This is a genomic window from Halobellus inordinatus, from assembly GCF_024464655.1.
GTDB classification, from domain to species: Archaea; Halobacteriota; Halobacteria; order Halobacteriales; family Haloferacaceae; genus Haloquadratum; species Haloquadratum inordinatus.
Window position 1 is genome coordinate 1 of the sequence record NZ_JANHAV010000002.1, and the last position, 55797, is coordinate 55797.

Genomic DNA, 55797 nt, shown 5'->3' on the forward strand with positions numbered 1-55797 from the left:
GGGAGATCACCATATATCATTGCGTGGTCCGTTCGTGGTTCAGTGGACACCAGACAGGTGTCACCGAACCATCAAGGCTAACATCAGATCCCATCTGTACGGCGGACCGCAGGGGTGGAATCCTCATCTCTTGCGGACATAAGCGTACGTTGGACGAAGCCATAAAGGCTCCGATCCGTCTCGCTGCCGGCCGAAGCCGGCGTGTCCGAGTGGGCGCGGGGTTGAACCGCACCCAGTCGCGGTGTGTCGTTCGCATTCATCCGAAACGGACTTGCACACTTAAGCCCGTCGTATCGTCCTCGGCTCGCGTTCGAGCCGAAGACCAAACGGGGGCGTGCAAATCCGATCCGTCGTAGATCCCGTCCGGGGTGACCCGGGCGGGCTTCCGCGTATTTCTACGAATGCCGGGTAAATATAAAAGGCCGTCGAACCGTCCCCGCCTCGTTATGCGATTTCACACCGAACCAGGTAATGAATATTCGGACAGCCGGGGTCGCAATAGCTCACCGTCGTAGATGGAATGACCGGCCGCCGGGACCGTCGTAGATGGAATGACCGGCCGCCGGTGACAGTGGTACGCGCGCTACGTGCACGCGGAGAGATACACGAGAATACGAGTGAGACGTATAGCGCGGTCGGAGGCCGACACGTCATCCCACGCGTCGCGCGTGCGGTCGGGTCGGATGATAACCGCGCGCGAGAGACTCACCACGGGACGGACAAAGCGATGTCGGATAGCAAAAAATGGACCAGGAGACGAGAGAGCGAGGAGTGGACGCGAAAGAGAGGACGGACCGGCCCATCACGGAGTGCCGAAGGACGGTTCCAACGGCCCGGAAGCGGACATCGCGCGAGCGCGACGCGCGGTAGTTACTTTTCGATGTGTTCGATGCCCTGTTTCGAGACGTTGCCTCGCGTGACTGTCGAGACCTCGTTCTGTTTCATCCACCCTGGCTTGTCGTTCGGCGCGGTGTCGTGCCACGCCCACGCGTGATAGACGTGTACCCGATCGGTGCCCCGTTCGAGCAGTCGGATTTCGGTGGGGTGCTCTTTCGCCTCGTCTTCGGATTCGTAGGACTCGTATCCCTCGAGGCGACGGGCTGCCTTGAGTGCCGCCTGCCGCGGCATCCGGCCGGTGAACTGTTTGGTCTTCTCGCCGTCTTCGAGCATTACGAAATTCCGTTTACCGTCCTCGCGTACCATCGCTGTGTACCTCTATGTCAAGGAAGCGCATAGTCTGGCATAAATATATCGGCAAAAATCGACTGCAGCGGCGGGGTCAAGGGGTAGTTGGCGACGTCAGCGTCCGGGCGATCGTCGTTCGTGCCGGTGACAGACGGACGATTACGGCGGCAACCGCGTCTTCAACGGGTCGAGCGCGCGTACGAGCGAAAAACCGTCGTCAGACGCGCGCCGGCGCCTCCATTTGGAGTAATTGAAGCAAGGCGTAAACAACACTTATGTATATCCTGCAGCGAACCAACGCCTAGACAGCTCCGATGGTTCGGAAAAAGAAGCTCAGCCCGAGTGGCGCGAAAGACGAACACGGCGAGTACCACAACGTCCACGTGAACCTCCACGAAGACGAACTCGCCGTGGCCGGGATGGAGATCGGCGACGAGGTGTTCGTTCGCGTCCGAGACGGCAAGATCATCATTCAGAAGGCCGACCCCGACGCGGTCGAGCACGACTTCTGAACGCGCGATGAGCCGAGGCACCGACCGGTCGACACGAAAGTGCCGACGAGACGGCAACGCGCGACACGTGAGAAGATCGTGATACGCTCGGCGTACCGCGCTCTCAGGCCGGCCCTCTTCTCGCTCCCCGCGGAGACCGCACACCGTGCAGTACACCGCGGACTCGCGACAGTCCAACACACGCCAGTCGAGACGCTCCTCCGGGACCGACTCGTCGTCGACGACGACCGGCTCGCAGTCGACGCCTTCGGGCAGTCCTTCGCGAACCCGATCGGCGTCGCGGCGGGCTTCGACAAGAACGCCGAACTGCCGTCAGTGCTCGGTGCGCTCGGCTTCGGCCACGTGGAGGTCGGCGGCGTCACTGCGCGCGCACAGCCGGGCAACCCACGCCCGCGAATGTTCCGTCTCGTCGAAGACCGGGCCATCATCAACCGGATGGGTCTCAACAACGAGGGCGCAGACGCCGTCGGCGAGCGCCTGCGGACGAGCCCCGATCCCGGGATCCCCGTAGGCGTCAACGTCGCGCTCTCGGAGGTGACAGACGCCGCAGACGCGCCGGAAGATTACCGCTACACCTACGAGCAGGTCGCCGACGTGGCCGACTACCTCGCGGTCAACGTCTCCTGTCCGAACAGCGAGGGGATGCGCGAGCTACAGAACCGCGACTCACTGGAGGCGATCCTCGGCGGGCTCGTCGACGCCGGCGCGTCGCCACTGCTCGTGAAGCTCTCGCCCGACCTGCCGGGGCCGGCGATCGAAGACGCGCTCGCGGTCGTCGACGACTTCGACCTCGACGGCGTCATCGCGACCAACACGACGACCGACCGACCGACAGGGCTCCACAGCCCGAAGCGCGCCGAGAGAGGCGGACTCTCGGGCGCGCCGATCGAGCACCGAGCGACCGAGATGGTCCGCTTCGTCGCCGAACGGACGGACGTTCCCGTCGTGGGCGTCGGTGGCGTCTCCGACGCCGCGGGCGCGTACGCGAAGATCCGTGCGGGCGCGAGCCTCGTCCAACTGTACACCGGACTCGTCTACGAGGGACCGACGCTCGCACGCGACATCAACGAGGGACTGCTCACGTTACTCGAACGTGACGGCTTCGACAGCGTCGAGGACGCGGTCGGCGCAGATCTCTGATAGGGATTATCGTCACTGTTCGGAGATTCTCGCCGTACCGTCCGGCGAGACATCTATGGAGACTTACGATAATCCCTATGAGAAGGAACCGAAAAGCGACGGCGGGCCGCGGCGTTAGGCTTCTTCGTGGACGATCACGATCGCATCGCCCGCCTCGACCATCTCACCCTCGCCGAGATACTGCCGCTCTTCTTCGATCTCGAACATCTCGGGCTCCAGTTCGACGCCCGCGACGTGGAGTTCGCCGTCGACGGTCTCGTACTCGCCCGCTTCGATCGCGTCGTCGATCGCTGAGACCTGACTCCCGAACTCGGGGCCGACAAGCGAGTAGTCGAGGTCGACGCCCGTGACGACCGACTCGACCGCCGGACGCTCATCGAGCGTCTCTAACTCCTCGACGTGCATCACGCTGGAGATGTCGGCCTCGAAGCCGGAGACGTCGCCCCAGACTTCGACGCGGTCGATTTCGGCGTTCATCGACAGTTTCGCGTCGCTCTTGTACTTCCGGAGCGCGCCGACGACTTCCATCGCCGTCTCGCCGGCCTCGAAGTCGGCGTCGACACCGAGCGGTTCGGGCCAGCCGCTGTGGTGCACGCTCTCGCCGTCGTCGTACATATCGTGCCACAGCTCCTCGGTCGCGTGCGCGAGGATCGGCGAGAAAAGCTTCAGGAAGCGTCGGTGCGCGACTTCGAGGGTGTACGCCGCGGAGGCGTCCCCGCCCTCGCGGACGCGCTGCTTTGCGATCTCCAGGTAGTCGCCACAGAACGTGTGCCAGAAGAAGCCGCGGAGGCCGTCGCGGGCCTTCGAGAACTCCCGGCTCTCGAACCGGCCGGTCAGCCGCTCGATCTCGCGGTCCAGCGAGGCGAGCAGCCAGCGATCGAGTTGGGTGAGATCCTCGTGGTCGAACTCCGCGGGCGCGTCCTCGGTGAGGCTCTCGACGAGTTTCGAGGCGTTCCAGAGCTTCCGGAGCAGTTTCTCGCCGGCGCGGAGGCCCTTCTCGGAGTACGGCAGGTCGTCGCCGACGGCCGATCCGGCGGCCCAGTAGCGCGCGGCGTCGACGGGGAACTTCGAGACGACCTCGTCGGGCGCGACGACGTTGCCCTTCGACTTCGACATCTTCTCGCGGTTCTCGTCGAGGACCATCCCGTTGATCATCACGCTGTCGAACGGCACCTCGCCGGTGTGTTCGTAGCACTTGACGACGGTGTGGAAGAGCCAAAACGAGATGATGTCGTGGCCCTGCGGGCGGAGGTCGAACTGGTAGAGTTCGGGGTTCTCGAAGGTGAACTCCTCTCGTTCCACGTCCCAGTCCCAGCCGGCGTTGATCAGCGGCGTGAGCGACGACGTCGCCCACGTGTCGAAGACGTCGTCCTCGGGGACGAACTCGTCGTGACCGCACTCCGGACAGGCGTCGACCGGCGGCTCGTCGCTGAGCGGGTCGACCGGCAGGTTCTCTTTCTCGGCTAACACGACGTGTTCGCACGCCTCGCAGTACCAGACCGGGAACGGGATGCCCGAGGAACGCTGCCGGGAGATCGACCAGTCCCACTGGAGTCCCTCGATCCAGTTTTTGTACCTGGTGAACATCTTCTCGGGGTACCAGTCCATCTCTCGGCCCGCTTCGAGGTACTCGTCGGTCTTATCGAGCAATTCGACGTACCACTGATCTTTGACGAGGAACTCGACGCTCGTCCCGCAGCGCTCGTGGACGTTCACCGTGTGGGTGATCGCCCGGCGGTCGAGGAGCGCGCCGTCCTCCTCGAGGTCGTCGACAATCTCCTCGCGCGCCTCTTCGGAGGAGAGCCCGGCGTACTCGCCCGCGACGTCGGTCAGCGTGCCCGACTCGTCGATGGCGAGCCGGAGATCCAGATCGTGCGCCTGGTACCACTCGATGTCGGTCTGGTCGCCGAACGTACAGCACATCACGATCCCCGAGCCGGTCTCTAAGTCGACCCGCTCGTCTTCGAGGATCGGCACTTCCTGATCGAACAGCGGCACGCGCGCTTCCTCGCCGACGAGGTACTGGTTCTCGTCGTCGTCGGGGTGGACGAAGACCGCGACGCAGGCCGGCAGGAGTTCGGGACGCGTCGTCGAGATGGTGAACGTCTCGTCGGCGTCGATCGAGTCGCTCTCGACGACCTCGAAGGCGATGTCGTGGAAGTGACTCGGCTGTTCGTCGTCTTCGGTCTCGACCTGCGAGATCGCCGTCTCACACTCGGGACACCAGATCGCCGGCGCGCGCTGGCGGTACTCGCGACCCTGCTCGTAGAGGTCGATAAACGAGAGCTGAGAGATCCGCTGGGTCTTCGGCGAGATCGTCTGGTAGGTCTGGTTCCAGTCGATAGAGATGCCGAGGCTCTGCATCTTCTCGGTGAACTCGGCCTCGTACTGCTCACAGACCTCCTGGGTCATCCGCTGGAACTCGCGGCGCTCGTAGTCCTGGTGGCGGACGCCGAGTTCGTCTTCGGCGAGTCGCTCGGAGGCGATGCCGTTGTCGTCGTAGCCGAACGGGAAGTAGACGTCCTTGCCGCGCATCCGGTTGAACCGAGCGACGAAGTCCTGCAGCGTGAAGCCGTAGACGTGGCCCCAGTGCAGACTCCCGGATACCGTCGGCGGCGGCGAGTCGATAGAGAAGGCGGTGTCGGGGTTCTCTACGTCACCCTCGTACGCGTAGGTCTCGTCGTCGACCCACCTGTCTTGCCACTTCGCCTCGACGGTGTCCGGGTCGTATTCTCCGCTCGGCATTATCGGGCGAAAATACCGGCGGGAGGGCTGTTAAGTTACTCGATTACGCGGACGCGAGCGCCGACAGATCGAACTCGAAGGCCGCGACCGGGAGTTCCAGGTCGTGTTCGACCAGAACCGAGGGGTGGAGTTCGCCCACGACGCCGACCGCGTCGCCGTCGATCACGACGGACGCGGCGCGGCCGTCGATGAACGAGGGGTGCTCGGTCGGCGGCGTCTCCAGGTCGACGTCGAAGTCGCCGCAGATCGCCTGCAGCCGGGCCTTCGCGTCCTCGTAGGTCGCGTCGTGGCGCGCGAGCACGCCAGCGACGTGTCGCCGCTCGCGGACGCGCGTGTTGACGTCGTCGTCGCGCTCGGCCACGAGGCCGACTTCCGCGAGGTCCTGCGGGTACGCGCGGTGCGTGTTGTTCTCTAAGACCATCACGAGCGAGGGCAGCGCCCACTGACGGAGGATCGTGTAGTCCTCGCTGTAAGGTTCGGTGATCTCGACGGGGTCGCCGCCGCCGAGGTAGTCGGCTCCGGGCTCGACGTTCATCCGGTCGTACGTCTCGTCCTCGCTGGACATATGGAAGTTCAGGAGGTCCTCGAAGCCGAGGCCGGTCAGGGCGTTCCGGGTGGCGGCTTCGAGCCGGGAGCGCTCGTGGCGACCGCCGACGGTCCCGATGTCGGGATAGCGCGGTTCGAGTTCGTCGAAGCCGTACGCGCGGCCGACGTCGTCGACCAGATCGAGCGGGTGGAGCACGTCAGTTCGGTACGGCGGGATCGACACCTCATAGACCGTCTCGGCGTCTGCGGCCTCGTCGGAAGCGTCCGCGTCGTCCGCGACGACCGCGTCGAGTCCGGAGCGCTCGAACAGGTCGATCACCTCTGCCGTCTCGAATTCGACGCCGAGCATCGTCTCGATCCGGTCGTGCGTGACAGACTTCGTGTCGACCTCGAAGTCCGGGCGGACGAGCGTGCGGTCGGCGTACTCGATCTCGACGTCTTCGATCGTCGCACCGCGGGCCGACAGCGCGTAGCAGATGATGTTGCACATCCGATCGATCGTCCACTGATCGGTGCCGGTGAGTTCGACCAGCAGCTCCCGGGAGTCCGTCGACACCTCGGTCCGGCGGCCGTTGATGACCGGCGGGAACGAGAACAGGCCGAGTTCGTCGTAGATCGCGGGATAGCGATCGTAGTCGGCGATGAGATCCGCGTACGTCTCGCCTGTCGGGTGTTCTTCGAGGACCGCCGCGGGCGTCATCTCGCGGTCGCTATCGAGCGGGACGAAGGTGTCGCCCTCGGGGTCGATGCCGGTGTAGGTGATCGAGTTGCCGCCGCTCTCCTCTGAGAGCACCTCGCCTTTGATCATCGTCAGGTCGTGGATCCCGATCGCGCCCTTCGCGCGCTTGCGACCCATCGTGGCGTGGAGTTTCTCCTGCAACTGGATCAGCGAATCTAACCCCGCTTCGTCGAGGTCGACGCCGCGGATGATCGCGCCCGTGACGTACGGCCGCTCGTCGGGGACGTCCTCGTCGACGACGAACGTGTAGTCCGCGTCGTTCGTGTCGGGCACGCGGACCCCGCGGTCGTCGCCGTACTGGTATCGCAGCGAGCGGGCGACGCCCTCGACGGAGAGCCGATCGAGGCGGTCGGGACCGAACTCGAACTGCAGGAGTCCGTCCTCGGTCTCGCCCTCGAACTCCAAGCCGAGGCCGAACAGGTCGGATTTGAGGTCTTCGTCGCCCTTCTCCTCGTGGCCGGTCAGTTCCCGAAGTTCGTCGGGATCGATGTCGACGACAGGCATCAGTAGGTCACCTCCGCGTCGCGGAGGAATTCAAGATCTGCGAGCGTGCCGTGCAGGTCGCGGATGTCTTCGGCGCCGGTGGTCAGCATCGCGAGGCGTTCGAGGGCGAGCCCCCACGCCATCACGTCGTGTTCGACGCCGAGCGGTTCGAGCACCTCGTCGCGGAACATCCCCGAGTTCCCGATCTCGATGAGCTCGCCGGTCGTCGGGTGCCGGCCGAACAGCTCGAAGGAGGGCTCGGTGTAGGGGTTGTAGTGCGGTTTGAACTGCACGTCGGTGATGCCGAACTGCTCGTAGAACTCGACGAACGTCCCCATCAGATCCCTGACCGAGAGGTTCTCGGCCATCACCCAGCCCTCGATCTGGAAGAACTCGAGCAGGTGAGTCGCATCGAGGGTGTCGTTGCGGTACACCTTCTCGACGGAGAAGTACCGCTGGGGCGGTTCGAGTTCGCCCACTTCGGTCCCGGAGAGATAGCGCATCGACAGCGACGTGGTGTGTCCGCGCAGCGCGATGGCGCGCGCGAAGTCCTCGGACCACGGCGAGTGGTAGCCGTCGCCGTCCTCGCCGACGCCCTCGCGGTGGGCGTGTTCGACGCGGTCGACGAGGTCCTCTGGGATATCGGCGATCGGGGGGACGTCGAGCGCGAAGCGGTCCCAGTGGGTCCGTGCGGGGTGGTCCTGCGGCATAAACAGACAGTCGTTGATCCAGAAGTCGGCGTCGGCGTGGGGGCCGTCCATCTCCTGGAAGCCCATCCCGACGAGGACGTCTTTCACGCGCTCGGCCGTCTGTCGGAGCACGTGCGTCTTGCCGCCGCGGACCTCGGGCGCGTCGGCCTCGACGTTGTACTCGGTGAACTCGACGTCTTGCCACTCGCCGGAGGTGAGCATCTCGGGCGTGAGACGGTCGACCGCCTCGGTCGCTTCGACGCCTTCCATCAGCGCCGTGACGCCCGCATCCGTGAGCGTGGCCGTCCGGACGGTCCGCTCGTGGCGTTCGAGGAGGTTCCGCGAGACCAACTGATCGAGGACGTCGTCGTCGTCGACGTCGGCGAGGGCCGCGTCGGAGTCGTCTTCGTCGTCGACGGCAGCGAGCGCGGCGAGTGCGGCCGCTTCGGGGTCGTCCTCGGCGTCGGCGTCGCCGTCGGCCGAGAGTTCGCCGCTCTCGATGGAGCCGTAGCCCTTGCGGCCGAAGTTGGCGAGGGCGATGTCGACTTCCGGGCCGTCGAGGTCGGCCGCGCCGATGGTCCGACCCATCTGTACCGGGTCGTCGTCGGCGCCGGCTTCGATCGCGGCGCGGTACAGGCGCACTTCGGGGAGGCCGGCGTCGATGTACTCGCGGCCCTCCGCGGTCAGTTCGTACTCGACCGTCTCGCGCTCGGTGACGTCGAGGAGCCCGTCGTCACGGAGTTCGAAGACGGCTTGCGTCGCCGTCTCGGGCTTCAGTCCCGCCTCGTCGGCGAGTCGTTCGATCGGCGTCTCGTCTGTCGCGCTCGCGGCGTTCAACACCGCGACCTGTGGTTCGGGAAGTTTCATTCTGTGTTCGATGTGGATGATCGGGGCCGCAGGTCGGTCGTTGTCGCGTCTACCGACCGGCCGCCAGTTAGCAGTTCCGAAGACCGCAGACGCTCGCGCGTCTGCACCGGACCGATTCGAGCGGTTTCGCCGCCGTCGCGAGCGCCGTCGGTGCCGGCGCGTGGGTCGGCGGGTCCGCCGCTCTCAGGCGGGCCGGAAGAAGAAGACGGACCCGTCGCTGTCGATCGATTCCACGTCGACACTGCGTTCGGGACTGCAGGGTCCGTATCGCATACCCGAACTCACTCTATCGGCGATCAAAACGATTGCGGATTCGTGCGAATAGGTGCCACGGCAGGGTGTGGCGGCGGCGACAGCATCCTTATCTCCCGAGGCGGCGAAAAGGGAGATATGCCCGAAGAAGTCCTCTTCAAATCCGAAAGCGCACAGGGCCGAGAGTCGATCGCAACGTACCTACGCGACGTCGCCGACAAACTCGATGCTGGAGACGCGATCACGCTGACAGCCGGCGGTCAGTCTGTGACACTCGAACCACCGGCGAAGCCGACGTTCGAGGTGAAAGCCGAGCGCGAAGGCCCCACAGAGGGGCCGGGCGAACTGAGCATCGAGTTCGAGATCGAGTGGGACGAAGGTGCGAGCGGCGAGGACGGCGAGGACGGCGACTTGACGATCGAGTAGAACGAGCGCCCCGAACTCACTCGTCGCCGGGGGCGACGCCGCGGCGTGACGACGTCAGGGAGATGTCGAGGTCGTCGAGGAGGTCCTCGACTTCCTCACGCTTCTCCTGGTGGTCTTCGAGGAACTCGCGCATCAGTTCCGCAGCCTGTTCCTTACAGCCGCCGCAGAGGCGCTCTCCGCCGACGCACTCGTCGTAGACCTCCTTCGCGAACTCGTCGTCGTCGCCCGCGAGCAGATAGGCGTACAGTTCGTAGACGGGACACTCGTCGGCCTTGCCGCCGAGTTCGCGCTGTTTCTCTGCGGTCTCGCGACCGCCGGTCGTCGCCGCCTTCACCTTGTCGTAGCCCTCCTCGGGGTCGTCGAGGAGAGAGATGTGCGACGCCGGGATCGACGAGGACATCTTCCCGCCCGTGAGCCCGGTCATAAAGCGGTGGTAGATCGACGAGGGCGGGACGAAGCCGTAGCCGCCGTGGTCGAGTTCGATCTCGCGCGCGAGTTCTTCGGCGTCGGCGACGTCGAGGTCGAAGGCGTCGACGTGCTCCTCGTACCGCCGTTTCTCGCCGTCGATCGCTTCGATCAGTCCCTCGAACGCCGCCTCCGTCGCGTTGGCGTCGAGGAAGCGGACGCGGGGACGGAGCGGCTCCATCCCGGCGTTGTTCAGTTTTTCCACTGCTGACTCGCGGACGTCGTCGCCGACGACGACACCGAGGTCGTCGAGGTCCGCGTGGGCAGCGAGCCACGCGCCTGCCTCCTCGCAGCGGGGGCGGTCGGGCTCTTCGGCGTACTGCTCGCGTTCGTCGTAGACGGCCGCCACGAGCGCCCGCTCGGCGTCGGTGAGCTCGAAGCTCGCGTACGCCTCGGTCACCTTGAAGAAGCGCATCCGCGCCGCGAGATCGCGGGCGAATCGGACGTGCGGGTCCTGGTCGGGGCCGACTGGGATGACGGTCGGCTTCGGCTCCTCTAACTGCGGATAGAGGATGTCGGCCATCTGCGTGACGACCGACTGCATATGCGAGACGTTGGTCTCGCCGTCGAAGCCGTAGATGCCCTGGAACTCCGAGAAGTTCGCCTTCGAGCCGAGTTCGAAGGCGAGATCCTGCAGCTCGCGGTTGTCGGACTGCCGGTAGAGTTCACCCTCCTCGGGGTCGAAGCCGAGCGCGAGCAGGCTCAGGAGGTAATCGCGCGCGTGCTCGTCGATCTCCGACCAGGTCATCCCGCGGGCGGCGTGTGCCTCCAGGTCGGCGATCAGGCCGTAGGCGTCTGCGCCCTGCTGTTGGTGCCAGATGATCTCGTCGAAGACGAGCTTGTGGCCGATGTGGGGGTCGCCAGTCGGCATAAAGCCCGAGAGCACGGCCGCGTCCTCGCCCTCGCGGAGCGCGCGGGCGACGGGCTCGTAGTCGCGGTGCCCGAAGATGACGCCCCGCCGCATCAGATAGTGGGGGTTCGGCACCTCGGGGAGCACGTCGTCGAACTCCCCGATGCCGAACTCCTCGAAGAGCTTTCGGTAGTCGGAGACGGCCGAAGAGCCCCACGGATCGAGCGCGACGTCGTCTGCGCCGGCCGCGGCGTCGTCGGTGCCGCCGTCCGTCAGTCGCTTTTCGTCCTCCCGCGCGCTCTCATCAGGGGCGCGGTCGTCACTGTCGCGGGCGTCGTGGTCTCGTGTCATGGGGTGAGTCGGGCTACCGAGAGCCAGTCTATCTCGCCGTTGGCCGCGGTGAGCGCAAAAACCATTCGCTTCCGGACCCCGCCGGCGAGTCTGACGTCGAGCGAGAGGTCCCGCGGGTAGAAGGTGTGGTCGGGCGCGACGACGCGCACGAGGTCCGTCGAGTGACTCAGCGAGTCGACGTCGGTGAACTCCTCGTAGACGCGGAAGTCCGCGCCGAACTTGAAGCCGCTCTTGGGGACGACGCCGCGGTCCCGCAGGGCGGCGTACGCGCGCAGGCGGCGGTCGAACCGCTCGCCCTCGACGTCGCGGCCGAGGTCGACGACGGCCGCGGGGTCGACGTCGACGACGCCGCGCTGGGCGAGATACGCGCCCTCGACGAGCGACAGTTGGAGCGGCCCCGAGTCGGCGTTCCGGCCGAACAGCCGCTGACCGTAGAAGTTCCCCTCGTAGAGGTCCTCGGCGGTCGCATAGCAGACCACGCGGTCGTCGAGCAGATCGGCGTCGACGGCTGCGGGGAGTCCAGTATCGGAAGTGTCGGCACCCTCTCCACTGCCGGCGCCGGACCCGTCTGGGGCCTCCGCTGCTCCCTCGCCGATCGTCGGAGCGGCGTCGGTCTCGAAGTACGTCAGTTCGCCGTCCTCGTCGACGACCGCGAGGACGACGCCCCCGAGCGACGCTGCGCGGACCGCTTCGCGCTCGCCCGCGACGCGGATCCGGTAGGCGACCGCGTCGTCCCACGGCCCCTTGCCGCGCGGATAGACGACGAAATCGACGTCGCTATCGGCGGCCGCGACGTCCGCGTCGACGCCCGGCCACGCCTCGCAGGTGGGCGAGAGATAGAAGCCGCGGTCCCGCAGGTCCTTGTAGACCGCAAAGCGCAGCGTCGCGCCCGTCCGAACGAGGAACTCGCGGAACCCCAGCCGGTCGCCGTCGCGCTCGGACTCGTCGACGACGGCGTCGAGGTCGCCCCGCGAGAGGAGGTGCGCCGCCTCGACGGGCGCCAGTTCGATACGGTTGCGGTCGAGCGGGCGACCGTACCCGCGGGCGTCGTAGAACCGCTGTCTGGCGTCGCCGCCGACGCGAACCACGCCGTCGACCAGTGTCCCATCCATACACGCATCGGCGGTCGGCGACGACAAAGGGGCTGCGATCATCGGGTGCTGGAGTGGGGTTTCGAAACGAGCACACGGCGGCGTATCACGCCTCGAACGCGTCGCACGTCGCGTCCAGACAGCGCCGACCGCGCGCGGTCTCGAAGACCGGCAGCCCGCAGTCGCACTCGTCGACGACGACCCCGGCCGGAATAGCGAAGGCGGTATCGCAGTCGGGGTAGGCGTCACACCCGGCGAGGAGGCGACCGCCGCGGCGGATGATCCGAAGGTCCGACCCGCAGTCCGGACACGTCCACTCCCGGTCGAACCGCTCGCGGACGGCGTCGTCCAGCGACTCACAGGAACGGTCGAGGCAGATCTCGAAGACCTCGCCCGCCTCCGCGCGGATCTTCGGGAGGCCGCACGCGTCGCACGTCTCCTGGAGGACGGTCGCGCCGGCGGGCAGCGGATAGCGGAGGTCGGAGTCGAGACCGACGACGTCGCCGCTAGTGCGGACGAGCGGCTCGCCCGTGTCGGGGTGCGATCCGACGGGGACGCCGGCCTCGGTAACGGGATACTCGGCCTCCCCCGAGCGCTCGTGGGCGACGACGCGGAGGACCTGCTCGCCGGCGCGCGCGACGAGGCCGAAGCCGCCGGCGTCGGTCTCGACGGTCAGCGAGTCGGGGCGCGTCAGCCACGCCACGGGCTGGTAGCCGTCGGCGTCGTGGACGAGAACTGTTCGGTCGGGCTTGACGACGATGACGACGCGGCCGCGTTGCGTGCGGGCGCGAGCACCCTCGAAGGTCGTCGTACAGTCGCCGGCGAAGACGCGAATCGTCTCGGACATACGACGGGCGTGGTCCCGTCATCGGTGATAGACCCTCCCACGAAGGTCTTTGAACCAAGGGCTGTGAGGAGGTGTATGGACGTGCCCGACGGCGCGGTGTTGTTCGATATGGACGGGGTGTTGGTCGACTCCGAGACGTACTGGCACCGCTTCGAGGACGAGTGGGTCTTCGCGGCGGCCGTCGCGGACGGGTCGCCCGCCCACGAGGAGGTGACGGGGATGCCCTACGACGAGATCTACGACTACCTCGACGAGCGGTACGGGACAGTCGTGAGGAAAGACGAGTTCGTCGCGAAGTACGAGGAGCGCGCGGAGTCACTGTACGGCGAGCAGGTGGTGTTGACCGAGGGAATCCCAGAACTGTTCGACGCGCTACGAGCCACCGGTCGGGCGATCGCGATCGTCTCCTCCGCGCCGCGGGCGTGGATCAATATCGTCCGCGAGCGGTTCGACCTCGGCCCGCTCGATCTGGTGTTGAGCGCCGAGGAGATTGACGAGCACGGCAAGCCCGAACCGCACATCTACGAGCGCGCCGCCGAGCGGCTCGGCGTCGTCCCCAGCGAGTGTGTCGTCGTCGAGGACTCGGTCAACGGCATCGAGGCCGCCGTCCGCGCGGGTGCGTTCACCGTCGCGTTCCGAGCGGCGCACAACGCCGACCTAGATCTCTCGCGTGCCGACGTCGTCGTCGAGGGGACCGCGGAACTGCGCGACGTCCTGCTTGGTTGAGGGCGTCGATCGAGCCTGTTGGGTTGAGGGCGTCGATCGAGCCTGTTGGGTCGAGCGCGTCGTTCGCGTCCCTCGCGCCTATTCGATCTCGACGGTTCGACTCGCAGTGACGGGGTGAAGCGGCTCTCCGGGGAACGTCACCTCGACGGTGAAGTCGAGTTCGTCGGCGTTCGCGCCGAAGACGCCGACGGGGACCGCCAGCGAATCCGAGAGGTACGCCTCCTTCGTCGTCATCTCGACGTCGTTGACCGTCACGCGGATCCCGACCGCCGCGCCGCCGCCCGCGTTGCGGACGGTGACGTCGCACATCTCGTTCGCCCCGGGAGCAATGCTATCGGGGAAGGAGCCCCACGAGACGTCGATCGCGGGGAACGAGCGGGCGTTCTCGACGATGCGGTCTGCGACCCCGGCAGAGAGTCCCGCTCGCTGGAGTTCCTCGGCGCCGGCGCCGACGACGTCCGCCGGGCTGTGGAGGCCGCCCGTCGCGAGCGTCCGCGCGCGGTTCGGGCCGATCCCGTCGACCGCAGTGAGGCCGACGGCGTCCCGGGGGACGCCGTGTTCGACGCGGGCCTCGACGCGCCGCGCGAGGTTGGCCGCCCGCGGACCCGCGAACTCCGCGAGGAACTCCCGGAGCGCCGAGAGAAGCCGCAGCGCGTTCTGTCTGATGATCCACGCGTCAGAGCGCAGGTCGGCGGGCGTGCTGTTTTGCATCCCGGCGTGGAGAATCGCGAGCACCTTTCGGGGGCCGTCCTCCAGCCCAGTCGAGACGTCCGAGAGCACGGCGTCGACGGCGTCGGCCTCCGACTGGCGCGCGGAGACCGAGTGGAACTCCTCGGCACCGGCGACGGTCTCTAAGATGCCGTCCGCAGAGATCGTCTCGCGCTCACAGAGGTCGTGGAAGCGCTCTGCGGTCTCCAGTCGGAGGTAGTACTTCGAGGCGAGGCGACCGAGCGCGGTCCCGTTCACCGAGAGGTCTTCGCCCATCTGGACGAAGCCGCGGGCGACGAGCGATTCGAGCGTCTCGCGCACGCGCTCACGGAGGTTCTCGAAGTCGTACTGCTCGGGTTGCGACTGCGCCCGCCGATAGTAGAAGGTCGTCTCCAGCCACGAGATGACGTCGTCGAGGTCGCGGATGGTTCCCATCGCGATCTCGGCGTTGAGGTGCGAATCGAGGTCTTCGGCCAGCCGCGACTCGATCTCTTTGCCTTCTCGGAGGAGCTGCCGGTACTTGTCGGCGTCCGAGCGGTCGCAGACGACCCAGCCGTAGCCCACGTCGTCGTAGCCTGGGCGGCCCGCGCGGCCGAGCATCTGGAGGATGTCGAGCGGCGAGATGTCGACTTCGCCCTCCAGCGGGTCGTGGTACTTGGTGTCGCGGATGACGACACAGCGCGCGGGGAGGTTCACGCCCCACGCGAGCGTCGACGTCGAGAAGAGCAGTTGGATTTTGCCCTCCTTGAACCACTCCTCGACCCGGTCGCGGTCGCCCTTCGAGAGGCCGGCGTGGTGGAATCCGACGCCGTCCGGGGCGGCCTTCGCGAGCGCGTCGTCGTCTAACTCCTTCGCGTCGGTGTGGAAGTCGTAGTCGCCGCGCGCGCCCATCGGGACGTCGCGCTTCGCGATCTCGTCGCGCGATTTGCCCGCCGCGCGGACGGCGTCCTGCCGCGAGGAGACGAACACGAGCGCCTGGCCGTCGTCGCGGATGTGTTCCTCCGCGAGATCCAGCGCCGTGTAGAGGCGGCGGTACTTGTCCGCGAAGGCGTTGTCGCCGTGAGTGTACGTCCGCACGCCCGCGTGGAGGTCGACGGGGCGGTACTCGTCGCCGAACTCGAAGGTCGTCTCCGGCGGCGCATCCAGCCACGCCGCGACGTCCTCGATGTTCGGCATCGTCGCCGAGAGCGCGACGACCCGGGGGTCGCAGATCCGGCGGAGGCGCGAAACGGTCACTTCGAGGACGCCGCCGCGGGTGTCCGAATCCAGCAGATGCACCTCGTCGATGACACAGCAGTCGACGTCGGTGATGAACGAGTAGCGCGCGGAGTCGTGCTTTCGCGTCGCGGAGTCGGTCTTCTCCGGCGTCATCACGAGGATGTCGGCGCGCTCGGCACGGCGAGGGTTCAGGTCCCGTTCGCCGGTGACGACGTAGACCGAGTAGCCCAGTTCCTCGAAGCGTTCCCACTCCGACTCCTTCTCGTTGGTGAGCGCGCGCAGCGGCGCGATAAAGAGCGCCGTCCCGCCGTCGTCGAGGGTGCGACAGATGGCGAGTTCGGCGAGCGCGGTCTTCCCGCTCGCCGTCGGCGCGGCCGCGACGACGTTCTCGTCGCTGTCGAGGATGGCGGGCGCGGCCTCCCGCTGCATCCGGTTGAACTCGTCGAATCCGAAGGCGTCCGCGAACTCCGGGACGACGTCTGCGACCTTCACGCGCCGCACCTCCGAACGGGCGAGGCGGCGGCACCCGTCGGGACGCGGTGAGTCGAGGAGGAAATCCGAGCGAGACGAGTCATACGCGGTACGCGGACCTCCGGCGGCAAAGTCGTTTCTCCATCCGGGCGGGTCGCGGTGGTTCTCCATCCGGGCGAGATGCCGCCCCGCGTCTCGATTCAGCCCCGGGAACGGAACGGCAGCACCTGCCCCCAGACGTACTTGTCCAAGAGCCTGACCGTCATCGGTTCCTCGACCGTGAGACAGCAGGAGAGCCGCGGGTAGCCGAATCGGACCGCCGCGGCGTCGTGCCAGTGGGTCGGGTCCGGAGCCGGGTCGACCTCGACGGTGCAGGTCGCACACAGCCCCCGGCCGCCGCAGTTGGCGCGTTTCGAGACCGTGCCGTAGACGGGAAAGCCGCGGTCGAGCAGCGCCTCGCGGAGGTTCGCGCCGCGTTCGACCTCGATGGTCGTCGTGTCGTCACCGTCGACGACTGTCAGCGGCACGGTCTCGGTCTCGGGCATACAGGCTGGTTCGGCCGCGAGACACCTGACTCTGCTGGCGGACTCACAGAAGCAGAGGCGAGACCGGCTGGTGGATCGAGCGCGTCGAAACAACCCGCAGGCTTTTGCTCGGCGACACAAAGAAAGCGGTATGAGCGGCAGGCGGAAGCCCGACTGGCTGAAGATGCGTCCGCCGTCGGGGCGGCAGTTCACGGACATCAAGGACACCCTCCGGGACCGAGACCTCCACACGGTCTGTGAGGAGGCGAACTGCCCGAACCTCGGCGAGTGCTGGAGCGGCCGCAACGGGCCGGGGACGGCGACGTTTATGCTGATGGGCGATCGCTGCTCGCGCGGCTGTAACTTCTGCGACGTCGAGACCGGCGGGATGGACGCGCTCGATCCCGAGGAGCCGGCGAACGTCGCCGACGCCGTCGCCGAAATCGGGCTGGACTACGTCGTGCTCACCTCCGTCGACCGCGACGATCTGCCGGATCAGGGTGCGAGCCACTTCGCGCGGACGATCCGCGAGATCAAAGACCGCGATCCGGGCATCCTCGTCGAGGTTCTCATCCCCGACTTCCAGGGCGACCCCGACCTCGTTCGAGAGATCATCGAGGCTGGCCCGGACGTGATCGCGCACAACATCGAGACCGTCGAGCGACTCCAGTGGCCCGTTCGGGACCGCCGCGCCGGCTACGAGCAGTCGCTGGCGGTGCTCGAACAGGTCTCGAAGGAGTCCGACGTCTACACGAAGACGAGCATTATGCTCGGCCTCGGCGAGTACGACCACGAGATCTATCAGACGCTCTCGGACCTGCGGGAGGCGGACGTCGACGTCGTCACGCTCGGGCAGTACCTCCAGCCCTCGCGGTCGCATCTCGACGTCTTCGAGTACGTCCACCCCGACGCCTTCGAGACGTGGCGGCGCGTCGCCGAGGACGAACTCGACTTCCTGTACTGCGCGTCGGGCCCGATGGTCCGCTCGTCGTACAAGGCGGGCGAACTGTTCGTCGACGCCGTGTTGCGGGACGGCAAGAGCGTCGAGGCGGCCCGTCGGGAAGCCCGCGCCGCGGGCGGCTGACGGGGACGCGTCGAGCAGCACCGAACGGCGCCGATTCCCGTACTGCTTTGACCCCGGGCGAGTGAATCGAACGTATGCCCGGAATGGACGAGAAGACCGCAGAGCTGATTCTGTCGATACGGGAGGACGCCGAGCGGACGGCGTTGCTCGCCGAGCTCGCCGACGGCGGCGACACGGCGGAGGTCGGCGAGAGTGCCGACACCGAGTCGTTGCTCTCGGCGTTCGCCGACGAGGGAATCGTCGAGATAGAGGGCTCGACGTACGAACTCACGGACTTCGGCGAGCGCGTCTTCGAGTACGCCACGCGGGATTGGAACCCCTCGAACGAGGGGACGAAGCGCGCGGCGACGTTCGAGACGCTCTCGGACTGCGAGTGGCACTGTTCGGCGTGTGAACTTCCGAGTTCCCAGCCCGCGAAGGACATCCAGATGCTCCGCAAGGAGGGCTTCGAGTTCGTCCAGAACACCGGTCAGGGGCAGGGCGATTACCGACACTGCGAGACCTGCGAGAACACGACGTTTCACCGAAAGCTCAAGTACCCGTTCCCGACGCAGAAGTCGATCACGCGGCAGGATATGCCCGACTCGTTCAAGCGGCGCGTCCGCGACCTCTACGACCACCGCGACGCGTTCGACGGCTCCTCGCCGAGCACGACGCTGGAAGTCGACCACCGCGTCCCCGAGGTCCGGTGGGACGAATCCGAGAGCTTCGATTACGAGTCGATGAGCGACGAGGACGTCCGCGAGCACTTCCAGATCCTCTCGCGGAAGCACAACCTCCTCAAGAGCCGGAAGTGCGAGGCCTGCGTCGAGAGCGGCAAGCGCCCGACGTTCTTCGAGATCGACTACTACTACGAGGGCGGCGAGGAGTACGACGAGGACGTCGGCTGCGTCGGTTGTGGCTGGTACAACCCCCACGAGTGGCGGGCCGCGCTGCAGGAAGAACTGGACGGAGACGGCAGTGAGACACCGAGCTAGAGGCGCCCTCGCACGTGCGTCGCTGCGAAAAGAGTTATAATCGGCTGCGGCCCTACTGGCTCAACTGAGAAGGGCCGTGTCTGCACAGATCACAGACGGGACGCTGGAGCTGGTTCAGCGCGTGATCGAACTGAACTGCGACGGCGAACTAGTCGGGGCTGTGTCCGCCACGGACGTCGCACGGGCCTTAGAGGGGAGCGGTCTCTCCGAATCCGACGTCGAGCGGGCGCTGACGGAGTTAGTCCGTCAGGGCGAACTCGAAACGGTCGAAGGGGGCTATTGCCTCACCGAGACGTGATCGTCGTCGGGCGCGTCCGTCAGGCGCGAAGTGAGCGCGAGCGTCCGCAGCGCGCGCCCCGCGACTGTTAAATACGGTCGGAAACGAACACCGAGCGACCTCGAATGTCGGATCCCGATCCCGGTCAGTCGTCGATCACGGTGCTCGATCTGTTCTGCGGAGGCGGCGGTCTCTCTGAGGGCTTTCTGCAAGCGGGCTACGACGTCGTCGCCGGCGTCGACGCCAACGAAGACTTCCTCGCGACCTACGAAGCGAACCACGAGGACGCGCTCGCGATCCAGGCGGACCTCTCCGAAGTGGACCCCGAGTCGTTCTTCGAGACGCACCCGGTCAATCCGGACGCGATCGACGTGATCATCGGCGGGCCGCCGTGTAAGGGATTCAGCATCGCGGGCCACCGCGACCCCGACGACGAGCGCAACTACCTCGTCGGAAACTTCATCGACTTCGTCGAGTTCGTCCAGCCCGAGGCGTTCGTGATGGAGAACGTCCCCGGCATCAAGTCGATGGAGGGCGGCGACACCCTTCGCTCGATCCTGGAGGGGTTCGAGCGCGCGGGCTACGAGAAGCCGGCTTACGAGACGCTGAACGCCGCCGACTACGGCGTCCCCCAGAAGCGCCGCCGCGTGATCTTCCAGGGGCGGCGCGACGGATCGATTCCGACGTATCCAGAGCGGACGCACGGCCCCTCGAAGCAGGCGACGCTCACCGGCAGACAGCTCGAACCGTACCTGACCGTCGAGGACGCGCTCTTAGAGAAGGACGTCGCGGACCTGCCGAACCACGAGAAGACGAACCACTCCGCGGAGATGGTCGAGCGGATCGGAGACGTCGAACCGGGCGACAGCCTCTATGAGAGCTACGGCGACAGTTGGCGCCGACTGCGCCGCGACGAGCCCTCGATCACGATCAAAGAGAACCACAACGCCCCGTTCGTCCACCCCGAGGAGGACCGAGTCGGGACCGTCCGCGAGTGTGCGATCCTGCAGACGTTCCCCGACGACTACGTCTTCCAGGGGCCGAAGAGCACGCAGTTGAAAGTCGTCGGCAACGCCGTCCCGCCGAAACTGGCGAAGGCCGTCGCGGAGGCGCTCGCCGACGACCTCGAGGCGATGGGCGCCGCCGCTATCGCTGACGCAGAGTGAGGTGACTCTTACTCCTGCTCGCGCCGCAGGACGCTGTATCCTTCGAGCACCTTGCCGAGTCGGTACATCGAAGCGACGACGGCGTCACACGAGGGTCGCACCGCGTCTTTCGGGATGTAGCCGACCGAGAGACCGGCGACTTCGAGCATCGGGAGGTCGTTCGCGCCGTCGCCGACTGCGATGGTGCGCGAGAGCGGGACGTCGAGGTCGGCCGCGAGCGATTCGAGCGCGTCGTCCTTCGTCCCGGTGATGAGCGGTCCCTCGACGTCACCCGTGAGGCGGCCACCCTCCATCGGGAGGCGGTTGGCGACGATGGTGTCGACCTCGACGCCCTCGCGCTCTAAGGCGCGCTCGACGCCGCGCTCGAAGCCGCCGGTCAGGATCGCGACGTGGTGTCCGGCGTCGCGGAGGCGCTTGATGAGGGCCGCCGCGCCCGGTCGGAGGCGGACCTCGCCGAAGGCCTCCTCGGCGTCTTCCTCCGAGAGGCCGTCGAGAAGCGACGCGCGCTCTCTGAGGCTCTCCGCGTAGGAGAGTTCGTCGTTCATCGCACGCTCTGTGATGTCTGCCATCCGGTCGGCGACGTCCATCCGCTCGCCGAGCAGCACCGTCATCTCGGAGTCCGAGAGCGTTCCGTCGAAGTCGAAGGCCACGAGTCGCATACGTGGGGCGTCGGCGGCGGACGGTTTTAAATCACCTATCCGGCGAACCCTAGACAGTCGGTAACAGGCCACAGGTGGCCGTTTGCGCCGATGAAGAAACGTTTAACCACGAACCCGAGGTGGGTTAGGATATGAAGGTGCTTATTACGGATCCGATCGACGACGCGGGCCTCGAACGGCTTCGCGAATCGGGTCACGACGTAGAGACAGCCTACGATGTGGAAGGCCAAGCGCTGCTGGACGCGGTCGCGGACGCCAACGCGCTCGTCGTCCGCTCCGGGACCGAGGTGACCGAGGAAGTCTTCGACGCCGCACCGGACCTCGTCATCGTCGGCCGCGCCGGCATCGGCGTCGACAACATCGACATCGACGCCGCGACCGACCACGGCGTCATCGTCGCGAACGCCCCCGAGGGGAACGTCCGCGCGGCCGCAGAGCACACCGTCGCGATGTCGTTCGCCGCCGCGCGCTCGATCCCGCAGGCGCACGCACGGCTGAAAGCCGGCGAGTGGGCCAAGAGCGACTACCTCGGCACGGAACTCAACGGCAAGACGCTGGGCATCGTCGGCCTCGGCCGCGTCGGCCAGGAGGTCGCAAAGCGCCTCGACGGTCTCGGGATGAACCTCGTCGCCTACGACCCCTACATCAGCGAGGAGCGCGCCGACCGGCTCGGCGCCGAACTCGTCGAGTTCGAGGCGTGTTTAGAGCAGGCGGACTTCCTCACCGTCCACACGCCGCTGACGCCCGAGACGGAAGGGATGATCTCGACCGACGAACTCGAGCTGATGGGCGGCGGCTTCCTCGTCAACTGCGCCCGCGGCGGCGTCGTCGACGAAGAGGCGCTCGCTGAGGCCGTCGACGACGGCGTCCTCGACGGCGCCGCAGTCGACGTCTTCGCGAACGAGCCGATCTCGGAGGGGCACCCGCTCTTGTCCGTCGACGACGTCGTCGTCACGCCGCACCTCGGTGCGTCCACCGAGGCGGCACAGGAGAACGTCGCGACGTCGATCGCCGACCAGATCGACGCGGCGTTCGCGGGCGAGCCCGTGATGAACGCGCTGAACGCGCCGTCGGTCGACGAGAGCGTCTTCCCGCGCATCCAGCCGTACATCGGCCTCGCCGAGACGGCCGGCAAGATCGGCGCCCAACTGCTCGACGGTCGGATCTCCGAGGTCGAGGTCGCCTACGAGGGTGACATCGCCGAGGAGGACGTCGAACTCGTCACCGCATCGGGGCTGAAAGGCGTCTTCGAACCGCTGGAGTGGCAGGTCAACGCCGTCAACGCGCCGCAGATCGCCGAGGAGCGCGGCATCGACGTGACCGAGTCCAAGCGCCTCCAGTCGGACGACTTCCAGAGCCTCGTAACCGTCAGCGTCGGCAACGAGGACGAGACCCTCAGCGTCTCCGGGACGCTGTTCGCGGGCGACGACCCGCGCATCGTCCGGATCGACGGCTACCGCGTCGACGCGATCCCCCACGGGAAGATGCTCGTCGCACGCAACGCCGACAAGCCGGGCGTCATCGGCTTCATCGGCTCCGTGCTCGGCGAACACGACATCAACATTGCAGGGATGTTCAACGCCCGTCGCGACGACCGCGGCGGCGAGGCACTCACCGTTTACAACCTCGACGACCCGGTCCCCGACAAAGTCGTAGAGCGGATTCTCGCCGACGACCGGATGATCGCCGTCAAGTACCTCACGCTCAACGGCGAAGACGACGAAGGCGAAGACGAGTAATACTGCCGGACAGAAGTTCGTGAATGATGTTGGCACCCACGGGGTGCCGATGATTTTCACATCGTTCTGTCCGACAGTATAAGTCGCACCCGCTACAGCAGCGACGGATCCTCAGAGGCATTCCGCACCGCGGTGAGCCGACCGACGACGGCGTCGACGAGACGTCCGGGCCGCGTTTCGGCTCCAGCATCCTGTTCTGCGAGTTCTCTGTTCGCGGTTTCGAGCCGACGTTCGTAGTCGTCGATGGTGTACCCGTGCGCCAGTCTGCGGTGATCGAGATCGCACGCGAGTCGTTCGGCCTTCCGTTCGAGCCGCTCGTTTCGTTCGCGTAGCCGCTGGTTCGCCCGTTCGAGTTCGACGATACGATTCAGAAGGGCCGAGGCGTCGAGCGACTGGACCCCGCCGTCGGTCCGCGACCCCGGGTCGTCGGTCATCGAATCGTCCCCGTTCACCGGTGGCTCGGAAGATGCGGAGGACATACGTGTGAATTGGTGTCACACGACTAAGAAAACCCGTCAGACACAGGACAGACGGTCGTCGGCCGGTATAAGCGTCGAAAGAGACAGAGCGGCGAGCGCTCAGTTCGCGCCGATGAGGTCAAGAACCGCCTGCGTGTCGTTGGCGACGGGTTCGGGCTTGCCGCCGGCCTCGAACGCCGCGTCGGGGTCCTTCAGGAGGTGGCCGGTAGTGAGACAGACGACGTCCTCGTCTGCGTCGACGACACCCTTGTCGCGGAGTTTCTTGAGGCCAGCAACGGACGCTGCGGAGGCGGGTTCGACGCCGATCCCTTCGCGTGCGAGGTCGCGCTGGGCCTCGGTGATCGCGTCGTCGGAGACGGCGACGGCGGTGCCGCCCGTCTGGCGGATGCCGGGGAGCGCCTTGGGCGCGTTGACGGGGTTGCCGATTCGGATCGCCGTCGCGCGCGTCTCGACGTGGTCCCAGCGCTTGGTGTCTTCCCAGCCGTTCTCGATGGCCTCGACCATCGGCGCGGCGCCCTCGGCCTGTACGCCGGTGAGCATCGGGACCTCCGAGGGATCGAGCGCGCCGGACTGGACCAGTTCGCGGAAGGCCTTGTAGAGTGCGGAGGTGTTGCCCGCGTTCCCGACGGGCAGGACGATGCGGTCTGGGAAACGGCCGTAGTCGTCGCGGAACTCCTCTAAGATTTCGAGGCCGATCGTCTTCTGGCCCTCCAGTCGGAAGGGGTTCAGCGAGTTGAGGAGGTAGACCTCACCGAGTTTGGCGAGGTCCTGAACGATGTCGAGGCAGGCATCGAAGTTGCCGTCGACTTCGAGGATGCGCGCGTCGTGGAGCGCGGCCTGGGCGATCTTGCCGGCCGCGACCTTCCCCGATGGGAGGAGAACGAGCGTCTCCATCCCGCCACGAGCGCCGTACGCGGCGAGCGCGGCCGAGGTGTTCCCCGTCGAGGCACACGCGAGGCGGTCGACGCCGAGTTCCTTCGCGACGCGGACGCCGACGGTCATCCCGCGGTCTTTGAACGAGCCGGTCGGGTTCATCCCCTCGTGTTTGACGCGGAGCGTCTCGACGCCGATCTCCTCGCGGAGGCGAGGTGCCTCGTGCAGCGGCGTGTCGCCCTCGGGGAGGCTGACGCCCTCCTCGAACGGGAGCGCGGCGCGGTAGCGCCAGACGCCGCGGCCCTGGCCCTGGAAGTCCTCGAACGTCGGCGGATCGGCGTAGCGTACTTCCAGCAGGTTGCCGTCCTCGCCGGTGTAGCGGATCTCGTCGAACGGGGCGTACGTCTCGCCCGTCTCGATGTCAGCGAGCCAGACGCCGTCCTCGGCCACCTCGGGGGCGTCGGGCGTGGGTGCGGTGAGTTCGAGGCTCATTGTCGTATCCGTCGTATTCGGCCGTGAAAAGGAGGGTGGTTCGCGTGCGACGTCATCACGCCGCGTCCTCTCGTCCGTACTCGTCGATGCTCCGGTGGACGCGGTCGACCCACTCGTCGAGCGCGGCGTGGAGCATCTCTTTCGCCTGCGGGAGTTCGGTGGCCGTATACTGGTAGATGTAGCCGCCGGAGTCGAGGAGTCGCCGTTCACGCTCTGCGAGGCCCTTCTCCATCAGCGTCGTCAGCGAGCGGTTGACGTTGCTCCGGTCGCGGTCGAGGAGGTCTGCGAGTTCCGCGACGGTGCTCCCCGGACTGTCGAGCAGCGTGAGATACGTCCGGCTCTCGTGACGCTGGATCCCGAACACGCAGGCGAGCACCTGCTGGAACCCCGGCTCTTCGGTCTCCAGGAGGTCGCTCATCTCTGGTACGTCGCTCATACTCCTCAGTTCACCGCCGCCACGACTAAAGTCCCGCGTCGTCGGCAGTTCCGGTAGAGGGCGAGGGCAGGGTTCACTCGGTCCGTCCGTACCCCATATTCTCGATGCACGTGAGCATCGACTCCTCGTCGGGGTGCTTATGCAGCGTCGTCGGTGTATCGCAGTAGTACATCTCGCCGTCGTGCCGGAGCGAGAGTTCGTGCGTCCCGCCGAGCAGTTCCGCCTCGACGACGACGCGGCGGCCGTCCTGGAGCACGTCGAGAATCTCCCGGCCGGTTAGCTCGCCCGATTCGATGCGGAGTGGCGCTGGCATACACTCCCATTCGTCGCCAGGGATATGACTATTGTCGGTGCGAGAGGGGTCAGACGAGATCCCACAGAGAACGAGCGATTAATTGGTGGTCGAACGGGACCGATCCTCGGATTGGGGCGGTTCGACGCCTTCTGCGGCCTCGACCGTCTCGGTCTCCTTTTCGGTGTCGACGTGCCAGCGCGTCACCTCGTCGTCGAACTCGCCGAGGCGGTCGCTGACCTCCGCTTTCAGGTCGTCGTCGTTGACGTTCACCTCGAAGATGAACGAGACTTCGTCCTCGCCGCGCGTGGACTTCTGGATGTTGGCGCTGACGAGTTCGTTGTCGAAGTAGTAGGGGGCCAGTTGGGTCATCACCCGCTGATAGACCGTGTTCTCGACGCGCCGGAGCGCGCGACGGCCCGCCGAGTCGGCCGCGCGCGCGACGTAGCCGAGCGATTCGGACCACCGTTCGACGGCGCCGTCGCTGTCGCCCTCCTCGACGTGCTCGTAGGACTCCGACAGCCGCTCGCCCGCAGTCTGGAGGTCCTCGTCGGGCGCTTTCCCGGCTTTCTCCCCCTCGCCTTCGGCGACGCTCGCCTGGGCGGCGGTCTTCTTGCTGACGTCCTCGCCGAGTCGTTCGTGGGACTTCGGTCGCCACTCGTCCCACTCCTCGAAGGCCTCGCCGTCGACACCGGCGTCGCGCAGGGCACGCGTGATGCGCTCGCCGTGTTCGACGACGTCGCCCCAGGTCCCCCGAACTTTGAATCCGGAGACACTCTCTTCCATCGTCTCGGACGAGGTAGGAACGGCTAAGTATAAAACTCTACTCCGCGACGTGCGGGCGTTCGACAGGGGAGAACAGCTACCTATTCGCTCGCGAGTGCCCGGTCTGATCGGGCAAATCACCAGGCAGCAGCGGCGTGTGGGTGCTACTGCGGCGGGGCTTCGTCAGTCTCGCGGACGATCGGTGCGACTCAGCGCTCGCCGTGGACGAACCGCGTGGCCGCCTCGTCGAGGCGACGCACGAGACTGCCGAGCCACGCCCCCGGGGAGACGCGTCGGAGCGCGTCGTCGTCGACTTCGATACGGTCGCCATCAAACGGACCGTCGTGATCGGAGTCCGTCGCGTCGACGACGGTGGACATCGAACAGCGGCCGCAGGATTCAGCACTGTCGTTCGTGCGCATCGGTACTCTATCGAAGGCGCGGAACAGACATAAAAATCGGGGACGATCGGACGGGTCCCGAGCGGCTTTTGTGTCTGTGTGTGAAGCGTACCCGTATGGGATACCACGTGGTCGACGCCGAGACGGTCTCGCCCGCCGACGGGCGGCCGTGTGAACTGCGGCGACTGGGCGGCGCAGCCGGGCTCTCGAACGTCGCGGTCAATCGCTTCCGCGCCGAACCGGGCGAGCAACTGCCGCTGAAGTACCACTATCACGAGGAACAGGAGGAGGCGTTCTACGTCCTCTCGGGAACGATGCACGTGGAGACGCCCGAGGAGACGTTCGTGGTCGACACCGACGAGCTGTTCGCCGTCGACCCCGAGAGCCCCCAGCGCGCGTACAATCCGGCGGACGCCGACACCGACCTCGTCGTCCTGGCGGTCGGTGCACCAGCCGTAGACGGCGACGCCGTCGCGTACGACCCCGCAGCGTCGGACGCGGAGTGATGTCCGAGGACTCCGCGGAAGCGTTCGATCCGGCCGAGGCCGCCGAGGCGGCGGGAATCGACCGCGACGAGATCCCGGTGTGGGACGACGAGTACCTCGATCGGGTCTCGGATCGGCTGATGTTCAACTACGACCTCTCGAAGGACGAGAGCGTCCGCGGCGAGCGGTTCCCGCTGTTCGCGGAGATGCGGATGAAGAGCCAGAAGCACTTCTTCCACCCCTCGCTGGAGTACGCGAACCACCAGCATCGCGAGTTCGTGTTCGCGCGTCGTCTCGACCGCCCGACGGTGGCAGAACTGGAGCGGCTCGTCGAGTTGGGCCACGAGCTCGCCGACGACGAGGCGTGGGTCGAGCCCGACGAGGAGCACTTCGGGACCGACTTCACGTTCGTCCTCGTCGCCGAGGAGCTTCCGCCGGACGTGGCCGAGTTCGTCGCGTCGTTCAAAGACCGGACGCTGCTGAAGTTCGGGTACTACGGTCACTACGAGATCGGCCTCGCGGTCGTCGTCCCCGAGCGCGAGGAGATCGTACAGAGCGAGAGCGCGGCGGCCGCCGAGGCGTTCGCGCTCTGGCGTGACGTCCCGCCGGCGGACGAAGGGACGATTCTCGACCGACTGCGCGACGCGGTGGCCAAGCGGCTCGATCCAGGGCAGTAGGACGGGGAGACTGGGAGAGCGGTGAGTAGACACCGGGTGGATGGATCGAGAGCGCAGAGCGAGAAGGAAACAGAGAGTAGACCGAGAAAAAGAATCCGCCGCGTGTGCGGTTAGTCGTCGCTCGGCGAGAAGCCGCCGGATTCCTCGCCGTCGCGAATCGCACTGATGTTCGAGTAGCCCATCCGGACCAGCGCGAGTCCGAGATACACCAACACGAGCGCGAGGACGATCTGTGCCACCGCCGACAGCATCTGGACGAGCGACGCGCCCGCCATCCACGTCGGATCGAGGAACTTCGCGTAGAGGTTGCTGTAGAAGGCGAGCCAGAGCAGCCCGGAGACGGTGATGACGACCATCACGGCCATCGGGCCGCCGGTGCTGATGAGCTGTTTCGAGTCGTCCCAGTTCGCCAGCCACACCGTCGCCGTCAGCAGTGCGAGCGCCGCCAGCAACTGGTTGGCACCGCCGAAGAGCTGCCACAGCGTCGCCCACGAGCCGCTGGCGATGAGGATGTACGCCGGGATGGTCTGGAGCGCCGCGTTGCCGTAGCGGTCTGCGGCGAACGACTGCACCGAGGATTCGGGCGTGCCGATGATCTCCTCCATCATATAACGGCCGAGGCGAACGGCCGTGTCAGTCGACGTGAGGAGGAAGCTCACGAGCACGAGTGCCATAAAGGGTCCACCGAAGGAGGTCGGGATTCCGAAGCTCGTGAGCAGGATGCCGCCGCCGGTCGCGAAGGTCGGGAGCGCGAGTCCGATCCCGCCGCCGACGTCGGGCGCGACGAGCGCGACGGTGATGAGCGCGACCGTCGCGAGCAGTCCCTCACCGAGCATCCCGCCGTAGCCGATCGGACGAGCGTCGCTCTCGCGGTTCAGCTGTTTCGCGGTCGTCCCCGAGGAGACCAGCGAGTGGAAGCCGCTGATCGTCCCGCAGGCGATCGTGATGAACAGGAGCGGGAAGAGCGGGGCGCCGTTGCGGCCGATGAAGCCGTAGAACGGTTCGAGGTTGGTGACGAGCGGTTGGCTCGACGTACCGAGGATCGTGCCGACGATGACGGCGAGAAGCGCGCCGCCGACGCCGGTGTACAGGAGGAACGAGGAGAGGTAGTCACGCGGTTGCAGCAGCACCCACACGGGGAGTGCGCTCGCGACCGCACCGTAGACCAAGATGATCGGGATCCACGCCGCCGTGTTCGCGCCGAAGGCGCCCGCCGCCGGGAGCCACGACATCTGCGAACTGAGCAGCACGATCGTTCCCGCCGGGTATTCACCCGGGACGAGCGCGAGCGGGTACTGGATACCGACCCAGACGCCGGCGAACATCAGCGCGACGAACAGGCCGGTCCCCGCCAGGAACGGCAGGTCGAACTGGTAGAGCCACGCGCCGAGCAGGATCGCCAGCCCGATGTAAATGAGGCTGGCCGTCGCCGCCTGCGGGTAGGCGTTGAACACGATGGCGACGACGAGCGCGAACACGGCCACGACGAGGATGATCGTCAGGAACGCGAACCACAGCAGCATATTCTTGCCGCGTTCGCCGACGTACTCACCGATGATGTAGCCGATCGACTTCCCGTCGTGGCGGAGACTCGCCGAGAGCGACGAGAAGTCGTGGACGCTCCCCATCAGGGGATTCCCGATGGCGATCCACGCGAGCGCCGGGACCCAGCCCCACAGGACGCCGGCCGTGATCGGGCCGACGATCGGGGCACCCCCCGCGATGCTCGAGTAGTGGTGTCCTAAGAGAACTGGCTTCTTCGCTGGCACGTACTCCTGACCGTCTTCGTACTTGTGCGCGGGCGTCTCGCGGCTGTCATCGAGGTCTACGAACTGGGCGAGGTACTTCGAGTACCCCAAATACCCAACCGAGAACAGTGCGAGAATCCCCACGACGAGCCAAATTACCTGGACCATATTGTGGTAACTCCACACGGCACCATGGGTAGATAGCGTATAATCTTAACGATCGTTAACCTGATATGCGGGAGACACGACGCTGAACCACGTTAGCTGAGGGGTTCTGTAGTATCGAAACCGATAGCGGTCGGGTCGACAGCGGTCGTCCCGATCCGGGGCTCATACTGTCGGACAGGAGTTCGTGACTCATTTTGGAACCCACGGGACGGCAATACCCTTCACATCGTGGTGTCCGACAGTATCAGTCCGCCGACGCCGACGGCCGATCGACGTCGATGTCGAGTTCGGCGGCCACCGTGTCCAGAAGGCTGCCTTTCACCTCGGAGACGCGTGTCTCGATCTCGGCTACGACCGGCGGACCGAACGAGTTGTGGAGTTCTTCGAGGTGCTCGCGCTCGGTCGCGACGCGGTCGCGGAGGAACCGCGCACCGCGGCCCTCCTCGTCAGAATCCGGTTCGGGCGTGAGTCGGTTCACGGCCAGTCCGCGGACGTCGAGGCCGTAGGAGTCGAGTTCGTCGATCGCGCGGCGCGTCTCCCGGAGCGAGAGTTCGTCGGGGTTGACGACGAGGACGAACGCCGAATCGTTCCGTAGTTTCCTGCCGGCGAACTCGAAGCGTTCCTTTCGGGTCCGGAGCCGGTCGAGGATCGGGTCGCCATCCATCATCCGTCGGGGCTCGGTGTTCCCGACGGCCGCCCGCTCGTAGAGGTCGATCGCCTGCTCGCGCTTGTGAGCCAGGCGGTCGATCCAGCCTTCGAGCATCTCGGGGAGCGAGAGCAGTCGCAGCGTGCCGCCGGTCGGAGAGGTGTCGAAGACGATCCGATCGTACTCGTCGGCCTCCCGCATCACCTGGATGAAGCGATCCATCAGCGCGGCCTCGTACGCGCCCGGTGTCTGGTGGGCCATCTCGATCTGGCGATCGATCTCGTTGACCATCGCGGCGCTCACCTGATCGCTCATCGCGCGCTTTGTCTCCATCAGGTGGCGCTCGGTCTCGGCTTCCGGATCGATCTCCATCGCGTCGAGGCCGTCGACGCCGTCGACGGCGGTCGGACTGTCGTCGAACTGCTGGTCGAAGACGTCGGAGGTGCTGTGTGCCGGGTCAGTCGACACGATCAGCGTGCGGAGATCCGAGCGCGCGGAGGCGAGCGCGTACGCCGAGGAGACGGTGGTCTTGCCGACGCCGCCCTTCCCGCCGAAGAATACGTGCTTACGCATCGTCAGAAGTGGTACTGCTGGCCCTTTCGTTCGAGGAGCGAGCCGCGATCCCACATCCGGCGCTCCCAGGATTCGAACTCGTCTTCGAGGTACGGAAGCAACTCCGCAGTGTAGTACGACACTGGCGAGGGAATCCCGAAGGCCTCCGGGAAGCACGCGAGCATAAAGGTGTCTTCGAGGTCCTCTGCTTCTTTCTCGATTTTCTCGTAGGCAGGGTGGGTGATCATTCCGTGATAGAGACCGCGGAGCCACTCCGAAAGGTGCGCTCGGAACCGTTCGATCCGGTCGACCAGCGACATAGCGCGAGGTACGGTCTCCGAGATAAAAGCATATCGCCCGGCGTACGCAATCACGGCCGCACGAAGTCGGCCGCGGTCGGGACTCGTCCGGACGTTGAAATAGGGGGAGCGCCCAGAGAGAGTATGTCGCTGTCGTCGGATCAGACGCCCGTGACGATTCTGAGCGGGAGCCTCGGCGCGGGAAAGACGACGCTCCTCAATCGCCTCCTGTCGGGTGCGGGCGATCGGGACGTCGCCGTCCTCGTGAACGATATGGGTGAGTTGAACGTCGACGCCGACCTCGTGAGCGAGGAGTCGGAGCTCACCGTCGCCGACGGGCAGGTGACGGAACTGTCGAACGGCTGTATCTGCTGTGAACTCCGCGACGACCTCGAAACCGCCGTCGTGCAGTTAGCACAGGAGCGTTCCTTCGACCATCTCGTCGTCGAGCCGTCGGGGATCAGCGAGCCGGCACCGGTGGCACGCCTGTTCACCGGCGGGTCGCCCGCGGCGGCGAAGTACCGCGTCGACGCGGTCGTCGCCGTCGTCGACAGTCGGCTGTTCGCGGATACGTTCGGCCCCGACGGAGAGCCGACCGAGACGGTCGCCGAGGGCGGCGATGGTGAGCGGCGGCCGCTGTCGGACCTCCTCGTCGAGCAGGTCGAGTTCGCGGACGTCGTGGTGCTGAACAAGACGGACCTCGTCGACGACGCGGAGCGGGAGCGCGTCGAGCGCGTGGTCCGCACGCTGCGGCCGGACGCGCGGGTCCTCGCGACCACCTACGGCGACGTCGCGATCGACGACGTGCTCGGCGTGGACCTGTTCGACCCGGGTGCGGCCGCGGAGAAAGCAGGGTGGAAACAAGCACTGGATGCCGCGGAAGGTGCAGATGCCGGTAGAACGGGCGGACGTGGGAACGGCCATAGCAGCCACGAGCACGCCGATCACGACCACACCGATCAGAGCCGCGACCGCCACGGGCACGACGGCCACGGACAGACCGGCCACGACCACGCTGGTCACGAACACACCCACCCCGAGGACGACTACGGCATCACCTCGTTCACGTACCGACGGCGGCGACCGTTCCACCCCGAACGCATCGCCGCCGTCCTCGCGGACCTTCCGGCGTCGGTGTTGCGGTCGAAGGGCCATCTCTGGGTTGCCGGACGCGAGGAAACGCACTTGACGTTCAGCCAGGCGGGCGCGTCGGCCAGCGTCGAGGCGACGGGGCGGTGGATCGCGAGCCTTCCCGAGTTCGAGCAGCGAAGCTACCGGAACAACCGATCGGACCTCGGGTACGAGTGGGACGAGACGTGGGGCGACCGGCGGACCGGCCTGGTGTTCATCGGGCAGGATATCGAGGAGTCGGCGCTGATCGACCGCCTCGACGACGCGCTACTCACCGACGCGGAGTTCGAAGACGAGTGGGAGACGCTTTCGGGGCTCGACCGCTACCCGACCGAGCCCGGTGAGAGGGTCGTCCTCGCGAGTCCGGGCGAGTGAGGCGATGCGGTCGGATCCGGACCTCCCGGCGTTAGCAGGCGCAGCCAGTCGATCCGGGCGACCGTTCGAGTTCCATCTCGTCGCCGCACTCCGGACAGGTCGGCGGCGCGTCGTCGGCGACGTCGCGCGCCGGAATCCGTTCGGCGCAGTCGTGGCACCAGTAGGACCCACGCGTCGACGACGTGGCGTCACCACGGTTCGGTGACTCCGTCGAAGCCGCGAGTGCGTCTCTGATCGTTCCGAGCAGTCCCAGATCCGACGTGATCCGGCGCAACAGTGTTAATTCCGCGTCGCTCGTGCGTGCGGGTCGGGAAAGCGCAGTGATGACCGTTGCTGGAGAGGTTCGGTCACCCCCCGCTCGCGAACGCGAGCAGACTCAGGAAAGTGAGGACGGCCCCGAATACGAGCGCCCCGTAGCAGATGCGGCGGAAGCGGAGGTCCGCCGGGAGTTCGCGGCGGACCGTCGGGTCGACGGTCCAGACGAATCGTCGGTACGCCCACACCGTCGTCGCGAGCGCGGCTGCGACGGAGACGGCGAGGCCGCGGGGCCAAGGAACGGCGAACGCATCGAGATACAGCGGGCCGAAGGAGAGACACAGAAGCCACGCGGAGCCGGCGACGACGACGAACGGCACCGGGTCGACCGGGTCGCCCTCACGATTTCGGACGGACACAGTTGGCGTTCGGCCGCCAGCACAAAATATGTGAAGGCCGGGAGCGAGAGCCGAGTATGGAGACTACTTCGCAGGGCGATCCACGGGTGCTCTTCGTGATGAACCTCGTGTTATCGTCGCTCTTTGCGACCGTGGTCGTCTGGGGGTTGGATCTCGTCGGCATCGCGGCGTTCACGCCGGTGAACGTCGGCTCGTTGGCGCTCGTAATTATGGCGGTGACGTACGTTATGACCCGCTGAGGCCGGCCTCGGATTCCCTCGGGCGCGCCGCAGACCCCCGGAGTTATGTGGATCCGAAGCGGCGACTGTACCTATGGCCATCGAAGATCGCGACGACGCGTATCTGATCACGCACGCACTCGCCAGAGACACGCTCTCGCGACTCCGCGACGTCGGGACCGAACAGGTCGCGTTCCGGAAAGGGCTCGTCAAGCTCGGTCGGATCTGCGGCTACGAGATCATCGACGGCGCGATGGAAACTGAGTACGTCACCGTCGAGACGCCACTGACGGAGACGACCGGCGAGCGCGTTCGGGGACTGGACGACGTCGTCATCATCAACGTGTTGCGGGCGGCGACGCCGTTCGTCGAAGGACTCCTGAAGGCGTTCCCCCGCGCGAAACAGGGCGTGATCAGCGCCGGCCGCGACGAGAACGCCGGGATGAACGACGAGGGGGAGTTCCCGATCTCGATCGACTACGTGAAGCTCCCGGAGATCACCGAGCGGGACACCGTCATCGTCGCCGACCCGATGCTCGCGACCGGCTCGACGATGTGTGCCGTCCTCGACCACGTCACCGAAGTCGGCGAAGCCGAGCCCGCAGACCTGTTCGTGCTCTCGGCGGTCTCAGCACCTGACGGACTGCTCCGCGTCGGGGACGAGTTCCCCGAAGCAGACCTCCTGACAGTCGCCATCGACGACCACCTCGACGACGACGGATACATCGTGCCCGGACTCGGCGACGCCGGCGACCGGGCGTTCCGGACGACCTGAGAACCCAGACGACGTGAACACCTTTACCGACGGGTCGCACAGGGACACGTATGACCGGCAGCGAGCCCTGTGACGCCTGTGGCGAACCGATCGAGGAACCGCTCGCGCGGACCATCCAACTGAACGTCGACCGCTCGGAAGTCGATAGCCAGCGCCTCTGTCCCGGCTGCTTCGCCGACTGGATCGAACGCTATCGAATGGAGATGCAGCCACGGGCCCGCGAGGACGTCCACGACGCCGACGCGGACATCATCGTCGACTGAGAAGAAGCGCGTTTCGCGCCGGTGGGTAAAAGGATCCGGCCCGCTCAGACCGGATACACGCGTCGTTCGTCCGTCGCGCGCTCGTATATCGCAATATAGGGCGTCCCCGACTCGTCGTCCGGGCACGACGAAGTCTGTTCGATCCGGAACGTCTCACCCGTCGCGTTCGCCGCGTCGAGGTACAGCGTCACCGGATACGTCTTCGAGCCGAAACTCATCACGTGCTCGTTGTAGCCGTCCTGTACGTTCAGGTGGACGCGGGGCGCGGAAGGTCGTTCACGGGCGGGTTCGGACGGGGGCCGATACTCGCTCCAGTCGCCAGCCGCACACGCCGCGTAGTTCGGCGTCTCGACGCGTTCGGGGAGCGGCGTCGGGTTGGTCACGACGACGGAGGCGACGCGGAGATCTTCGCGTGGTGATTCAGCAATCTCGATCTGACTCTCCGGCTGGAGTTCGTACGCGAGTCCGCCGGTCGCAACATCGACAGCGAGGACGACGACAGCCAACACCGCGATCACGCCGAGGAGAGACGCCGCCTGTCTCCCGGTGAGGAGGTGGTTTCGGTCGTCGAAGCGGGTGCGGAGCGCGAACAGCACGGCCGCGAGGAGTAGCAGTCCGAGGACGGTGAGTTCGCTGCCGACGTTGAACGTGTTCACGACGTCGAAGAAGAGTCCAACGACAGACACGACGACGACGCCGTATCCGAGCAGCGTCAGTTGAGCATCGTCGGTTCGCTGGGAGATCGCGAGCACCAGCGCGAGGAACAGAAAGACGATCGCGACCTTCGAGACGGGAGAGTAGTTGAACTCGACGTTGAGAATGAAAAAGAGGACGGCGAGTGTGGTGAGAGCCGCCGCCGCGCCGTTGAACAGCGTTTCCGAGTCGATATCGACCATACGGCGCGCTTCAGCGTCCGGCGGCAAGTATCCCCGGGTGAAACAAAGGGGCGTTTCAGTTACGAGAGACGAACGAGTCTATCGATCCTCCGATCCTCTCGTCAGATCGAACCCCTCCATTTCGTCTCGAACGTCGTCGCAGTCGGTCGAATGTCGTATCGGAGGCGGCCGGCGAAAGCCACCCCCGAAACCCTCGGGAGTCTACCCGTGAGACAGGTACTCACCCGGAGACGTCACGGCCGGTATATCTGAGGGCGTCGCGGCCGGTGTCCCCAGGGACACCACGTCTGATGTGAAAAACCGGGTGCAGCGAGGAGAGAAAGGCCGGCGACGTATTATCGGTGCTCGATCTTCGCGCGCCCGCTGGTCGCGCTACGGATGCGATCACGGAGATCAGAAGCCTCGTCGACGGGTGCGCGGATCTCGAAGAAGACATCGGCTTCGTAGGCCGCTTCGAACTCGACGTCCGCGCTTTCGAGGAGTCCGCGGACCGTCCCGGAGTCGTCGTAGGCGACGGTGACGTCGAAGCGCTCGTGCGGCACCGTCTCGACGACTCCCGCGTCGTCGACAGCGTCTTTCACCGCTCGCGAGTATGCGCGAGCCAGTCCGCCGACGCCGAGGTTCGTCCCGCCGTAGTATCGTGTCACGACCGCGACGACGTTCCGTACCTCGCGCTGGACGAGGACGTTGAGCGCGGGCTTGCCCGAGGAACCGCTCGGTTCACCGTCGTCGGACTGGTACTCGCGGAGCATCGTCGCGGCGGACGACCCAGTGCCGGTGCTGCTGGCCCCGTCTTCTCCGGCGGCTGGGACCCGGTACGCGGGAACGTTGTGCGTCGCGTCCGGGTGGCGAGTGCGGACCTCCTCGACGAACGATTCGGCCTCCGCGACGGTGTTCGCAGGCGCGACGTAGCCGATGAACTCGGAGCCTTTCACCTCGAAGCGGGCTTTTCCGGGTCCGGCGACAGTCCGGAAGGCGTCAGCGCGGGCGTCGGATCCGCCGGCAGCGTCGGTCACAACACGTGGTAGGCCCGGCATCGTTCAAAAGGATTCGCGTCGGTGGGTCAGGAGAGACGAGACGCGATCGAGAGACGAAGCGAGAAGCGGGGGGCGAGAACCAGGAAGCGGAAAGTGGGAAGCAGGAGGTGGGAAGCGGGAAACGGGAAACGGGAAGCCGGGGTCACGCGATGCTGATGCGGCGGACGAATGCGAGACCGGAGAGTTCGTTCAGCAGGTCGCCGGGGATCGGCTCGTCGGTGACGATGTAGAGCTTCGGCTCGTCGGTGAACTCGGGGTCCTCGCTGATCGTCTGGCGGATCGAGATGCCGCGGTCGGCGATCCGAGAGGTGACTTCGGCGACGATACCGGACTGCTCGGCGTCGTTCGGCTCGATCGTCAACACCGACAGATCGAGTACGGGCGCGAGATCCATCAGGCTCGGGATCGACGAGATGTTCTGGAAGATGCGTCTGAGCTCTTCGTCCTCGAGGATTGCCGTCGTCGTCGAATCGACGACGCGCCGGTCGACGTCGATCTCGCGCGCGATCCCCGTGTTCGGGATCTCGATACCGCCGGAGACGACCCGCCCGTCGTCGTTGACCGAGAACCCACGTTCGAGGAGGAGGCGGATGACCGCCTGCTGGCTCGGACTTCCCTCGAACTTCTCCATAATCTCGTCGAACATCCGTCAGAAGGGTGCGTCGCCAACGCTATTATAGTAGCGTTTGGCAGGCAAGAGCGTTTGGCGGGCAGTACCCTTTTGAGGGAAACATCAAACGGCTCCGTTTCGGGTGGAAACGGGTCCCGCTAGTAGAAACAGAGATTCGAGTTGAACGGCCGTTCCACCCGAAACCAGGGGTTTCAGTTATCGAACCGCGCTTGGACGAACGGCTGGGCGTTCTCGATGTCGCCGAGTCGGGAGTCAGAGAGGAGGACGGCCTCGGTTTCGTCGATTGGGACCGACAGCGAGATCTCTTTGGTCCGGCCGTAGCGTCCCTTGGAGACGACGACGGCGTTGACGATACCGAGCATATCGAGTTCCGAGATGAGGTCGGTCACGCGGCGCTGAGTGAGGACGTCGGCGTCGATCTCCTCGCAGAGCCGCTTGTAGATGTTGAACACCTCGCCCGTGTTGACGTTATGAACGCCGTTCTTCTCCAGCAGAATGGTGGCGAAGAGGACGATCTTCGACTGCGTGGGGAGCGTCCGGACGACTTCGACGACGCGATCGAGTTCGATCTTGTCCTGGGCCTGCCTGACGTGGGCCTCCTCGACGGTGTCGGCCTGACCGCGTTCCGCCAGTTCTCCCGCGGTTCGGAGCAGATCGAGCGCGCGGCGAGCGTCTCCGTGCTCTTGGGCCGCGAAGGCGGCACACAGCGGGATGACGTCGTCGGTGAGCGCGTCGTCTTTGAACGCGACGTTCGCGCGATGCTGGAGGATATCGCGGAGTTGATTCGCGTCGTAGGGTGGGAAGACGATCTCCTCCTCACCGAGGCTGGATTTCACCCGGGGATCGAGGAAGTCAGTGAACTTCAGGTCGTTCGAGATCCCCATAATCGAAATCCGAGAGTTGTCGAGTTCGGAATTCATCCGTGAGAGGTTATAGAGCGTGTCGTCGCCGGACTTCTCGACGAGTTTGTCGATCTCGTCGAGCATAATCACGACGACGCGCTCCTCGTAGTCGACGGCGTCAAAGAACGTCGAGTACACGCGGTCGGTGGGCCACCCCGTCATCGGGACGGGTTCCATCTCGTCGTGATCGGATTCGAGTTGCTCGATCCGGTCGGCGACGGCCTCGACGGTGTCGAAACGGGTTTCGACGAGGGCTGTCGCATCGTCGACCGCGCGCGAACGGAGCTGTTTCAGTTCGTCGAGTTCCGTCTCGATGACCTCCTGGTTCTTCTCGATGAATTTGTTCGCGAGCTGGGCGAGAACACGGTACTGAGTGTCAGTCACCTCGCAGTTGATGTACTCGACCTCACAGGGGACGTCGTACTTCTTCGAGGTCGATTCGAGTTCCTGGCTGACGAATTTCGCGCTGGCCGTCTTTCCGGTTCCCGTTTTCCCGTAGATCAGGATGTTCGACGGAGTTTCGCCGCGGAGCGCCGAGACGAGAATCGTCGCCATCTGATTGATCTGCTCGGTGCGATGAGGGAGTTCGTGGGGTGTGTAAGAGGGTCGGAGGACTTCTTTGTTCTCGAAGATCGGTTCCCCCGAGAGGAGGTCGTCGAAGAGTCCCTGGCTGTCGCCGTCGTCGTCGAGGACGACTTCGTCGAGACTCACGTCGGTAGATCCGGCCGACGAGTCTCCGACGCCGATGGAACTCGCGTCCGTCGGTCCGATGCTCTCTTCGATGTCGATGTCCTCGGCGGTGACCGGTTCACGATCCGCGGGTTCCTGAGCAGCACTGTCGTCGTCAGTCGATCCACCGGAGTCTGTCGAGGGATCGGCGCGCTCCGGACGCGACTGAGCGTCTCCCTCGGAATCCGTGCGACTCTGCGTGCTATCGGTTCGATCTTCAGGGTCGTTCCCATCGCCGGGTTGCGTGTCCTCGTCCATCAGTGAAACCCCCCTATTTCGACTGGAAATCACACGCCCACCGTCGTTAGATCGGATGTTACGCCGAGAGAAAACGAGATTGCGCCGGTTCCCTCTCAGCGACGTGTCCAGTTGATGCAGACGAAGCAGAGGAACACGTGGTACAAAAAACTTGCCTCTTTCACACCAGCCGGTGGCTCGACGAATTGTTTGTAAAGCCCTGAAATGACTTTTCAGAGCCTCTAATGCCTCTCAGACGGAGATAAGTACTGTCAATACCACGTAGTTGTAAATTAGCTTCGCCTCACTTACACACGTTTCGCCTCAGTTACACACTAGAAAATAATGTAAAATAAGCAGGATATTGAATTTGGTCGCTGGATCGTTCGGCGGTCGTGGGAGGCGGTTCCCCGACGCTCTTGGGGGAACGCAACTGGACGTGGGAACGATTCCTCCGGCTCCTCGCCCCATCCCCGCCCCCCACCCCTTCGTTTCGGGTGGAACCCGAGATACAGAGGGAGGGGTGTCGAAGGAGTCTCTAGATGCCGGTAGCTTTATTACTCCTTAGCTTGAACCACATCCGTACTGCAGCAAAGTAATTAATTAAGAGCTATATTATATTTAATTTTATTAGTGTTAAGATAGTTTTCTAGTGGCGCGTCTGCACGCACCGGCCGCCTTCGGGTCGTTCCAGTTGAAACGAAGGGGTGGGGGAGGGTGTTCGGCCCGACATTTGCATCGACCAACCATCGACGACTTCGGCCAACCCCGTCGCCCGACTCCCACTGGAAGCGACAAATTCGGAGCAACAGACGGCGAACCCCGTTTTCGTATCATATTTCGGTGGTACGTCTGACGCAGTGTTTAAGTGAACACGCGAATGTGGTACCTCCATACGCCCCTCCACGAAGCGGATCGGGAGGCGCGGGAGGCCAGGATGGGACTGTTCACAGAACTTAGAGACAGCATCTCACGGGTCGTCGACCGGATGTTCTCCGATTCCGAACCGAAGCGGATCGGCATCTACGGACCACCGAACGCCGGGAAGACGACTCTCGCAAACCGCATCGCACGTGACTGGACCGGCGACGCCGTCGGTCCGGAGAGTCACATCCCGCACGAGACCCGACGCGCACGCAGGAAAGAAAACGTCGAGATCGAACGCAACGGGAAGACCGTCAACATCGACATCGTCGACACGCCCGGTGTCACGACGAAGGTCGACTACAAGGAGTTCCTCGAACACGATATGGAGAAAGACGACGCCGTTCGGCGCTCACGCGAGGCGACCGAGGGCGTCGCCGAGGCGATGCACTGGCTCCGCGAGGACGTCGACGGGGTTATCTACGTGCTCGACAGTACTGAGGATCCCTTCACGCAGGTCAACACGATGCTCATCGGTATCATCGAGAGCCAGGACCTGCCCGTCCTCATCTTCGCGAACAAGACGGACCTCGACGACTCGAACGTCCAGCGCATCTCGAACGCGTTCCCCCAGCACGAGACGGTGCCGCTCTCGGCACTCGAAGGGAACAATATGGACGAAGTCTACGGGAAGATCGCGGAATACTTCGGGTGAGAACGATGCCAGAAGTCACACCAGGAGATTCCGGAGACGGCGTCCAGATCGACCTCATCAGCGGCGCTCGGATGGAGGGACTGACGAGTATGGAGAAGATCCGGCTCATCCTCGACGGCGTCCGCGACGGCAACATCGTCGTCCTCGAAGAAGGCCTCTCACCTGACGAGGAGTCGAAGCTCATCGAAGTCACGATGACCGAGATCAGCCCCGACGAGTTCAACGGGATCGAGATCGAGACCTACCCCCAGTCGGGCAGCGCCAATCAGGGATTTCTCGGGCGCCTGATGGGCAAGGAGTCGACGAAGAAACTCACGGTTATCGGCCCCGCGAACCAGATCGAGACGCTCCACAAAGACGAGAACCTCATCAGCGCGCTGGTTTCTCGGAAGTAATGACCCCGCACTGTTCCTTCGGCTGCCGAAATCTGGCGCCGTTCCACTTGAAACGGACTCCTCCACAGTAACCACAGATGCCTCACGAATGCACAAACTGCGGACGCGTATTCGCCGACGGATCGAAAGAGATGCTCTCGGGGTGTCCGAACTGCGGCGGCAACAAGTTCCAGTTCCGTCCCTCGTCCGCGACAGACACGGGAGCAGACGACCGGACGACTCCCACGGGAGCAGACGACCGGACGACTCCCACGGGGGAAGATGATCGAACGACGGAGCGTCAGCGACCCGACGCGGACCCTTCATCCAGTGGAACGGAACCCGCTCGTGACACATCGTCGCCGACCGACGACTCGAGCGGGTCTAACGCTTGGCGTGAGGCCGCCGAACGCGTGCTCGGAAAAGGATCGGACGAAACTACGGATTCGTCCGAACCGGACCGACAGGAGCCGTCTCGACAGTGGGTGAATCAGCGCCGCGACGAGCCGTCTTCGTCGGGTCGAGACACTGCGCCCGACAGAACGCGCGCGTCGGAAAGTACCGATCGGACGCACGCGATGGATTCTCAGGCGCAACCCCGTCACTCCGAACAAACTGGGGGGGAAACACGTCCGGGCGATACCGACCCCAGTTCCACTCGGAACGACACCGACACCAGTTCCACTCGGAACGACACCGACACCAGTTCCACTCGGAACGACACCGACACCAGTTCCACTCGGAACGATACCGACCCCAGTTCCACCTCACCGCCGTCGGATACTGACGACGCAGAAAGTCAGCCAGGTACGACGGAGGCCCCATCTACCGTCAGTCCGAAAGAGAACACGGCGCAGGCGAGCGCCCGCAGCGAGGTCGTCTCGCCCGACGAAATCGCGGCAGCGAGTCCGGACGAACCCGACACCGTCGCGCCCGCTGAGACGCCCGCGGAAGCCACTTCGGACTCTGACGGACCGCCGACCACCTCCGAAGGACGGGTCATCGAGCCGTCGAGCGACGAGCGTCCCGACCTCGACGAACTCCGCGAAGAACTCAACGAGCAGTTCGAGAGCATCCGCATCGTCGCTCCCGGCGAGTACGAACTGAACCTGATGGAACTGTACGACCGGACCGAATACATCATCTCGCTGCAGGAGGACGGGCGCTACGTCATCGAAGTCCCGGACACGTGGGACACGACGCCCGGCGGCGCCGAAGACGCCTAGTACGACGACAGCCACGCTGACTCTCTTTTCGCTCGCAGCGGCGGATTGAAGCATTTAAGCGCCCCCGCTGACAGGGTGTCACTATGAGCCAAGCGACGAAGATCGTTCTCGGAACCGTCGGTGTGTCGGCCGTCCTCGCGATCGCAATCATATTCGCGCTCGCGTTCGGGTAACGTCCGCAGCGCGTTCCCACACGCCGCTTTTCCGTTGGCTGCACGTTCAAATCAGAGCCACGCGGCTCCGATCGGTACTCACTACCCCGCGGCTCCGATCGGTACTCATTACCCCGGTTCGACTGCACGAACACATCTCGCCTGCACTCGCCACCCTCACCGGAGTCGAGACGGGGGCCTGAAGGCATCGCGTCCCCAACTCCGGATATGTTCGACCGACGCGACCTCGCCGACGACGTCGCCGCCGTCCGCAACGAGCACGCACCCGATGCGCTCGTCCTCGACGTCGCCGCCGACTTCGAGACCATCCCGCCGGCAGCCGCGGAGGATCTCGGCCTCCTCGTGGACGGACTCTCGCCGGCCTCGTACCCGAGCGACTGGCTCCCGGGCGATGCGCCGAGCGCCCTCGTCACCTACGCGAGTTCGGATTTCACCGTTGGGATGCCGGGTGACGGCACCGTCACGTGGACGAGACAGACCACCCCGCCGACTGTCCTCGTGAAGAAACGCGCGGAGGGTACCCCGACGGAGTTCCTCGATTTCCTCCTTGCGGAGGCGTTCGTACAGATCGGAACCGACGCGCCCGAGCACTTCCTCCCGTTCTTCGGCGAGCAGTACCGCGAACTCGATCGCGTCGTCCCGCTCGGCCCTGCGGACGTCTATCAGATCGCTGCCGCGCTCTACGACGCCTGGCTGGGACTCCAGACCAGAGAGACGTTCGCCGCGTGGGAGAGTACCCAACCGCGTCTCTTCGACGCCTGGGAAGACGCCGGACAGCGATTGAAGGGTCGACTCTCGACGCTCCCTCGGGCAGTCGCGCGCGGGCAGACGTCGTTCGCCGAAGCCACCGAGTACGCCTGCTCTGCGATCAAACACGACCTCGAACTCCCCGCTCCGTTCGCCGCGCTCGACACGCAGATGTTCCTCGAACACGGCGCGGAGTACGGCGTTCGATGGGCCGAAAAGACCTTCGAGAAACTCGAAGAGGGGTCCGACCGAACCGATCAGTCCTGACCGGTTCGCATTACGCTACAGAGTACGAGCCCCCACTCTCGGAACCGACTCATAGGGATTATCGTAACTGTTCGGAGATTCTCGCCGTACCGTCCGGCGAGACATCTATGGCGACGTACGATAATCCCTATCAGAACTCGGCGGTGACCTCGCCGCTGACGTCGAGTTCGACGACGGCGTCGAAGAGGTCGCGGAACCGCTGGATCGTCTCCTCGTCGTGGACCTCGTTCGAGAGGTGGAACAGCCCGACGGCGTCGTGTTCGTCGAGCAGTTCGAGGAGTCGCTCGCTCGCTTCGTACGCGCCGTCGACGTCCGCGTAGTAGGCCATCTCGGTCACCGAGTCGACGCTGATCCGTAGCTTTCCGTCGTGGGACTCCAGGAACTCCTGTGTCTGTGCGACGATTCCGTCAAGGTCGTCCGGTGCCGAGACGTAGTGGACGTGGTCCGTTCGTCGACGGGAGTAGCCGCGTTCGACCGACAGCGTATCGAGGACGACCGCCTTCTCCTCGTCGACGTCGTAGTGTTCCAGTTTCTGCTCGACCTCGCGGGCGGTGGTTCGTGTGGAGATTACCAGGAAGTGGTCCGTATCTGTCTTCAGGAAGTCCGTGTCGATGCGGTCCGTCTCACCAATGCTCGGGTGCAGCAGCAGAATGCCCGTTCCACCAGGGATCGAATCCGGTGCGTTCTCGATGGCGAGGTTGTAATCCATACCCGTAGGTCCGGCCCCGCTGACTTAATCGTGCGGGGGATCAGATCCGGAGGGGAGGAAAGGACCAGATCCGGAGCGAGGAAAGGATCATACCGGTGCGAGGAAGACCTGTCTGGATCGAACGTGTCGACCGCGCCGACCGAACTTGGTACCCGAACTCATAGGGATTATCGTCACTGTTCGGAGATTCTCGCCGTCCCGTCCGGCGAGACATCTATGGAGACGTACGATAACCCCTATCAGTACAGCGAGTCGGCAGTCGCCGCGCCGATGACACTGAATATCGCTCCGATACTGACTGCTTTGAGCGTCGCGTCGATCCGCGCCGGATGGACGGCGACGTCGAAGACGACCATCGACCCCGACGCAGCGGAATCGAGGAACGTCGCCGGAGCGTCGAACGCGAGCGAGAGGACGACGACGGAGAAGTACGCCACGGAGATGAGCGAGACGAACCGCAGGGGGACGCCCCCGACCTCCGTCTCCCTGTCGGGATCTCTGTCGTCGGCCTTATACAACGCGCCGTACCCGATGGTGAAGACGATGAAGACGGTGAAAAGCGCCTGTAGCGACGACATACTCTGCGCCAACACCCACACCTCCTCGGTGACCACGAACGGCCCGGCGAGCAGGAACCCCCCGACGATTTGCTGTGCAGTGTCCGACAGCGCGAACCGACGACGACGTCCGACCATACCTACTTTCGCCCCTCTCCCCGCATATACCCCGGCCTTACTGCAGACCGGGGTGCGAACACCACGCGAAACCCGACGCTTCTTGTTCGGGGCGGTCGACGCACCCGTATGAGCGTTCGAGCCGAATTCGATGCCTGGGCGGCCGAGGGCCGTGACCGGGGAATGGAGGAACGACACTGGCACACCGCGAAACACGCGCTCGCCCGGATGCCGATCGAGCCCGGCGACACCGTCCTCGACCTCGGTTGCGGGAGCGGCTACGGCGGTCGCGCACTCCGAGACACGCAGGATGCCGGCCGAGTGTACGGTCTCGATGGATCTCCCGAGATGGCGCACAACGCGCAGTCGTACACCGACGATCCGAACGTCGCCTACCTCGTCGGCGACTTCGACGAACTCCCCTTCGCGGACGACAGCGTCGACCACGTCTGGAGTATGGAGGCCTTCTACTACGCGTCGGACCCCGAGCACACGCTCGAAGAAGTCGCGCGGATCCTCCGGCCCGGCGGGACGTTCTACTGCGCCGTGAACTACTACGAGGAGAACGTCTACTCCCACGAGTGGCAAGAACGGATCGACATCGAGATGACGCGCTGGTCCGCCGACGAATATCGCAAAAAGTTCCGCGAAGCAGGTCTCCACGTCGCCGAACAGGACTCGATTCCGGACCGCGAGATCGAGATTCCGCCGGCCGAGGCGTTCCCCACCGACGACTGGGAGTCGCGAGAGGCGATGGTCGAACGCTACCGCACGCACGGCACACTTCTCACGGTCGGCGTCGCGCCGTAGCGAGTCCGGTGTCGCCGAACGCAGCGAGGGCCGCCGGACGTAGCGAATCCTATTCGCCGCGCTCGAGGTCGACCACGTGGGCCGCTGTCGCGTCGAACCCGATCCGAACCTCACCGGAGAGCGGATTCGTCGATCGAACTGTCAGTTCCCGGCCGTTCCACCGGAGATAGGTTCGCGTCGACTCGCCGAGGAACTCCGTGCCGGACACCGTCGCGTCGAGAACGTTCGTCTCGGTGCCTGTTCGCGACCTACTCGACTCTCCATCCATTAGCTCTGATCCACTCGGCTCGCTATCCCTCTCCTCTGAGCCACTCGCGAGCACCCGCATCTGCTCGGGCCGGACGCAGAACGCGACTCGGTCGTCCGTTTCGACTGCGTTCTCTGTTACAATCGTGACCGCTGCCCCGCCGACGTCGAGTTCGACGCGCTGGGGCCGATCGGCGGTCCTATCGCGTTCTCCCTGCCATTCAGACCCCTTCGTTTCAACTGGAGATTTGCCTTCTACAGCGACTGAATCCCGGCTTTCTTCGAACTCGTCAGCCGCCCGACTCGAAACGACGCGGCCCTCGAAGACGTTGTTGTCGCCGACGAACTCGGCGACGAAGCGGGTCTCCGGGCGTCGGTACACCGCCTGCGGCGTTCCCACTTGTTCGACTGCGCCGTCGTTCATAACGGCGACGCGGTCGGAGATGGCGAGCGCCTCCTCCTGATCGTGCGTGACGTAGAGCGTAGTAATCCCGAGCGTCGATTGGATCTCTTTGACCTGTAGCCGAAGTCGCTCGCGGAGTCGGGCGTCGAGCGCGCTCATCGGCTCGTCGAGCAACAGCAGATCCGGGCCGGGAGCCAGCGCCCGCGCGAGCGCGATGCGCTGTTGCTGCCCGCCGGAGAGCTCCGTCGGATTGCGGCCGCCCGCGTCGGGGAGATCGACCAACTCCAGCAACGACGCCACGCGGCCTTCTCGGCTCTCGCCTCCCGGCGGGTCCGAAAACCTGAGTCCGTAGGCGACGTTCTCCGCGACCGAGAGGTGCGGAAAGAGCGCGTAGTTCTGGAACACGACGCCGACGTCCCGTTCTTCGGGTGGCACGCCGCGCATCTCGCGGCCTCCGAACCGAATCGATCCCGTACTCGGCGTCTCGAAGCCGGCGACGAGGCGGAGCGTCGTCGTTTTCCCACAGCCGGAGGGACCGACGAGCGTGAAGAACTCGCCGTCCTCGACGTCGAGGTCGACGCCTGACCGCCCGCCACTCCCGTCTCTCCCTCCGAGCGCGACCGTCTCACCGTACTCCTTGCGCACGTTCTCCAGTGTCAGTTGCATCCTCAGAAGCCACCTCGGCCGCCGTAGCGACCGCCGAACCGTTCGATGATCACGAAACTCAGGCTCGTCACCGCGAGCAGGACACAGCCCATCGCGGTCGCCGGGCCGAGCCGCCGGCCCAGATACCGCTCGACGGCGACGGGCATCGTGTAACTGGTCGACCCCTCCGCGAGGACGACCGTCGAGTCGAACTCGCCGATGCTGATCGCGAAGGCGAACGCCGCGCCGGCGACGACGCCCGCGGCGACCAGCGGTAGTTCGATGTCGACGAGCGCGCGCACGCGGCTCGCCCCCAGACTCCGCGCGGACTCCACTAGTCGCGGATCGAGATTCCCGAGCAGCGGCGCGACGTTCCGCGTCACGAACGGGTACGCGCCGACCGCGTGCGCGGCGACTACCGCGAGCGCTCCGGTGACCTGAACGCGCGTCCCAAACACCTCGATCCCGAAGACGAGTCCGCGAAGCAAGCCGAGGCCGACGACGATCCCCGAAACCGCGAGCGGAGCCATCGACAGCGCGTCGACAATGGCCCGCCCGCGGAATTGCCGCGTCGTCAACACTGCCATCACGACTCCCATCGGGAGCGCGACGAGCAGCGTTCCGACGCCGAAAAGCAGCGAATTCTCGATCGCCGGCAGCGGCCGCACCTGATACGACGCGCCCGTCTGCTGACGTTCGAGGAGAAACAGGTAGTGATCGAGCGTCAGGCCGCCCTGTGGTCCGGTCAGGCTCGTGAGGACCATCGAGGCGATCGGCCCGACGAACACCGCGAGCACGACCAGGGCGTACGCGACGATCCCGATCCGGGTTCCCAGCGATCTGACGCTCGTCGACTCCGGCCACAGCGACCGTCGCGGTTGCGGCTGCGCGCCCTGTCCGGAGGCGCGCTGTCGTCCCTCGTAACGCAGGTACAGATACGTCAGCCCGAGCGAGATCGCCGTCTCGACGACTGCGAGCGCGGCCGCCTCGGCGTACGCGAGGTTCTGAATCCGCGAGTAGATGAACACCTCGACGGTCGCGAGCTGGAATCCGCCGAGCGCGAGCACGATCGGGAACGACGCGAACGTGAACACGAACGTCAGCGTCGCGCCGATCGCGATCGCCGGGAGCAACTGCGGGAGGACGACGTCACGAAACGCCCGCACCGGCGACGCTCCGAGGCTCCGCGCGGTCTCGACGGCCGACGCGTCGACGCTCTCCCAGGCCGCGGTCGTCACCCGCGCGACGAGCGGGGCGTTGTAGAAGGCGTGTGCGATCACGATTGCCTCGATGGTGAAAAGCAGGTCGACGGTCGGAAGGCCGAGCGCCCCCAACACTGCGTTGAGCGTGCCGTTCTGCCCGAACGTCGCGACGAAGCCGATCGCGACCATAATCGACGGCATCACGAACGGGAGGATCGTCAGCGAGCGCAGCGTCTCGCGACCGGGGAACTCGAACCGCGCGAGGAGCCACGCCCCCGGCAGGCCGAGCAGGACGGACGCGATCGTCGACAGCAGCGCCTGGTAGGCCGTGAATCCGAAGATGTCGACGAGATAGAACCGCGAGGTGAGCACCGACACGAGCGGGGCGATCGTCACCTGCCCGTCGACGACGACGGCGTCGACGAACACCGTCGCGACCGGATAGTAGAAGACGACGACGAGGACGAGCGCGGTCGCTGCCGTCCCGAGGGTGAGCGCGTGCGCTTCGAGTCGCGAGAAGGCGGTCCGAAGCACAGCGTTCACCGTCTCCACTCTGTCGGCGTCGCCCTCACTTGCTGGCGAACTGCCGTTCCCACGCCTGCGTCCACTCACTCACGTTGTCTCGAAGGGCGTCGTACGTGAAAGTGACTGCTTCCGGCGGGGCCTGGGCGTACTCAGAGAACGACGCGGGGAGTTCCGCGGTCGTCGTCGCCGGGAACGCGACGTTCCGCTGGGCGATCTCGCCCTGCACGTCGGGCCGCAGCATAAAGTCGAGGAACGACCGCGCCAGCTCGGGAGTGTCCGTCCCCTCGAACAGCGCCATCCCCTCGGGATAGGCGTAGCCCTGGTCGTTCAGGAATCGGATCTGATGCTTCGCGAGGTCCTCGCCGGACCGCTGAGCGTACACCTGATCCGTCGAGTAGGAGACGACCATCGGCGCTTCCTCGTTCGAGTAGGCCGTGTACGACGACGACCAGTCCGAGAGGATCCGGACGCCGTTGTCCTGGAGTTGCTTCCAGTAGTCGAGGTAGCCGTCTGCCCCCTTCGCTTTGATCGTGTGCAAGAGGAACGACTTGCCCGTCGCACTCGCCGTCGGATTCTGGGCGAGGAGGTCGCCCTCGTAGGCCGGATCGAGGAGTTCGTCGAACGTCTCCGGCGCGCTGTAGGCCCCGTTGTCGCCCAGCGTCTCGTTGTAGACGATACTGACGTAGCTCGTGTCGTAGGGGATCGTGCGGCCCTTCGGATCGAACGACAGGGACTCTTTGACGTCGCCGCCTCGTGAGAGCCCGTTGACGGGCGTGAACAGTCCCTCGTCGAGCTGTTCGTCGATCCGGATGAGCATATCCACGTTGAGCCCGACGTAGACGTCGGCGTCGATGTCGACGCCCCGGAGTGCGCGCTCGATGAAGTAGTTGATCTCGCTGTCGGGCGTCGCATACCGGAGCGTCGCGTCGAACTCGGACTCGAACGTCTCTTTGATCGACGCGCCGGGGCTCGACGACGGTGCGTCGACGAACGGCCCGTACGTCGCGACGACGAGTTCGGGGACCTCGCCGCCTGCAGTTCCGGTCGCCGTCCCCGTCGACGTCTCGCTCGTGTCCTCGGTCGTGCCCTCAGTCGTCGTCTCCGTCGTGCCGCCGTCACCACCGGCGCAACCGGCCAGTCCGGCGATTCCGCCCGCACCAGCCGCCCGCAGGAACGCTCTCCGTTTCATTACTTGGTGATCACACCCGGTGATATTTAACCGTGGTGAAGCGGTCCCGATCGCTGCCGACCACGCCTGCCCGGAGCAACGCTCTTGTCACTTCGCCGTGAGACGCAGGCGTGTCACGACAGCGACGGTACACGCTCGGTGCGCTCTTCGTCCTCGCAGGCGCGGTCGCGGCCGTCCTCCTCGCGTCGGTGCTGAGCACTGTCTTTTTCGCGGTCACCGTCGCGTATCTGCTCTGGCCGGTCCGCCGCGAACTCGTCGCCCGCGGCCAGTCACGGCGCGTCGCGAGCGGCGGTGCGACCGCCGGTGCGTTCGTGATGACGCTCCTCGTGTTCGTCCCGCTCGCGGTCGTCGCGTACCTTCGGTTCGACTCGTTCGTGGACCTGATCGGCCTCCTTCCGGCCCAAATCGACGTCTCACTGCTCGGGTTCGAGTACGTGGTCACGCTAGAATCGGTCGCGACGCTCGTCGTCGGACTCGTCGAGCGCGCGGCGCGGCGCGCAGCCACGGCCGCGCCGGTTCTCTTGGTGAAAGTAACCCTGTTCGTGTTCCTGATCTACTCGCTGCTCTTTTACGGCGAAGACGCCCAGCGCGCGGCGCTCGCGCTCGTTCCGGCCGACTACCGCGACGCCGCGCGGTCGCTGAACCGCCGCGCGCGTGAGACGCTGTTCGCTATCTACGTGTTGCAGGCGGCGACCGCGATCGCGACGTTCGCCCTCGCGATCCCGGTGTTCTTCGCGCTCGGCTACGAGTCGGTCGTGACACTGTCGACCGTCGCTGCGGTCCTCCAGTTCGTTCCCATAATCGGCCCGAGCGTGCTTCTCGCGGGACTCGCGGCGTACCACGCCGCGCTCGGGGAACTCCTCCAGGCGGCGCTCGTCTTCTTCGTCGGCGGGTTCGTGATCGCGTGGCTCCCCGACGTCCTCGTCCGCCCGCGACTCGCCCGCGAGACGGCCGACATTCCGGGGAGTCTCTACTTCGTCGGGTTCTTCGGCGGCGTGCTCACCATCGGTCCGATCGGCGTCGTCGCCGGCCCCCTCGCCGTCGGCCTGTTCGTCGAGTCGGCGGCGCTGCTCTCGACGGAACTGAACTCGGTCGACGACGCCGACCACGGCACTCCGGAGTCGACAGCCAACCACGCCGATTCGGAGTCGACTGCTAACCGCGACCACGCGGCGTCGACCACCGACCACGACGACGCAGAGACCTCCTCCGATGTGGATCAACAGAAACCAGACGACGAATAGGAGCCGAATCACTGCCGCTCGCGACTACTCGTAGTCGCTTCCGATGACTTCCCGGATGCGTTCGGCGGTCACCTCGCCGATCCCGCTAACCTCGGTGAGGTCGTCCTTGCGGGCCGTCATCACCGCCTCGACCGTTCCGAACTCTTTCAACAGCGACTGCGCGGTCACAGGGCCGATGTCCGCGATCGAGGAGACGACGTACTCCTGCTGCTCGGCCAGCGTCTTCGCGCTCTTCTCGCCGTGGACGCTCACCGTTCGCTCGCGTTCGGTCTGCTCGCGCTCGGCGATCGTGAGCAGCAGTTCGGCGGTGTCGTCCTCGTCGCGCGTCTGGAGCACGCTCACGTCGAAGTCGACCGCCAGCGAGGCGAGCGCACCCCGGATCGCGCCCGGATGGACGTTCCGCTCTTCGTAGAGACCTTCGCCTTCGATGATCAACACCGGGCGGGCGTACGCGCGGGCGAGGTCGCCGATCTGCTCGAACAGCGAGCGGTCGCCGCCCAAGAGCGTATCGAGAAAGTCCGCGACGGACTTGCGCTCGACGGCGACCCGGTCCGAGAGCACGTAGTCGCCGACGGCCAGCGTCTCCAGTCGCGTGCGGACGCCATCGCGCTTCGAGAGGTCCTTCGCGATCGCGGCGTCGAGTTCCCGCTGGTCGACGACGATTTCGGTCTCCTCGTCGTCGCCGTCGGCAGTCGCGACGACGCCCGAATCGGCCGCCGCGTCACCGTCTTCGGCGTCGCCGTCCGCCCCGCTGCTCTCCTCGTCGACGTCGTCGTCCGCCTCGCTGCTCTCCTCGTCGACGTCGTCGTCCGCCTCGCTGCTCTCCTCGTCGACGTCGTCGTCCGCCTCGCTGCTCTCGTCTCCGGACTCGTCGTCCTGCGCCCGTTCGATCTCTTCGTCCGTCGGCCCGAAGTCGGTGAGACCGGCCTGTCCGTTCGACTGCGCGACCGACCCGGTGCTCGCTCCCGTGCCGCCCGTCGACTGCCCACCGCTTCCCGTGTCGTCTGCCTGGGCGTCGTCCGCCTGGGTGTCGCCGGAGCGTTCCGTGTCGGTCATCTCACCTGTGCTCCCACCGTCCCCTTCGCTGTCGTAGGCTTCGAGGTCTTGTTGCGGAGCGGTGAGTTCGGACTCGATGTCGCCGGCGAAGCCCTTCAGTTCGCGGAGCTCCGATTCCATCTCCTTCTCGCGGCGCCGCGAGATCCAGAAGTAGGCCTCGTCGCGCGTGTCCTCGGCGAGGAGCACGACGACGCGGCCCTCTGCCTGCCGTCCGGTCCGCCCCTTCCGCTGGATGGACCGGATCGCCGTCGGCACCGGCTCGAAGAAGAGCACCAGATCCACCTCGGGGACGTCCAGTCCCTCCTCGGCGACGGAGGTCGAAACGAGGACCTCGAACTCCCCGTTCCGGAACGCGTCGAGCGTCTCCTGTTGCTCTTTCTGGGTCATTCCCTCGGAACTCTCCTTGTCGCCCTGGCCGACGAACCGGCGCACGTCGAACGACGCCGAGAGGAACTCCGTCAGCGCTTCGGCGGTGTCGCGCGACTCGGTGAAGACGATGACGCGCTCGCCCTCCTCGATGCCGAGCGTCTGCGCCAGCAGGATCCGTGCCCGCGAGAACTTCGGGTGCGTGCCGTCGAACGACTCCGCGAGCCGCATCGCCTCGCGCACTTTCGGCTCGGCGACGAGCCGCTGGCTCGCCTTCGACGCCCCTGAAGAGCGCGCGGCGTTGCGCTGGCGTTCGAAGTATCTGCGAACGGATTCGACCGACTGGGTCTCGACGAGTTCGACCGCCCGCCGGAGCTTCATCACCTCCGCGTGCGTCGACATCCCCTTGTAGCCCTCCGATTTGTCGGCGTTCATCAACTCCTGCAGTTTCCCGCGCATCCGGTTCAGTTGCTTCTGGGAGACGTCGGGCTGGGTGGTGTTCGTCACGCCCAGTGACTTCAGTTTCTGAAGTCGGTCTTTGATCACCTCGTTCAGCGCGTCCCGAATCTGCAGGATCTCCTCGGGGAGTTCGATTCGCTCCCACTCGACCGACGTATCGTGGGTGTACTCGTCGACGTCGGCGTCGTCTTCGGTCATCACCTCGACTTCGCTGAGCCCGAGATTCTGACACACCTCCAGGATGGCCTCCTTGTCGCCGCCCGGGGAGGCGCTCATCCCCGTCACGAGCGGGTTCTCTGCGTCCTCGTGGTATCGCTCGGCGATGTAGACGTACGCGTAGTCGCCGCTCGCGCGGTGACACTCGTCGAACGTGAGGTGAGAGACGGTCGACAAGGAGATGCGACTCCCGACCAGGTCGTTCTCGACGACCTGCGGGGTCGCGACGACGATCCGCGCGTCCTCCCAGCGCTCGGCTCTGTCTTCCGGTCGGATCTCACCGGTGAAGACGACGATCTCCTCGTCGGGAATCTCTAGCGCCTCGCGATAAAACTCCGCGTGCTGCTGGACCAGCGGCTTCGTCGGCGCGAGAAATAGCGCCTTACCGCCGATGTCGTCGAGCCGATCGGCCGTCACGAGCAGGCTCACGGTCGTCTTTCCTAACCCGGTCGGAAGACAGACGAGCGTGTGCGACTCGCGTGCGGCGCTCGCGAGGCGCATCTGATAGAGCCGCCGCTCGATGAAGTCAGGACTCAGGAGGGGATGGTCCACGTACGCGGGGTCGTCGGTGGCCGCCATCACGCTCGATTGGGCGTCGTCGCTGTTAAGGGTTCGCCGACGACGGTGAAAGTGAAACAAGGCGCGTACGGTCCCCTGACGGGGACGCAGGCGAAACAGGAACTGCGTCCGACCGCGAGCGTTCCTGACTGCCGAACGTGACTCCGTGATCGTCGTCGACAGTCCGGGTTCCGATCTCCCTCACGCAGTCGCGCCGACAGTTTTATCGGTTCCGTTCGGGATCCGCGCCGAACTCCGACCCGAGCGCATCCAGTGCCTCCACGCCGTAGGCCTCCGAGCCTGCGCTCGCGTCTTCGAGGTCCTCGACGGAGTCCGGCAGCGACGCGCCGATCAGCTCTGCCCACTCCGAGAGGTTCTGACTGTGACTTCGGTGGCTCATACTTTTGCCTCGGTCGTAAAACTCTCTACCGACGTATATAATGATTGTGCTGGATCTCTGCGGATGACAGCCGCCCCGAAAATATCCGTCTCTGCGACGGCGACACGGCCGTCGACGGGACCTGCCGAATCGACGGGCGCGGCGTTAGACGACCTGTTCGCCGTCGTCGTACAGTTCGATCGCGTCTACGGGACACGCCCGCGCGGCGAACTCCGCGTCGAGTTCGGCGCCGTCGGGAACCTCTAGCTCGAAAATGTCCTCTTCGACCTCGGTCGCTCCGTCGAGGTCGGCCTTCCCCGCGTCGAGATTCTTCTCGAAGGCGTCCCACTCGTCGACACACTGGAACATCCCGATGCAGGTCTCACGATCGTAGCGGATCTTCATACCCGCCGTTCGGTGACCGGCAACATATCGTTGGCGACGTTGGTGCGGTCGCGACGGGACCCTACGATGACTACCCGCCACGCACGCCGCGTCTCCGACGGTTTAAACGGGAGGACGGCGTAGCCTGGCCCAATGCAACCGGAGGAGGTGCCCGAACTGCCCGAGGAGGTCGCGGCCCACCTGCGCGAGGAGGGAATCGAGGAACTCTACCCTCCGCAGCGCGCGGCCGTCGAGGCGGGCGTCACCCGCGGCGACAGCCTCGTCGCCTCGGTCCCGACCGCCTCGGGGAAGACGCTCGTCGCCGAACTCGCGATGCTGTCCAGCGTCGCGCGCGGCGTCTCCAGGTCACGCTCGGATGGCTCGGAAGCACCGCCCAGCGGTTCGTCCGGCGGCAAGGCGCTGTATATCGTTCCGCTCCGAGCGCTCGCCTCCGAAAAGAAGGCCGAGTTCGAGCGCTGGGAGGAGTACGGGTTCGACGTCGGCGTCTCGACGGGCAACTACGAGTCCGACGGCGAGTGGCTCGCGTCCCAGGATATCGTCGTCGCGACCTCCGAGAAGGTCGACTCGCTCGTCCGAAACGGCGCGGCGTGGATCGACGACTTGACCTGTGTCGTCGCGGACGAGGTCCACCTCGTCGACGACGCGCACCGCGGCCCGACGCTGGAAGTCACGCTCGGGAAGTTGCGGACGCTCAACCCCGGACTGCAGGTCGTCGCGCTCTCGGCGACGGTCGGGAACGCGGACGTCGTCGCCGAGTGGCTCGACGCCGAACTCGTCGAGTCCACCTGGCGACCCATCGACCTGCGGATGGGCGTCCACTACGGAAACGCGGTCACGTTCGACGACGGCAGCCAGCGCGAGGTCCCGGTCGAATCCGGCGGCCGCCCGACAGCAGCGCTCGTCGCAGACGCGCTCGCCGGCGACGACGACGGCGATCAGGGCTCCTCGCTCGTGTTCGTGAACTCCCGGCGCAACGCCGAGGCGTCCGCAAAGCGCCTCCGCGACGTCACCGCCGACCACCTCGCTGACGACGAGCGCGGCCGACTCGCCGAACTGGCTGCCGAGATCAGAGACGTCTCGGACGCCGAGACGAGCGATACGCTGGCCGACTGCGTCGCGAAGGGCGCGGCGTTCCACCACGCCGGCCTCGCGCCCGAGCACCGCTCGCTCGTCGAGGAGGCGTTCCGCGACCGACTCGTCAAGTGCGTGTCGGCGACGCCGACGCTCGCCGCGGGCGTCAACACGCCGAGCCGCCGGGTGATCGTCCGCGACTGGCGGCGCTACGACGGCGAGTACGGCGGGATGAAGCCGCTCGACGTGCTCGAAGTCCACCAGATGATGGGCCGCGCCGGCCGGCCCGGTCTCGATCCCTACGGCGAGGCCGTACTACTCGCGAAGAACTCCGAGACGCGCGATGAACTGTTCGA

56 protein-coding genes (1 of these 56 only partly in view) are annotated in these 55797 nt (G+C 65.7%); 23 read left to right on the forward strand and 33 right to left on the reverse strand.

Annotation, left to right across the window (positions count from 1 at the left end; translation table 11 throughout):
- Positions 1-870: 870 nt before the first annotated feature.
- Positions 871-1203 (reverse strand): non-histone chromosomal MC1 family protein, encoded by a 333-nt coding sequence (locus tag NO347_RS04260; protein WP_256288426.1) that lies wholly within the window; start codon positions 1201-1203, stop codon positions 871-873.
- 296 nt (positions 1204-1499) lie between these two features.
- Here NO347_RS04260 and NO347_RS04265 point away from each other — a divergent pair, with 296 nt between their 5' ends.
- Together NO347_RS04265 and NO347_RS04270 are read left to right on the forward strand one after the other, a co-directional pair.
- Positions 1500-1697: a hypothetical protein gene (locus tag NO347_RS04265; protein WP_121560175.1), complete on the forward strand. Its 198-nt coding sequence runs from the start codon at positions 1500-1502 to the stop codon at positions 1695-1697.
- An 81-nt stretch (positions 1698-1778) separates the two neighbouring features.
- Complete coding sequence (locus NO347_RS04270) at positions 1779-2837, forward strand: quinone-dependent dihydroorotate dehydrogenase (protein ID WP_256288895.1); 1059 nt, start codon at positions 1779-1781, stop codon at positions 2835-2837.
- Positions 2838-2951: 114 nt separating this feature from the next.
- Here NO347_RS04270 and NO347_RS04275 read toward each other — a convergent pair whose 3' ends face one another.
- Genes NO347_RS04275 through pheS form a run of 3 tightly spaced genes read right to left on the reverse strand, consistent with a single transcriptional unit; the run spans position 2952 to position 8906 of the window.
- Positions 2952-5582, reverse strand: a complete 2631-nt coding sequence (locus tag NO347_RS04275; protein WP_256288427.1) for a valine--tRNA ligase — start codon at positions 5580-5582, stop codon at positions 2952-2954.
- Positions 5583-5625: 43 nt separating this feature from the next.
- Positions 5626-7371: a phenylalanine--tRNA ligase subunit beta gene (pheT, locus tag NO347_RS04280; RefSeq protein WP_256288428.1), complete on the reverse strand. Its 1746-nt coding sequence runs from the start codon at positions 7369-7371 to the stop codon at positions 5626-5628.
- Positions 7371-8906 carry a phenylalanine--tRNA ligase subunit alpha gene (pheS, locus tag NO347_RS04285; RefSeq protein ID WP_256288429.1) on the reverse strand — a complete coding sequence of 512 codons (1536 nt, stop codon included), beginning with the start codon at positions 8904-8906 and terminating at the stop codon, positions 7371-7373. The genes pheT and pheS overlap by 1 nt, the downstream gene beginning before the upstream one ends.
- A 390-nt stretch (positions 8907-9296) precedes the next feature.
- Here pheS and NO347_RS04290 point away from each other — a divergent pair, with 390 nt between their 5' ends.
- Complete coding sequence (locus tag NO347_RS04290; protein WP_256288430.1) at positions 9297-9584, forward strand: amphi-Trp domain-containing protein; 288 nt, start codon at positions 9297-9299, stop codon at positions 9582-9584.
- 16 nt (positions 9585-9600) lie between these two features.
- Here NO347_RS04290 and NO347_RS04295 read toward each other — a convergent pair whose 3' ends face one another.
- The 3 genes from NO347_RS04295 to NO347_RS04305 form a co-directional block, all read right to left on the reverse strand.
- Positions 9601-11250 (reverse strand): tryptophan--tRNA ligase, encoded by a 1650-nt coding sequence (locus tag NO347_RS04295; protein ID WP_256288431.1) that lies wholly within the window; start codon positions 11248-11250, stop codon positions 9601-9603.
- Positions 11247-12362 (reverse strand): tRNA-intron lyase, encoded by a 1116-nt coding sequence (gene endA, locus NO347_RS04300; RefSeq protein WP_256288432.1) that lies wholly within the window; start codon positions 12360-12362, stop codon positions 11247-11249. The genes NO347_RS04295 and endA overlap by 4 nt, the downstream gene beginning before the upstream one ends.
- 85 nt (positions 12363-12447) lie before the next feature.
- Positions 12448-13188 carry a PDDEXK family nuclease gene (locus tag NO347_RS04305; RefSeq protein WP_256288433.1) on the reverse strand — a complete coding sequence of 247 codons (741 nt, stop codon included), beginning with the start codon at positions 13186-13188 and terminating at the stop codon, positions 12448-12450.
- A 75-nt stretch (positions 13189-13263) separates the two neighbouring features.
- On the opposite strand from NO347_RS04305, the gene NO347_RS04310 reads away from it, so the two are divergent.
- Complete coding sequence (locus NO347_RS04310) at positions 13264-13914, forward strand: HAD family hydrolase (protein ID WP_256288434.1); 651 nt, start codon at positions 13264-13266, stop codon at positions 13912-13914.
- Positions 13915-13992: 78 nt separating this feature from the next.
- On the opposite strand, the gene NO347_RS04315 is transcribed toward NO347_RS04310, so the two are convergent.
- Positions 13993-16332, reverse strand: coding sequence for a DEAD/DEAH box helicase (locus NO347_RS04315; RefSeq protein WP_256288435.1), 2340 nt, complete (start codon positions 16330-16332; stop codon positions 13993-13995).
- 179 nt (positions 16333-16511) lie between these two features.
- Positions 16512-16856 (reverse strand): 2Fe-2S iron-sulfur cluster-binding protein, encoded by a 345-nt coding sequence (locus NO347_RS04320; RefSeq protein WP_256288436.1) that lies wholly within the window; start codon positions 16854-16856, stop codon positions 16512-16514.
- On the opposite strand from NO347_RS04320, the gene lipA reads away from it, so the two are divergent.
- From lipA to NO347_RS04340, 4 genes are all read left to right on the forward strand, one after another.
- Positions 16798-17919, forward strand: a complete 1122-nt coding sequence (gene lipA / locus NO347_RS04325) for a lipoyl synthase (RefSeq protein ID WP_256288437.1) — start codon at positions 16798-16800, stop codon at positions 17917-17919. The genes NO347_RS04320 and lipA overlap by 59 nt on opposite strands.
- A gap of 74 nt (positions 17920-17993) precedes the next feature.
- Positions 17994-18896 (forward strand): hypothetical protein, encoded by a 903-nt coding sequence (locus NO347_RS04330; protein ID WP_256288438.1) that lies wholly within the window; start codon positions 17994-17996, stop codon positions 18894-18896.
- A gap of 76 nt (positions 18897-18972) precedes the next feature.
- Positions 18973-19194 (forward strand): hypothetical protein, encoded by a 222-nt coding sequence (locus NO347_RS04335; RefSeq protein ID WP_256288439.1) that lies wholly within the window; start codon positions 18973-18975, stop codon positions 19192-19194.
- Between the two features lie 104 nt (positions 19195-19298).
- A complete protein-coding gene (locus NO347_RS04340; protein WP_256288440.1) occupies positions 19299-20339 on the forward strand; it encodes a DNA cytosine methyltransferase in 1041 nt (346 codons plus the stop codon).
- A gap of 8 nt (positions 20340-20347) precedes the next feature.
- On the opposite strand, the gene serB is transcribed toward NO347_RS04340, so the two are convergent.
- Complete coding sequence (gene serB / locus NO347_RS04345; protein ID WP_256288441.1) at positions 20348-20998, reverse strand: phosphoserine phosphatase SerB; 651 nt, start codon at positions 20996-20998, stop codon at positions 20348-20350.
- A gap of 131 nt (positions 20999-21129) precedes the next feature.
- On the opposite strand from serB, the gene serA reads away from it, so the two are divergent.
- Positions 21130-22737, forward strand: a complete 1608-nt coding sequence (gene serA, locus NO347_RS04350; protein WP_256288442.1) for a phosphoglycerate dehydrogenase — start codon at positions 21130-21132, stop codon at positions 22735-22737.
- Positions 22738-22829: 92 nt separating this feature from the next.
- On the opposite strand, the gene NO347_RS04355 is transcribed toward serA, so the two are convergent.
- The 6 genes from NO347_RS04355 to NO347_RS04380 form a co-directional block, all read right to left on the reverse strand.
- A complete protein-coding gene (locus NO347_RS04355; protein ID WP_256288443.1) occupies positions 22830-23216 on the reverse strand; it encodes a hypothetical protein in 387 nt (128 codons plus the stop codon).
- 99 nt (positions 23217-23315) lie between these two features.
- Entirely contained in the window at positions 23316-24581 is a 1266-nt protein-coding gene (thrC, locus tag NO347_RS04360; RefSeq protein WP_256288444.1) for a threonine synthase, read from the reverse strand.
- A gap of 55 nt (positions 24582-24636) precedes the next feature.
- The gene (locus NO347_RS04365; protein WP_121570762.1) at positions 24637-25017 is read right to left on the reverse strand and encodes a helix-turn-helix domain-containing protein; all 381 of its coding nucleotides are present in this window, start codon (positions 25015-25017) and stop codon (positions 24637-24639) included.
- Between the two features lie 73 nt (positions 25018-25090).
- The gene (locus NO347_RS04370) at positions 25091-25330 is read right to left on the reverse strand and encodes a DUF8001 family protein (RefSeq protein ID WP_121570763.1); all 240 of its coding nucleotides are present in this window, start codon (positions 25328-25330) and stop codon (positions 25091-25093) included.
- A gap of 78 nt (positions 25331-25408) precedes the next feature.
- Positions 25409-26095: a DUF5828 family protein gene (locus tag NO347_RS04375; RefSeq protein ID WP_256288445.1), complete on the reverse strand. Its 687-nt coding sequence runs from the start codon at positions 26093-26095 to the stop codon at positions 25409-25411.
- A gap of 188 nt (positions 26096-26283) precedes the next feature.
- Entirely contained in the window at positions 26284-26496 is a 213-nt protein-coding gene (locus NO347_RS04380) for a DUF8007 family protein (protein ID WP_256288446.1), read from the reverse strand.
- 95 nt (positions 26497-26591) lie between these two features.
- Here NO347_RS04380 and NO347_RS04385 point away from each other — a divergent pair, with 95 nt between their 5' ends.
- Together NO347_RS04385 and NO347_RS04390 are read left to right on the forward strand one after the other, a co-directional pair.
- Entirely contained in the window at positions 26592-26981 is a 390-nt protein-coding gene (locus tag NO347_RS04385) for a cupin domain-containing protein (RefSeq protein WP_256288447.1), read from the forward strand.
- Positions 26981-27637: a DUF8052 family protein gene (locus tag NO347_RS04390; RefSeq protein WP_256288448.1), complete on the forward strand. Its 657-nt coding sequence runs from the start codon at positions 26981-26983 to the stop codon at positions 27635-27637. Before NO347_RS04385 ends, NO347_RS04390 begins: the two co-directional genes overlap by 1 nt.
- A gap of 110 nt (positions 27638-27747) precedes the next feature.
- Here the strand turns inward: NO347_RS04390 and NO347_RS04395 are convergent, their stop codons facing one another.
- The 3 genes from NO347_RS04395 to NO347_RS04405 form a co-directional block, all read right to left on the reverse strand.
- Positions 27748-29553 carry a carbon starvation CstA family protein gene (locus NO347_RS04395; protein ID WP_256288449.1) on the reverse strand — a complete coding sequence of 602 codons (1806 nt, stop codon included), beginning with the start codon at positions 29551-29553 and terminating at the stop codon, positions 27748-27750.
- Between the two features lie 244 nt (positions 29554-29797).
- Entirely contained in the window at positions 29798-30772 is a 975-nt protein-coding gene (locus NO347_RS04400) for an ArsA family ATPase (RefSeq protein ID WP_256288450.1), read from the reverse strand.
- A gap of 2 nt (positions 30773-30774) precedes the next feature.
- Positions 30775-31071 (reverse strand): DUF7990 family protein, encoded by a 297-nt coding sequence (locus NO347_RS04405; RefSeq protein WP_121570770.1) that lies wholly within the window; start codon positions 31069-31071, stop codon positions 30775-30777.
- Positions 31072-31194: 123 nt separating this feature from the next.
- Between NO347_RS04405 and NO347_RS04410 the strand changes: the two genes are divergently transcribed.
- Entirely contained in the window at positions 31195-32556 is a 1362-nt protein-coding gene (locus tag NO347_RS04410) for a GTP-binding protein (protein ID WP_256288451.1), read from the forward strand.
- A 31-nt stretch (positions 32557-32587) separates the two neighbouring features.
- On the opposite strand, the gene NO347_RS04415 is transcribed toward NO347_RS04410, so the two are convergent.
- Positions 32588-32830 (reverse strand): zinc-ribbon domain-containing protein, encoded by a 243-nt coding sequence (locus NO347_RS04415; RefSeq protein ID WP_256288452.1) that lies wholly within the window; start codon positions 32828-32830, stop codon positions 32588-32590.
- 73 nt (positions 32831-32903) lie between these two features.
- Entirely contained in the window at positions 32904-33230 is a 327-nt protein-coding gene (locus NO347_RS04420) for a hypothetical protein (RefSeq protein WP_256288453.1), read from the reverse strand.
- Between the two features lie 56 nt (positions 33231-33286).
- Between NO347_RS04420 and NO347_RS04425 the strand changes: the two genes are divergently transcribed.
- The 3 genes from NO347_RS04425 to NO347_RS04435 all read left to right on the forward strand — a co-directional run bounded on the left by NO347_RS04425 (position 33287) and on the right by NO347_RS04435 (position 34486).
- Positions 33287-33469 (forward strand): DUF8107 family protein, encoded by a 183-nt coding sequence (locus NO347_RS04425; protein WP_121570774.1) that lies wholly within the window; start codon positions 33287-33289, stop codon positions 33467-33469.
- A gap of 73 nt (positions 33470-33542) precedes the next feature.
- Complete coding sequence (upp, locus tag NO347_RS04430) at positions 33543-34223, forward strand: uracil phosphoribosyltransferase (RefSeq protein ID WP_256288454.1); 681 nt, start codon at positions 33543-33545, stop codon at positions 34221-34223.
- A 50-nt stretch (positions 34224-34273) separates the two neighbouring features.
- Positions 34274-34486, forward strand: a complete 213-nt coding sequence (locus tag NO347_RS04435) for a DUF7569 family protein (protein WP_121570776.1) — start codon at positions 34274-34276, stop codon at positions 34484-34486.
- Positions 34487-34530: 44 nt separating this feature from the next.
- Here the strand turns inward: NO347_RS04435 and NO347_RS04440 are convergent, their stop codons facing one another.
- The 4 genes from NO347_RS04440 to NO347_RS04455 all read right to left on the reverse strand — a co-directional run bounded on the left by NO347_RS04440 (position 34531) and on the right by NO347_RS04455 (position 38939).
- Positions 34531-35382 carry a hypothetical protein gene (locus NO347_RS04440; protein WP_256288455.1) on the reverse strand — a complete coding sequence of 284 codons (852 nt, stop codon included), beginning with the start codon at positions 35380-35382 and terminating at the stop codon, positions 34531-34533.
- A 335-nt stretch (positions 35383-35717) separates the two neighbouring features.
- Positions 35718-36398 (reverse strand): IMPACT family protein, encoded by a 681-nt coding sequence (locus NO347_RS04445; RefSeq protein ID WP_256288456.1) that lies wholly within the window; start codon positions 36396-36398, stop codon positions 35718-35720.
- 163 nt (positions 36399-36561) lie between these two features.
- Positions 36562-37065, reverse strand: coding sequence for a TrpY family transcription regulator (gene trpY / locus NO347_RS04450; RefSeq protein ID WP_256288457.1), 504 nt, complete (start codon positions 37063-37065; stop codon positions 36562-36564).
- Between the two features lie 176 nt (positions 37066-37241).
- Entirely contained in the window at positions 37242-38939 is a 1698-nt protein-coding gene (locus tag NO347_RS04455; protein WP_256288458.1) for a Cdc6/Cdc18 family protein, read from the reverse strand.
- 916 nt (positions 38940-39855) lie between these two features.
- Between NO347_RS04455 and NO347_RS04460 the strand changes: the two genes are divergently transcribed.
- The 5 genes from NO347_RS04460 to NO347_RS04475 all read left to right on the forward strand — a co-directional run bounded on the left by NO347_RS04460 (position 39856) and on the right by NO347_RS04475 (position 43284).
- Positions 39856-40497, forward strand: a complete 642-nt coding sequence (locus tag NO347_RS04460; protein ID WP_256288459.1) for an Era-like GTP-binding protein — start codon at positions 39856-39858, stop codon at positions 40495-40497.
- A 5-nt stretch (positions 40498-40502) separates the two neighbouring features.
- The gene (locus NO347_RS04465; protein WP_121570822.1) at positions 40503-40892 is read left to right on the forward strand and encodes a DUF2073 domain-containing protein; all 390 of its coding nucleotides are present in this window, start codon (positions 40503-40505) and stop codon (positions 40890-40892) included.
- A 131-nt stretch (positions 40893-41023) separates the two neighbouring features.
- Entirely contained in the window at positions 41024-42097 is a 1074-nt protein-coding gene (locus NO347_RS04470; RefSeq protein ID WP_425492349.1) for a Zn-ribbon domain-containing protein, read from the forward strand.
- A gap of 83 nt (positions 42098-42180) precedes the next feature.
- Positions 42181-42270 carry a hypothetical protein gene (locus NO347_RS17345; protein ID WP_425492341.1) on the forward strand — a complete coding sequence of 30 codons (90 nt, stop codon included), beginning with the start codon at positions 42181-42183 and terminating at the stop codon, positions 42268-42270.
- Positions 42271-42477: 207 nt separating this feature from the next.
- Positions 42478-43284, forward strand: coding sequence for a DUF7089 family protein (locus NO347_RS04475; protein ID WP_256288462.1), 807 nt, complete (start codon positions 42478-42480; stop codon positions 43282-43284).
- Between the two features lie 130 nt (positions 43285-43414).
- Here NO347_RS04475 and NO347_RS04480 read toward each other — a convergent pair whose 3' ends face one another.
- Positions 43415-43993 (reverse strand): DUF7090 family protein, encoded by a 579-nt coding sequence (locus NO347_RS04480; protein WP_256288463.1) that lies wholly within the window; start codon positions 43991-43993, stop codon positions 43415-43417.
- Positions 43994-44232: 239 nt separating this feature from the next.
- A complete protein-coding gene (locus tag NO347_RS04485; protein ID WP_256288464.1) occupies positions 44233-44688 on the reverse strand; it encodes a DUF2391 family protein in 456 nt (151 codons plus the stop codon).
- Between the two features lie 108 nt (positions 44689-44796).
- Between NO347_RS04485 and NO347_RS04490 the strand changes: the two genes are divergently transcribed.
- Positions 44797-45477 carry a class I SAM-dependent methyltransferase gene (locus tag NO347_RS04490; protein WP_256288465.1) on the forward strand — a complete coding sequence of 227 codons (681 nt, stop codon included), beginning with the start codon at positions 44797-44799 and terminating at the stop codon, positions 45475-45477.
- 49 nt (positions 45478-45526) lie between these two features.
- Here the strand turns inward: NO347_RS04490 and NO347_RS04495 are convergent, their stop codons facing one another.
- Genes NO347_RS04495 through NO347_RS04505 form a run of 3 tightly spaced genes read right to left on the reverse strand, consistent with a single transcriptional unit; the run spans position 45527 to position 49687 of the window.
- Positions 45527-46792, reverse strand: coding sequence for an ABC transporter ATP-binding protein (locus NO347_RS04495; protein ID WP_256288466.1), 1266 nt, complete (start codon positions 46790-46792; stop codon positions 45527-45529).
- Positions 46793-46794: 2 nt separating this feature from the next.
- Positions 46795-48507: an ABC transporter permease gene (locus NO347_RS04500; RefSeq protein ID WP_256288896.1), complete on the reverse strand. Its 1713-nt coding sequence runs from the start codon at positions 48505-48507 to the stop codon at positions 46795-46797.
- A gap of 34 nt (positions 48508-48541) precedes the next feature.
- The gene (locus tag NO347_RS04505; RefSeq protein ID WP_256288467.1) at positions 48542-49687 is read right to left on the reverse strand and encodes a thiamine ABC transporter substrate-binding protein; all 1146 of its coding nucleotides are present in this window, start codon (positions 49685-49687) and stop codon (positions 48542-48544) included.
- Positions 49688-49797: 110 nt separating this feature from the next.
- Here NO347_RS04505 and NO347_RS04510 point away from each other — a divergent pair, with 110 nt between their 5' ends.
- Positions 49798-50931 carry an AI-2E family transporter gene (locus tag NO347_RS04510; RefSeq protein ID WP_256288468.1) on the forward strand — a complete coding sequence of 378 codons (1134 nt, stop codon included), beginning with the start codon at positions 49798-49800 and terminating at the stop codon, positions 50929-50931.
- Between the two features lie 24 nt (positions 50932-50955).
- Here NO347_RS04510 and NO347_RS04515 read toward each other — a convergent pair whose 3' ends face one another.
- The 3 genes from NO347_RS04515 to NO347_RS04525 form a co-directional block, all read right to left on the reverse strand.
- Positions 50956-53607 carry a DEAD/DEAH box helicase gene (locus tag NO347_RS04515; RefSeq protein ID WP_256288469.1) on the reverse strand — a complete coding sequence of 884 codons (2652 nt, stop codon included), beginning with the start codon at positions 53605-53607 and terminating at the stop codon, positions 50956-50958.
- Positions 53608-53809: 202 nt separating this feature from the next.
- Complete coding sequence (locus NO347_RS04520) at positions 53810-53986, reverse strand: hypothetical protein (RefSeq protein ID WP_256288470.1); 177 nt, start codon at positions 53984-53986, stop codon at positions 53810-53812.
- Positions 53987-54130: 144 nt separating this feature from the next.
- Positions 54131-54370 (reverse strand): ferredoxin, encoded by a 240-nt coding sequence (locus NO347_RS04525; RefSeq protein ID WP_256288471.1) that lies wholly within the window; start codon positions 54368-54370, stop codon positions 54131-54133.
- Between the two features lie 132 nt (positions 54371-54502).
- On the opposite strand from NO347_RS04525, the gene NO347_RS04530 reads away from it, so the two are divergent.
- A protein-coding gene (locus tag NO347_RS04530; protein ID WP_256288472.1) for an ATP-dependent DNA helicase crosses the window boundary here: on the forward strand, positions 54503-55797 show its start. Its footprint extends 1312 nt past the window's final position; the window shows 1295 of its 2607 coding nt (coding positions 1-1295); the start codon lies at positions 54503-54505; its stop codon lies beyond the right edge, outside the window.

Excerpts from the sequence above, each read along its gene's own strand:
- NO347_RS04260 (WP_256288426.1), bottom strand. The coding sequence starts at position 1,203 with ATGGTACGCGAGGACGGTAAACGGAATTTCGTAATGCTCGAAGACGGC.
- NO347_RS04330 (WP_256288438.1), top strand. The coding sequence starts at position 17,994 with ATGCCCGGAATGGACGAGAAGACCGCAGAGCTGATTCTGTCGATACGG.
- NO347_RS04435 (WP_121570776.1), top strand. The coding sequence starts at position 34,274 with ATGACCGGCAGCGAGCCCTGTGACGCCTGTGGCGAACCGATCGAGGAA.
- NO347_RS04475 (WP_256288462.1), top strand. The coding sequence starts at position 42,478 with ATGTTCGACCGACGCGACCTCGCCGACGACGTCGCCGCCGTCCGCAAC.
- NO347_RS17345 (WP_425492341.1), top strand. The coding sequence starts at position 42,181 with ATGAGCCAAGCGACGAAGATCGTTCTCGGAACCGTCGGTGTGTCGGCC.
- NO347_RS04320 (WP_256288436.1), bottom strand. The coding sequence starts at position 16,856 with ATGCCCGAGACCGAGACCGTGCCGCTGACAGTCGTCGACGGTGACGAC.
- NO347_RS04370 (WP_121570763.1), bottom strand. The coding sequence starts at position 25,330 with ATGCCAGCGCCACTCCGCATCGAATCGGGCGAGCTAACCGGCCGGGAG.
- NO347_RS04365 (WP_121570762.1), bottom strand. The coding sequence starts at position 25,017 with ATGAGCGACGTACCAGAGATGAGCGACCTCCTGGAGACCGAAGAGCCG.
- NO347_RS04405 (WP_121570770.1), bottom strand. The coding sequence starts at position 31,071 with ATGTCGCTGGTCGACCGGATCGAACGGTTCCGAGCGCACCTTTCGGAG.
- NO347_RS04265 (WP_121560175.1), top strand. The coding sequence starts at position 1,500 with ATGGTTCGGAAAAAGAAGCTCAGCCCGAGTGGCGCGAAAGACGAACAC.
- lipA (WP_256288437.1), top strand. The coding sequence starts at position 16,798 with ATGGTCGTCGTGTCGTCACCGTCGACGACTGTCAGCGGCACGGTCTCG.
- NO347_RS04395 (WP_256288449.1), bottom strand. The coding sequence starts at position 29,553 with ATGGTCCAGGTAATTTGGCTCGTCGTGGGGATTCTCGCACTGTTCTCG.
- serB (WP_256288441.1), bottom strand. The coding sequence starts at position 20,998 with ATGCGACTCGTGGCCTTCGACTTCGACGGAACGCTCTCGGACTCCGAG.
- NO347_RS04490 (WP_256288465.1), top strand. The coding sequence starts at position 44,797 with ATGAGCGTTCGAGCCGAATTCGATGCCTGGGCGGCCGAGGGCCGTGAC.
- thrC (WP_256288444.1), bottom strand. The coding sequence starts at position 24,581 with ATGAGCCTCGAACTCACCGCACCCACGCCCGACGCCCCCGAGGTGGCC.
- trpY (WP_256288457.1), bottom strand. The coding sequence starts at position 37,065 with ATGTTCGACGAGATTATGGAGAAGTTCGAGGGAAGTCCGAGCCAGCAG.
- NO347_RS04410 (WP_256288451.1), top strand. The coding sequence starts at position 31,195 with ATGTCGCTGTCGTCGGATCAGACGCCCGTGACGATTCTGAGCGGGAGC.
- NO347_RS04340 (WP_256288440.1), top strand. The coding sequence starts at position 19,299 with ATGTCGGATCCCGATCCCGGTCAGTCGTCGATCACGGTGCTCGATCTG.
- NO347_RS04495 (WP_256288466.1), bottom strand. The coding sequence starts at position 46,792 with ATGCAACTGACACTGGAGAACGTGCGCAAGGAGTACGGTGAGACGGTC.
- NO347_RS04465 (WP_121570822.1), top strand. The coding sequence starts at position 40,503 with ATGCCAGAAGTCACACCAGGAGATTCCGGAGACGGCGTCCAGATCGAC.
- NO347_RS04455 (WP_256288458.1), bottom strand. The coding sequence starts at position 38,939 with ATGGACGAGGACACGCAACCCGGCGATGGGAACGACCCTGAAGATCGA.
- serA (WP_256288442.1), top strand. The coding sequence starts at position 21,130 with ATGAAGGTGCTTATTACGGATCCGATCGACGACGCGGGCCTCGAACGG.
- NO347_RS04400 (WP_256288450.1), bottom strand. The coding sequence starts at position 30,772 with ATGCGTAAGCACGTATTCTTCGGCGGGAAGGGCGGCGTCGGCAAGACC.
- pheT (WP_256288428.1), bottom strand. The coding sequence starts at position 7,371 with ATGCCTGTCGTCGACATCGATCCCGACGAACTTCGGGAACTGACCGGC.
- NO347_RS04355 (WP_256288443.1), bottom strand. The coding sequence starts at position 23,216 with ATGTCCTCCGCATCTTCCGAGCCACCGGTGAACGGGGACGATTCGATG.
- NO347_RS04480 (WP_256288463.1), bottom strand. The coding sequence starts at position 43,993 with ATGGATTACAACCTCGCCATCGAGAACGCACCGGATTCGATCCCTGGT.
- NO347_RS04515 (WP_256288469.1), bottom strand. The coding sequence starts at position 53,607 with ATGGCGGCCACCGACGACCCCGCGTACGTGGACCATCCCCTCCTGAGT.
- endA (WP_256288432.1), bottom strand. The coding sequence starts at position 12,362 with ATGGATGGGACACTGGTCGACGGCGTGGTTCGCGTCGGCGGCGACGCC.
- NO347_RS04425 (WP_121570774.1), top strand. The coding sequence starts at position 33,287 with ATGGAGACTACTTCGCAGGGCGATCCACGGGTGCTCTTCGTGATGAAC.
- NO347_RS04375 (WP_256288445.1), bottom strand. The coding sequence starts at position 26,095 with ATGGAAGAGAGTGTCTCCGGATTCAAAGTTCGGGGGACCTGGGGCGAC.
- NO347_RS04485 (WP_256288464.1), bottom strand. The coding sequence starts at position 44,688 with ATGGTCGGACGTCGTCGTCGGTTCGCGCTGTCGGACACTGCACAGCAA.
- NO347_RS04440 (WP_256288455.1), bottom strand. The coding sequence starts at position 35,382 with ATGGTCGATATCGACTCGGAAACGCTGTTCAACGGCGCGGCGGCGGCT.
- pheS (WP_256288429.1), bottom strand. The coding sequence starts at position 8,906 with ATGAAACTTCCCGAACCACAGGTCGCGGTGTTGAACGCCGCGAGCGCG.
- NO347_RS04385 (WP_256288447.1), top strand. The coding sequence starts at position 26,592 with ATGGGATACCACGTGGTCGACGCCGAGACGGTCTCGCCCGCCGACGGG.
- NO347_RS04305 (WP_256288433.1), bottom strand. The coding sequence starts at position 13,188 with ATGTCCGAGACGATTCGCGTCTTCGCCGGCGACTGTACGACGACCTTC.
- NO347_RS04525 (WP_256288471.1), bottom strand. The coding sequence starts at position 54,370 with ATGAAGATCCGCTACGATCGTGAGACCTGCATCGGGATGTTCCAGTGT.
- NO347_RS04460 (WP_256288459.1), top strand. The coding sequence starts at position 39,856 with ATGGGACTGTTCACAGAACTTAGAGACAGCATCTCACGGGTCGTCGAC.
- NO347_RS04470 (WP_425492349.1), top strand. The coding sequence starts at position 41,024 with ATGCTCTCGGGGTGTCCGAACTGCGGCGGCAACAAGTTCCAGTTCCGT.
- NO347_RS04295 (WP_256288431.1), bottom strand. The coding sequence starts at position 11,250 with ATGACACGAGACCACGACGCCCGCGACAGTGACGACCGCGCCCCTGAT.
- NO347_RS04275 (WP_256288427.1), bottom strand. The coding sequence starts at position 5,582 with ATGCCGAGCGGAGAATACGACCCGGACACCGTCGAGGCGAAGTGGCAA.
- NO347_RS04290 (WP_256288430.1), top strand. The coding sequence starts at position 9,297 with ATGCCCGAAGAAGTCCTCTTCAAATCCGAAAGCGCACAGGGCCGAGAG.
- upp (WP_256288454.1), top strand. The coding sequence starts at position 33,543 with ATGGCCATCGAAGATCGCGACGACGCGTATCTGATCACGCACGCACTC.
- NO347_RS04505 (WP_256288467.1), bottom strand. The coding sequence starts at position 49,687 with ATGAAACGGAGAGCGTTCCTGCGGGCGGCTGGTGCGGGCGGAATCGCC.
- NO347_RS04520 (WP_256288470.1), bottom strand. The coding sequence starts at position 53,986 with ATGAGCCACCGAAGTCACAGTCAGAACCTCTCGGAGTGGGCAGAGCTG.
- NO347_RS04390 (WP_256288448.1), top strand. The coding sequence starts at position 26,981 with ATGTCCGAGGACTCCGCGGAAGCGTTCGATCCGGCCGAGGCCGCCGAG.
- NO347_RS04380 (WP_256288446.1), bottom strand. The coding sequence starts at position 26,496 with ATGCGCACGAACGACAGTGCTGAATCCTGCGGCCGCTGTTCGATGTCC.
- NO347_RS04310 (WP_256288434.1), top strand. The coding sequence starts at position 13,264 with ATGGACGTGCCCGACGGCGCGGTGTTGTTCGATATGGACGGGGTGTTG.